The sequence below is a fragment of the Rhizobium sp. Leaf341 genome (genome assembly GCF_001424325.1).
Taxonomy (GTDB): domain Bacteria; phylum Pseudomonadota; class Alphaproteobacteria; order Rhizobiales; family Rhizobiaceae; genus Ferranicluibacter.
This window is the reverse complement of the sequence record NZ_LMPE01000003.1, coordinates 542-56,989: the sequence shown is the minus strand read 5'-3', so window position 1 is coordinate 56,989 and position 56,448 is coordinate 542. Positions and strand designations below refer to the sequence as shown.

The window sequence follows — 56,448 nt, the reverse complement described above, 5'->3', positions numbered from 1 at the left end:
GCCAGTCGTCGAGATAGGCGCAATTCTCGAGAATCTCGGAAAGGGGCGTCGGCGTGAAGGCAGCGGCATCGGTCATGCCGTCTCTATAGGGGATCGCACGCGCAATGAGAAGCCGGGTCGCGCGGGCAGACGATGCTGCGACGGTCTGTCTCGGGGGAGGGCCAAGGTCAGGGCCCAGGGTCAGGGGGCCACGGTCAGGGGACACGGGTGCCGTTTCCGGCCACAGGGTCCGGCGATCGGCACCGAGCCTCTCAGGAGGCGCGATGCGGCTTCGGCGGGATGCGCTTTTCCGGCACGGGAATGCGGGTGAAGCCGAGATCTTCGGTCTGGCCGATGTCCCCCTGCACGTTCTCCACAGGGCGCCCGGCGACGGGCGTGTCGGCAACAGATGTCGGGGCCACAGTTGTCGCGGCCGCCGCGGGGAAGGCCTGATCCGGTGCGTGCGCCCGGGCAGCCGGCACGGTTCCGGTCGTCACGCCGTCGCCGCCCGGAGCTGCGGCCTGCGCCGTCTTCTCGTCGGCAAACTGGGTCTCGAGCAGCTGGTAGGCGATGCGGGCGCCGTCCTTGGCGCGATGGCCGAGCGCGTTGAAGGTTTCCGCACCCTTGGTGCAGACATCGGGCTTCTCAAGGCAGATGGCGCTGATGTAGCCGATCGCCTCGCTGGCGGCGGAGACCGTTTCCCCGATGTCGACGCCGGCGGTCGTCCGTGTCTGCGTCTGGGTCGCATCCTCCGTGCCGAAGATCGGCAGCAGGACGAGCACCAGCGAAAACCAGAATGCTGCCTTGATCAGAAACCACATGGTCGACCCCGTTCTTGACGTTCACGCAACTGTCCCGCGCGCCCTGTTCGCATCGTCCGCCGGCGTCCCGTTGCCGGGCCTTGCCGATGCGGTGGACCATGGCGGCTGGACATCACCCTAGAGCGCCTCTTCCAACACGGCCTTGAAAACGAGAACCGTATTTGACGCGATTTTTCGTAAAATGCGATCGATCCGCTTTTGACACGCATTTGAGGGGCATTTGAGACAATGCCGTTAAGGGTCAAGGCGGTGTCCGGCCCCATGACCCCTGCAAACGCGGCATCCCGCAATAGCACCCGCTGCCACAGTCGTTAAATTAACCCGAAAAACACCAATATTTCAACGGTTACGCGCCGTTAACCACAACAAACGAACGGCGTCCGATTTCGGCGCCGCGAGGCCGGTGACGCCGTTTTGCAACAGTTCGGGCGTCGTCACTTAGAGTTTCATTAAGCCGCCGGTGAGACATTCGCCCTCATGCCGACGACGATCGCCAGCACCTCTTCAGGAGGGTGGAAACGATCGGAGCGGCACTTCATGAGACCGGGGCAGGATGTTCCGGGCAACGAAAAATGCAGGGTCGGGCGTGACAATTGTGCGGAACATCGCTGGAAGGTTTGCGTCCCGCGTGGACGATGCCGCCAGGCTCTGGTTGCCGCGTCCGGCACCGACCGCGCGCGAGCTGTCCGCGATCCGGACCGTGGCCGCCTCTGCTCTCATCGCCTTTCCCGTCGCGCCGCTCGCTCTGTCCGCCGTGCTGCCGCTGTCGCTGGCCTTGCCCGTGGGCGCGGGCCTCGTCGGTGCCCTCAGCCTCGTCGGCGGTCTTGCGGCCGTCGGCCTTGCCGGTCGCCCGGCCGCGGCCGTCGCACCGGCCGCACCTCCGGTCGCACCCGCTGCGCCGACCTACGATCTCTTTGCCGGCCTCGTCACGCTGCACGACCTGCGCGGCTCGGTCACTGCCGTGCACGGACGCGATGCCGCAGGCTTTCTCGCCTGGATGCGCGATCCCGCAGGCCGCGGTTTCATCGAGCAGATCCATGTCTCCGACCGCATCGCCTTCCTGCGCGCCATCGACGCCGTCCGGCTCGGCGCTGCCGGCGAAACGGTGGAGGTCCGGCTGGAGCGCGGCTCGATGACGGAAGGCGGCGCGCAGCTCCTGCACATCCGGTGCGAGCTTGCCGGCATCGTGGAGGACGGCGTCCTCAACGGCATTCTCGTGCAGTCCCGCGACATTTCGGCCGAGGTCGCGCTCAAGGCGGACGCTGCCTCCAAGGCCGAAGCGGCCGAGAGCGCAAACGAGGCGAAGAGCCGGTTCCTCGCCGCCGTCAGCCACGAGCTGCGCACGCCGCTCAATGCCATCCTCGGCTTTTCCGATATCCTGTCCGGCGAATATTTCGGCCGGTTGGAGAACGATCGCCAGCGCGAATATGTGGCCCTCATCAACCAGTCGGGCGCCCATCTTCTCTCCGTCGTCAACACGATGCTCGACATGAGCAAGATCGAGGCCGGGCGCTACGAACTGATCGCCGAACCCTTCGTCGTCGCCGATGCCGTCTCCGCCTGCGAGGCGATGCTCGGCCTGCAGGCCGAGGCCAAGGGCGTGAAGCTGACGAGCCGCATCCTGCGCGGCGTCGGCGAGATCCATGCCGACCGCCGCGCCGTGCAGCAGATCCTCATCAACCTCGTCGGCAACGCCATCAAGTTCACCGACGCCGGCGGCATCGTCACCATCGACGCCGAGGTCTGCGGTGCCGATCTCAGGCTGACGGTCAGCGACACCGGCATCGGCATTCCGGCCGAAAAGCTCGCACATCTCGGTCAGGCCTTCATGCAGGTCGAGAACGAATATACGCGCGCTTACGAGGGCACCGGCCTCGGCCTCGCGCTCGTCAAGGGCCTCGTGGCGCTGCACGGCGGCGGCTTCGACATTTCGAGCCGTGTGCGGGAAGGCACCGCGATCCGCATCAGCCTGCCGCTCGACGGCTCGGGCATCCGCGATGTCGACCAGGTCGACGAGACCGCCGGCGTCGCGGAGTTTCCGCCACGCCTGAAAAGCCACGACCCGCGCCCGACCGAAGCGGCCTTGACGTCCCCCTCCGTGGCGACGGCGAACCGCAGGTTCGGGTCCGAGAAAGGAGGTGCGGCAGATGGCGAAGCCTACGCGAAAACAGCCTGACAGACGCAAATCCCCCACGACCACCAAGCCGCAGCCGACGCGAGGCTCGGCACCGCGTGCAGGCGCCAAGGCAGGTGCCAGAGGCGCGACCGCGCTGAAACGCACGGGGTCTTCGCGCCCGAATATCGTGCTGCGGGCCGCCTCCGGCCTGCTGGGCCTTGCGCTGCGCAATCCCGCCATCTTCGGCGGCACCGCCGCCTTTGCCGTCGTGTTCGGCTTCGTGGCCGCCAATGCGCTCTGGTACCAGCCGGGGCACCATCCGTCGCCGCTGCTGCGCACCCGGCTGCCGTTCACCCATCCCGACCCGTCGCGCGTGTCGCTGCGCGATCCGCAGGATGCGCCGGACCCGAGCAAGGTCACGACCTTCGTCATTCGCCGGGAAGGCGAGGGCGGCGAAGGCGACCCGGCGACGGCGGAAACCGAACCGGCACAGATGCCGGCCGAAGCCCTTCCGACCGGTGAGCGCACCGCAAGCGTCCCGGCCCCCGATGCGCTGGCGACGCTGCCCGGCGATCCCGTGCCGCGGGCCGATGCGGACGCCGACCTCGACGCCGCCGGCCTCGTGCGCGCCGTGCAGACCGAGCTTGCCCGCCATGGCTTCTACGATGGGGAGGCGGATGGCCGCCTCGGACCGAAAACCACGGCCGCCATTCGCCGCTTCGAACAGGCCAGCGGCCGTCCGCAGACCGGTATCGTCCGTCCGAGCCTGCTTTCCGCGCTGCGGGGCACGTCATCGTCCGGTGCGCCGGGATCGGGCTTTGCCGACGTCCGGCCCGCCCCGCGTCCGACGGCCGTTGCGTTTCCGGCCGACCCCGCAGCCGGTGCAACGCCCGAGATCGACCCCATCGCCGCGGCGATCCGCGCGGCAGAAGGCGGCACGGACCGCAAGCCGAAGCCGGCCGAAGCCCGGACCGCGAAGGCGCCGAGACCCACGGAAACGGCCTCCGCCGACGTGACGGCCCCGCACACTGGCGCCGGTGCGGGTGCCGGTGCCGGGGCCGGTGCCGGCGCCGGTGCCGAGGACAGCGCGGCCATGGTCATGGCCATCCAGCGCGGGCTCTCCAATCTGGCCTATTCCGACGTGTCGATCGACGGCGTGGTGGGCGACCAGACGCGCCTCGCCATCCGCCATTTCGAAAAGCATTACCGCCTGCCGGAGACCGGAGAGCCGAGCCCGGCGCTTCTGAAGAAAATGAAGGAAATCGGTGCGATCTGACCTCTGCCGAACCCAAAACGGCAGTCTCGGCAGGGGTTTCCCGCTGCTTTTCGATTCAGCGCGCGAGGCTCTTCGCGCGGCGGTGGAAGATCCGACATGCAACGCTCTGAGACAACAGCGATAGACGCCGTTGTCCGACCGGGCTAGAAGACACCATGCGCCTTCGCTCCGACATCTTCGTGTCCGCCATCACCCGCCGCGTCTTTGCGCGCGGCGAGATGGCGGCCGTGCTGCGCAAGGGGTCCGATGCGGCCGGTGCGATCTTCATCCGCCAGCGGGCGCGTGACGGACGGGAAACGCTGTTCGGGCCGGCGCCGCAAAGCCTCGTGACCGCCGAGGATGAAGGGCAACGGCTTTTCGAATGCCGGCTCTCGGCCGCCGATCCCGAGGCCGTGGACGCTGCGCTTGCCCGCGAAATCCGCTTTGATCCCGACTGCTGGGTGGTGGAGCTGGAAACCTCTGTTATTGCCGATCTCTTCGAAACGACGACGCCCGACGCGTGATCGCGGCGCGCCCGTTTCAGCGCGCGCCGCGGCCGAGCGAGCGGCGGTAGAAGGTGGACACGACCTCTTGTGTCTGGTTGGCAGGCGTCTGGTTGGCAGGCGTCTGGTTGGCGGAGGCAGGGTAGCTCGACGGCTGGCGCGGATCGGTGGCGCGCTCCGGACCGAGCACGGGGGAATGGCGATGGGACCCGTCGCGCCGCGCATCGTCCGCAGCGATCCAGCCCTCGACGCGGGCGCGTGCCTCGAGAGAGTCGATGCCGTCGAGCAGGGCGTCGCAGCGGGTGCCCGCACCGCTTCGTTCGGCCAGATAGGGATAGAGCGTTGTCAGCATGCGCACCATCTCGGCGCGGTCGGTGCCGAGCGCCGACAGGGTGACGGCCAGCTGCCAGCCGGAGACATCGAGGACCAGGCGCTCGCCGAACACGGCCGAACAGTCGAGCGCGTGCGACAGGGTGGCCGCGAAGAGATTGACCTCGCCGGAGCGGGAAAAGCGCACCAGCAGGGCTTCATGGGTGGCGTCGAGCGCCAGAAGCGGTCGGCGGGCCGGGGCTTGGCTCGGCTGGCCGACGGATCGGGCAAGCGCCTTCAGCTCCGCCCGCAGCCGCTCCTCGCGCGCCCGTGCGGCGATGGCGGCGGTCTCGGCGGCCGTGGTCTCCAGGGCTGAATTGTCGAGAGCCGGCATTTCGGATGCCGGGTTCTCCCCGCGCGTCGGGAATTCACGACCGGGTGCGCTGTCACGCTTTTCGACAAGGGCGTCGACGACCCGGACGCTCAGATTGTCGCGGCGGGCAATGGCACTGGCATGGGCCGGGCTCTGATTGCGGATGATGTCGAGCAGGACACGTTCGTCGATCGACATGGCCCGCGTCAGGAACAGGGCGGCGATGGCGATGGGTGCGCTGCCGATCTGGAGCGCGACGGACGAGGGCACATGGGGGCTTCTGGCGAGGGCTGCGGCTGCCTGGCGGCGCGCCTCGTCGCTGGAGGCGGCAAACAGCGGCTCGAACAGTTCGCAGAACTGCCGGAGGTCTGCGGACCGCGGCTGGCGAAGCCCTTCGAAGCTCGACACGGTCGCCATCAGGACCGCGTCTTTCACACGGCCATTGCGAGGTCTTTCCAAATCACGAAATCGGTCCGCCACACGTCCACCTCATACGCAAAACACCGACGCATCCCGACCCGGGGGCAACCCCAGCCGGACGTCTCGAAAACATGCCTCTCGCTGCCGGTTCCAGCTCATGCGCTTCCCGAACATCGCGGCAGAAGGCGTTGATGTGTCTCGGATTGACGAAGGCAGATGTTGCAGCGATGGCAACGAGCGCGCCATGAGACGGAGATTATGACGACGTGGTTAACATCGGCTTAAGGGCCTGCCGGATCGGCGCAGGCGCCGCGCAACCTCTGCCTGGCATCGTCATCGCCGGTGCAAGGCGGCAAGACGGCGGCCGTCGCGTGAGGGTGCAGCCGGGTGCAGAGGGGCGCTGAAGGTCGCGTGAGAGCGGAAAGCGGCGTCACGGCGGGGGCGAGCAGCGCCTGGGAGCTGACGGCTTGCCCGGAGGGGTGTCTGCGGTTCCGGCGGCGCCTTTTGCCGGCGCCGCCGTTCTCAGGTCAGGACCCGGTGGGCCCGGATCCGCATATCAGGGCCGGAGCCTTCAGAGCGTGCAACCGGGTTCGCCGGCTTCGCAGGCCCGCTGTTCGCGACGGTCGCGGCGGCGGTCCTCGTTCAGGCCGTTCGTCCCGCGATTGTCCCGATCCTGACGCTCCATGTTCTGCCGGTCGTTGTCACGGCGGTCATTGTCACGGCGGTCGTTATCCCGACGCTGGTCGCGGTCGTTGTCCCGACGATCGAACTGCTGGCGATCGAATTGCTGGCGATCACGGTTTCTGTCGCGGTCCCGATCGAAGCGCGGGCGATCGCGGTCGCCGTTGCGGTCGAAATCGTTGTCGTTGTCGAAGCGCTGACGCTCGCGTTCGCGCTGGAAGCGTTCCCGATCCCGGTCGCGATCCCGGTCGCGATCCCGGTCGAAACGGGGGCGGTCCCGATCCCGGTCCCGGTCGAAGCGATCCGGGCCGCCGCGCCAATATTCGCGGTCGCGATAGAAGTCGCGGTTGCGGTAGTTGCGATCCCAGTAGTTGCCGAGCTCGAAGGTGACGGTGGGGATGCCGAGCGGGCGATAATAGCGCGGCGCGACATAGACACGGCTTCTCTGGTACTCGGCCTGGACATAGGAGCCCGAGACCCAGCCGCGACCGCGTGCGAAGGAGACGTCGCACCAGTTGGCATCGGCAAGGCAGCCGTGAATTTCGACGGGGGCCCCGACGGGGATGATGACGACGGCCGGGTAGCGGGTGCTGGGGCCGGACCGCATGTTGACATTGGCGGTGGCAAAGCCCTCGGCAGCGCTGGCTGCGACCGGCGTCAGCAGCGTGGCGGCCAGCGCAAGGCCGGACAGGATGGATTTGACGGAATACACTTCGGGGTCCTCCAGTAGGCTTCGGCTCATGATCTGCAGGCGGGGAGACGCAGATGAAGCCGGATGATGAGCAAACGAAAACGCGTCCATATGATGGCAGGGCCCGCGGCCTGCCGACATCCGGCCTCCGACACCGCCCGACAGGCGCGGGTGCCGAGACCGGACGTGCCTGACAACCAGGCCACGCCGCGGAGACTTGCCGACACACGGGTGTGTGACGGAGCAGAAACAAGCTTCTGCCTGCCTTTGTTCCTAGGTTCGCCGGGCTGAACGGATCCTGAACGGGCAGGGAGGCGACGAAAGGCCGCCGGAAACCGCATGCTTTCCCGCCGAAACGCTGAAGGAGCGGCGCCTTAAAAAACGACCCCAAATGTCGGGTCGGCCGGTCCGTCTGGGAACAAAAGACCGCATCGGCCGTTGACGTGGCAGTTCGAACAGGAGCCCCGGACAATGATCGATAAGAAATTCGCAACCGTTTCCAGCACGGAAGCCGAAGTCGAAGCCAGCGTCGCCAAGAGTGAACTTGACAGCCAGATCTCGGATCTGCGTGCCGAAATCGCCCGCCTGACGGATTCGGTTTCCGCCATCGGCAGCGGCGCCAAGGCCGTCGTCCAGTCGGAAGCGGAAGTGCTAACCGAGCGGCTGCGCGATCGTGTTCGCGACGAGCCGGTCACCACGCTTCTGACGATCGCCGGCGTTTCCTTCGTGCTGGGTCTTCTCGCCCGCCGCTGACGCCGCCGTCCGTCACCTCAAAGACATCCGCTGCAGCCGCATCGTCCGAAAGGATGTTGCGGCTGTTTGCGACTGGAACAACGCGGTCGTTTCCGCTGAAATGACCGAATCACATGCGAATCACGGGTTCAACTAGGTAAGCGGCAGGTTTCTGTGATGTTTTCCATCGCTAGGTTTGGGGTTTCGAAAGTTAAGGCCATGTTAACTAAGCTATGGCCCAATCCGCGTGCAGGTCGATGCGCCGAAAACGAGCCGCCGACCGTGCGAAACGAACCGCAAGACATCCGGGATCATCCGGGAGAAGGAGCCACGAGAACGGCGCTCATGTCCGCCCCGCAAGGAGCGGTGAAGCGCCAGCCCGACGAGGGCAGGATGAGATCTGTTTCAAGTTCATCCGTCTCATCCAGACCATTGGAGACGAGCATGGCAGATGTTATCAGACTTCAGGACCGCCGACCTCGCGGCGGCCGCAAGGCAGGCGCGGACGGAGCACGACAGGACGCGACCATCCTGCTCTTTACCGGCATCCGCTACGAGCGCATGGACGGCACGCCGGTGACGAGCGGCCCTCTCACCAAGGCGTCGGCCGTCAAGCCGCTGAACAGCTCGACCCAGAAGCACTGAGATTTCCAAGCACCGAGGCCAGAAGCGGCGAGATCAGAAGAACTGGGCACCGACGCTCTGGGATCCGATCACCGATCGTTGAGAACCGCAGCCTGTAGCGTCCTCGACGCACGCGGCGCGACGCGGACCCGACGATGCCAGGCACGATAGCGTCCCGGTCTCAGCGCCCCGGTTTCAGTGCCCCAGGCTCAGCGCGACAATCTCAGCGCGACAGTCTCAGCGTGACAGCGGCTCGCATCCGGCCTCCGCCAGGAAACGGCTGGCCGCGGCCTCGTAGCTGCCGAGCGGGGCGAGCGCCCGCAGCACCGCATAGCCCTCGTCACCCGGCATCTCCACCGTAATGGTCTGTCCGATCGCCTCGGCCGGCTGCTTGCGCAGTTCCACCAGCTGCAGCGGCGTGGCTGCCACGACATCGACCCTGTTCTCGACCGACGTGGCATTGCTCATGCTGAAGATCTCGTTGGAGCCGGAATCGTAGATCGCCAGCGACCAGAACGGCACGTCGCCGGCCGCCGTGAAGCGCACCGGCCCGCCGAGCACCGAGAACCCGCACACCGCGACCCGGAGATAGGGATCGTCGTTGGACAGACCCGTCGGCCCCGGCGCAGGGGTCAGCGGAAAGAAGCTGTCCATCTCATAGAGCCCGAGAACCCGGCTGTAGGCATCCTCCGCGGTGAAACGCGGCAAGGCGAGGATGATGACGATGTGCAGCAGGCCGGCCCCGATGATGCCGACAAGGAGGGCATAGAGCACGCTACGCATCGCCGCATCCCCGCGCGACGATCGACGGCATCACGAGCTCGATGGCGCCCGAGGAATTGGCCGTCGGCGCATCGAGAAGCGTCAGCACCAGGCGGAACCGGCCGACCGGCGCGGGCGGCAAGGCCTTGTCCGCAGCAGAGGTGGACGCGGTCCGCGCGGAGGGATCCTCGGCCGGCGTGATCGCCAGCCAGTTGTCCGGCTGGGCGTCCGGCGCGACATGGATGACGAAGGACGTATCGGTGGCGCGCAGCACGGTCCAGGCATTGAGGGCGACCGGCAGCGTCTGCGAGGTCGTCAGCGGCCGGTCGGACGTATCAGTGGCAAAGAGCGTCCAGAAGCGGGCCGGCGGCGTATTGCCGACGATATCGTAGCGGCAGGCACCGGCCAGCGGACGACCGTCATCGTCGGTATCGGCGGTGAACCGCATGCCTTCGGCCTTGCCGTAGAGCAGCCGCCCGGCCCGCGCCCGATGCGCCTTGGCATAGGGATCGGTGTCGGCGGTCTGGGCATTGGGATAGGCGACCCAGGGCCCGAGCTGGATGGCGCCAAACCCGGTCGATGCCTTCAGCGCGATATTGCTGACGGCGATGCCGCCGCCGAAAGCGACGCAGAGGGTGAGCGCAACGAGAATGGGCACGCGGAACATCAGGACTGGCGGCTTTCGGGCATAAGAGGTGCGGGCATAAGGGGTTCGGGCATAAGGGGTGCGGGTGGGGCGGTTTGCGCGGACAAGTCGCGCAGGTGGCACCGAAGCCGCGACATCGGGCTGTTGTCAACCGTCATCGTACGCTTCCGCTTCCGTGTGTGCGAAGGGCGTTCCACAGGATTTCCGGGGTAAAATCATAGCCGAGGCGCATCCAGTGCATGATATCGAACGGATGCGCGACGATGAGATCCGCGCCGCCGATCCGATACCACAGCGCCTGAAGGGTTCTCTGTCCCGACGCGGTCGTCTCGATCACCTGCGTGTCGATGATCTCGGCATCCTTGGTCGCGAAATCGCGCAGATTGTCGGTCACGAGAAGATCGGCTTTCGCGGCGATGGCGGTCGCCAGCACGCCGGCATCCTCCGCATCCGGCATGGCGAAGCGCTCTTCTCCGCCCAGAACGAGATAAGGATCCAGCGCTTCCGGGCCGTAGTGCATGATGTCGATCATGGATCCGGAATATGCCTTGATCTTGTCGTCGGCGAACTGCAGGCGGCGCAGCACCGTTTCCAGGGTTTCGATCATATCGAGCGAGATGACCAGCTGCGCCTTGCCACCGATGCCCCAAGTCTGGCCCCAGGTCTGGCCCCAAGCCTGGCCCCAAGTTTGGCCGGCGACCATCGATACCAGGGTCTGCGTTGCCGTGCCCCTGCGGCCACGATCATGGGCCATGATGTTGCCCACGAGAATGTTGACATCCAGCACGACGCGAACGGGACGGTTCACGGTTACGTCCGGTGTCTCGCAGCACGGGCGAGAACCGTTGCCTCCTCCATGATGTCGATCTCGCTGGATGCGTCGTCCGGTCCGCCGAACCGGTGCTCGGAGGCAAGCGCGCCCGTGGCCTTCTCGAGCCGGACCCGCGCCGCGGCGGCCATCATTTCGCGACCGAGGCGGACGATGGTGTCCTGATCGTTCTCGGCGTTGAGCTCGAGCAGGAAATCGCGCACGCCCTTGGGAAGCCCGACGAAGACGGTGATCGCGCTGGACACCGCGTTCGAGACGGACCTGTTTTCCATCGACGCGACCCGCTTCAATTTCGAGGCCGTTCTGCCGTCGACATTTGCCGAAACCGTGGAGGACACTGCACGCTCCTATAGACATACATCGTTTCTATATAGCCGAGCGGCCATGGACCGACAACGGGCGTGGAACGCGATGCGCCGTCGGGAAGGACGACGTCTGGACATCGGCTCGGCATCAATTGCTGGCGGCGTCAGTGGGTTTGGGCGCCGCGCTTGCGACCTTTCCCGGGGCCGTGGGGTCGACCGCCAGCGGCGGCGCGGTTTCGAAGCGGGCGCCGAGCGCCTTCAGCAGGCGGGTGACGTCGCCGGAGAGCATGCGCGGGCGCACGAGCGGCGGCAGGGCGTTTTCGTCGGTCTTGGCGACGGCCGCTGGCGTGGCCGGCTTGCGGGCCGCTGGCGGCGGGGCAATGCCCGGAATCGGGCGGTGGTCGATGCCCTGTTCGGCGTAATCCATCAGCCGCTTGAAGGCCATGGCGGGCAGCGAGCCCCCGGTCATGTTGTTGGTCGAGGTGTAGTCGTCGTTTCCAAACCAGACGGCGGCGGTGTAGTCCCCGGTAAAGCCGACGAACCAGGCATCGCGATAGGACTGGGTGGTGCCGGTCTTGCCGCCGGCCACGACGCCGTTGTCGAGCGCCGCCTTGCGCGCCGTGCCGATGATCGGGATCTGCGTCAGCATGTAGTTCATCGAGGCCGTGGCCTTTTCGCTGAGGACCCGCTGGGCCGGCGGGGCATCGCGGTTGAAATCATAGAGCACGTCGCCGTCATAGTTCAGGATCTGGCTGAGACCATGGCGGCGCGCCTGCAGGCCGCCCGCGGGAAAGACGGCATAGCCGGTCGCCTGGTCCATGACGGTCAGTTCGGAGGTGCCGAGCGGGATGGTCTTGTCCGGGCGGATGGGGGTTTCCACGCCGAAAGCCTTGGCAAGCTCGACGATGCGGGGAATGCCGAGCGTCTCCTTGGCGAGCCGCACCGGCACCGTGTTGATGGAGCGGGCGATGGCGTTCAGGAGCGTGACCTTGCCGGAAAAGCTGCGGCCGTAGTTCTGCGGCGACCAGCGACCCCAGGTGATCGGCGCATCGCTGATGGTCGTCTCCGGCGTCATGCCCTTTTCCATGGCGGCCGCATAGGTATAGGCCTTGAAGGACGAGCCCGGCTGGCGCAGCGCCTTGGTGGCACGGTTGAACTGGCTCTCGCCGTAGTCGCGCCCGCCGACCATGGCGCGCACGGCGCCGCCGGTCTCGATCATCACGAGCGCGCCCTGGCTGACACGGTAGCTCTCGCCATACTGGCGCAGGCTCGATTCGATCGCATCTTCCGCCGCCTGCTGCAGGCTCATGTCGATGGTGGTGCGCACGATGAGGGAGTGCTGGGCAAAGGGCGCGGCGACGCGCTGGACCTCGTCGAAGGCCCAGTCGAGGAAGAAATCGGGCGCTGTGACCTCGGCGCGATCGACGACGCTTGCCGGATGGAGACGCGCGGCGACCACCTGGCCCTCCGTCATCAGCCCGCCCTGCACGAGATTGGTCAGGACCTCGTTGGCCCGCGCGCGGGCGGCCGGCAGGTTGACGTGCGGCGCGTAGCGGGCCGGGGCCTTGAACAGGCCGGCCAGCATGGCGCTCTCCGCCAGATTGATATCGGTGATGGCCTTGCCGAAATAGAACTGCGAGGCCGCCGCCGCGCCGAAGGTGCCGCCGCCCATATAGGCGCGGTCGAGATAGAGGCGCAGGATCTCCTTCTTCGACAGGTTGCACTCCAGCCAGACGGACAGGAAGGCTTCCTTGATCTTGCGCTCGAAGGTGCGCTCGTTGGACAGGAACAGGTTCTTGGCGAGCTGCTGCGTCAGCGTCGAGCCGCCCTGCACGACTCCGCCGGCGCGGGCGTTGACGGTCATCGCGCGGGCGAGGCCGAGGAAATCGATGCCCCAATGGTCGAAGAAGCGCCGGTCCTCGGTGGCCAGCACCGCTTTCACCAGCGTATCCGGCAGCTCGTCCACGGGCACGCTGTCCTCGTGGATGATGCCGCGGTGGCCGATCTCATTGCCGTAGCGATCGAGAAAGGTGACGGCGAAATCGCTCTGCGCCAGCCAGTTGCCCCTGGTCTCCTGGAAGGCCGGAAGCGCGAGCGCCAGGAGCAGGACAGCCCCGACCGTGCCCCAGGTCATGCCTTCGCCGAGCAGTTCGAACACGACGCGCTTCCATCCGCGCATGCGGAAACGCCGGAAGAAGATGGTGACGTCCTCCCACCATTCCGCAAGGCGAAAACCGGCATGCCAGACGGTCGAATCGATGAAGGCATCGATGCGCAGCAGGATATGGCGCTTCTTCGGGCGTTCCGGCCGGGCCGGCGCGGGTTCGGCCGGGCCAGATTTGGAAGGGCCAGCTTCGGAAGGGCCGGGTTCGGACGGGCCGGCTTCGGAAGGGGCGGGGAGGGATGCCGCCTGCCGCGGGGTGCCGGGCAGGGCGGATGCCGCCTCGTCCGGGGTCGCCGGGCGCGGGGTCCTCTCGGGCATGTCGTCGATCGGGCTTGTCAACGCTTCGGACCGTCCTCAATCTCGCGCGGTGTTTCGATGTCGCACAGGCTGCTGGCGAAAGCAGGCTTTTTTCGCGCGGGATGAGACTATACTGCCACGGGGCGGCATTCCCTTCCACGGGGATATGACGGAACAGCCTTAAAAATCTGGAAATGGACGCTTACCTAGTGCAGACGGACCTGACGCTGAGAGGTCGGTTTCGAACCGATGCGTCGGCAGCGACGGACTTTTCCACGACGAAAGGACGGATCCATGGGCGACGTGCCTTTCTGGAAGACCAAGACACTGGAGACGATGAACGGCGCGGAGTGGGAAAGCCTCTGCGACGGGTGCGGTCTCTGCTGCCTCAACAAGCTGGAAGACTGGGACACGGGCGAGATCGCCTGGACCTCGATCCGCTGCACGCTGCTCGACGGCGACACCTGCCGCTGCCGCGACTACCCCAACCGGCAGGCGACCGTGCCGGACTGCATCCAGCTGACGCCGCAGCAGGTGCGCGAGCTTCCCTGGCTGCCGCCCACCTGCGGCTACCGGCTCGTGCGCGACGGCGAGGACCTCTACTGGTGGCACCCGCTGGTGTCCGGCGACCCCGAGACGGTGCACATCGCCGGCATTTCGGCCCGCGGGCGCACGATCAGCGAGGACGATGTCGATATCGACGACTTCGAGGATTTTCTGGCCGACTGGCCGACCGACGGCCATCCGCGCTCGGAAACCTGATTATTTTCTCGTCATAGGAAAATAGTCCTTGACGGCGTGACGGTGTTCCGGTAGGTTTTATGTATGGTCGGAGATGTGCGGGTGCGGCGGGGCCGCGGCGCACGGCCCGGCGTTTTTTCCCCACTTCCGGCTTCCACCCTTTCTCACGACAGGACGATGCGATGATCGACGGACAGGCAGATCCGGCGCTGTTTGGCGCGTGGCCGAAGCGCTGTGTGTATGACGGGGCGCTCGCCGTCGACGCCGAGCCCACGGCTGACAAGCTCACGGCCGGCGAGATCCGGCTGTTCCTCGACCGGAAGGCGGCCGACATGCCCGCCGGCGATGCGCTTCTGGAGATGCTGAACGGCATGACGCGCGAGCTGCGCGAGCAGATGCAGATGTTCCAGATGCTGCGCCAGCAGGCCGACCGCCAGAAGATGGAGGCGGGCGAGGAGATCGACCGCAAGGTGGCCCAGGCCGATGCGAAGGCCTCGATCGAGGCGATGTCGCTGATCGTGCGGACGCTGGAGAAGATCGACAGCCTGCACCGGACGCTGGCGCAGGACCGGGAACGGCTCGATGCGGAGACCCTCGACGATGCGGGCTATCACTCTCTTCTCGTCAAGCTGGAGGCTGTCATCGAGCAGCGCACTGTCGAGCGTTTCCGGGAGCGCGAGGCCGAACCGGCGGCGCGGACCGGAAAGCCTGCAGACGGCGCCCCTGTGGAGGAACCCGGCGCAGCCGGACGCCCGGCCGCTCTTTCTGGCGACGATGCCGTGCCCGGAGTCTGCCATGGCGAGAGACCCCTCCCGCCCTACGGATGACGCGGCTCTGGCGCGCGCCGCGCAGCGCCTGCGGATCGACGCGGCGCATGCGGCGCTCTTCACGGCGATCATTTTCAGTCTCGAGGGTGGCGTGGGGCGGATCAGCGACAATCACGGGAGCACCATGGCGCGTCTGGGCGCCCTCGGCCGGGAGATCGCCAGCCGGTCTCCTGCCGGCAGCGCGGATACGGCCGACCGGCCGTGCGGCACGGCGGATCGGGGGAGATCGGCGGAGGTGACGCCCGACATGCAGGCGATGTCGGAGACGCCGCGGACGGCAGGGGTCGCATCCTGGCTGAAGAGCGTGGTCGGGGATCTCCCGCCGGTGCATCTCGCGCGTCTCGCGTCAGACTGGCGGCTGACTGGGCGGGCAGAGCAGCGGCCGCCGCCCGGCGACTGGCGGGTGTGGCTGCTGATGGGCGGCCGCGGTTCCGGCAAGACGCGAGCGGGCGCGCACTGGGTCCATGACCTGGCGACCGCGCCTGGCGCCCGGCCGGGGCTTCGGATCGCGCTGGTGGCGGAGACGCTCGGCGATGCGCGCGAGGTGATGATCGACGGCGTCTCCGGCATCTGCCGGGTGGCGACGCGCCACCGCCCGGAGTTCGAGGTCTCGCGCCGCCGGCTTGTGTGGCCGAACGGCACGATCGCCCAGATCTTCTCCTCGGAAGATCCGGAAAGCCTGCGCGGGCCGCAATTCGACTATGCCTGGTGCGACGAACTGGGAAAATGGAAGCATGCCCAGGCCACCTTCGACATGCTGCAGTTCGCGCTGCGGCTGGGGGCCGACCCGCGCATCCTGGTGACGACGACACCACGGCCGATCCCGATCCTCAAGGCGCTGGCCGCGGACCCGGCCACGGTGCTCCGCCGCATCCGCACGGCCGACAATGCCCGCAATCTGGCGCCGGGCTTCCTGAGGGCGATGGACGGCCGCTATGGCGGCACGCGGCTCGGGCGGCAGGAACTCGACGGCGAAATGATCGCCGACCGGGAGGATGCGCTCTGGAACCGGGCGGCCATCGAGGCGCTGACCTTGCGCGACGGCGGCTCGCTGCGGGAGACGGGGCCCCTCGGCCGCATCGTCGTGGCCGTCGATCCGCCGGCCGGATCGGGGCTGGAGAGCTGCTGCGGCATCGTGGTTGCCGGCATCGACGGCCGCGGACGGGCCGTGGTGCTGGCCGATTGCTCGGTGGAGGGTGCAAGCCCCGCCGGATGGGCGGCGGCGGTGGTGCGCGCCTTCCGCCGCTTCGATGCCGACCGGATCGTCGCCGAAATCAACCAGGGCGGCGACATGGTGGCCGCCGTCCTGCGCGGGATCGATGCGCGCCTGCCGATCACCAATGTCCGCGCCAGCCGCGGCAAATGGCTGCGCGCCGAACCCGTCGCCGCGCTCTACGAACAGGGCCGCGTGGTCCATGCGGGCGCCTTTCCGGCGCTCGAGGACCAGATGTGCGACTTCGGCGCCGAGGGGCTCTCCTCGGGACGCTCGCCCGACCGGCTGGACGCGCTGGTCTGGGCGCTGACGGCGCTGATGCTGGACGGCGGCGGCGAGCCGCGCTTGCGGATGGTGTGACGCGGGGCGGGGCGGACGATGGTGGAACGGTTATGCCGTCACGGCCCCTCATCCGGCTGCCGCCACCTTCTCCCCGCCTGCGGGGAGAAGGGACCCGGAGCGCGCGCGTTGCCCCATCTCCCTTCGCCCGCGCGGGGAGAGGGACTTGGAGCGAGCGTTTTGCCGCATCTCCCTTCGCCCCGCGCGCGGGGAGAAGGTGCCGGCAGGCGGATGAGGGGCGGACAGGATCGCTGAGGTCAGGAAGAGGCAGGGCCAGGTGCATGTGCGGCTGCCGGGTGGGACAGCGGCGCATCGGTTCAGGCGGCGCGGTTTCCGGGCGGATGATGGTGGAACGGTTATGCTGTCACGGCCCCTCATCCGGCTGCCGCCACCTTCTCCCCGCCTGCGGGGAGAAGGGACTTGGAGCGCGCGCTTTGCCCCATCTCCCTTCTCCCCGCGCGCGGGGAGAAGGTGCCGGCAGGCGGATGAGGGGTGGGCGCCGGTGGTCGCTCCATCAACGAAAAGAGGCGCACAGGGTGCGCCTCCTTCATCTTGTCCTGCAGTCGTCTTCGCCTGTCCGGCGCTACTTGGCGCTCGCCGGCTGGGGCTTGGCGGGCTGGGTCGCGGCGGTGCGGATCTGGCGCCATTCGTTCTCGAAGCGTTCGAAAAGGCTCTGGGAAATCGTCTTCACGGTCATGGTCTCTCCTTAACGCGACGGTTGAGTGCGACAAAAACGCACATTGGACACGAAGGTTCCGCGAAAATTTTCGGGAAGGCGACGTCTCAGCCGCGCGTGGACGACACCGGCGCTGCCGACGGACGGTTCTCCGGACGGATCTCGGTGCGGCGGTCAGCAACGGCAACCGAGCGCATCTGCTGCCATTCGTTTTCGATGCGGCTGAGGAGATGCGGCGGGATGGTTTCGCGAACGGTGGTCTGCGTCTTCATGGTCGAGGTCATGCCGTCTCTCCATCGTGTTGTTTAAAATTCGACCCAAAGTGGTCGGTCCCCTGTCGTGGGCTTACGCTGGCAGATGCTAAACGAAAAGTAAATCATGGGCTTAGGTCATTTAAACGATTTAGATTTTCTAAATCGATTGAATTCTTGGATTTCAGGGACAACCGGGCGTCGGCGCGGATCGCCCGAAGAAGGAACGAGAGCATGGACGGATGCATGGACCGGGCAATCTTCTTTCGCATCGTCCGCCGGACGCTGTTTACAGGGCATCTGGACCCGGACCAGGTAAGCGGCATCGGCGCGATCCTCGACCGGTCGGAGCCGGCGCAGGCGGGCGGGCCATCGGGGTCAGCGCATCCCGTGCCGTATGACGGGCGCTGGCTTGCCTATCTCCTGGCAACCGTGCAGCACGAAACCGGGCGAAAAATGCAGCCTGTGCGCGAGACGATGGCGGCAACCGATGCCCAGGCCATCGCCCGGCTGGACCGGGCTTTCGCCGCGGGACAGTTGCCAGCGGTGCGCGTGCCCTATTGGCGGCGCGATGCGGAGGGCAAGGCCTGGTTCGGCCGCGGGCTGGTGCAGCTGACGCACCGGCGCAATTACGAGACGATGTCGCGGCGGATCGGCATCGACCTTCTGGCCGACCCCGGTCGGGCCATGGACCGCGGCACGGCGGTCGAGATCCTTTACGTCGGCATGGAGACGGGCGCCTTCACCGGCGTGTCGCTGGCCGACATGTTCCATGCCGCGCGCACCGACTGGGTGGCGGCGCGGCGCATCATCAACGGGCGGGACCGGGCCGTGGAGATCGCGGCCGACGCCCGGGCCTATCACGCGGCGCTCGAGGCTGCGGGTCACCCCTCCTTCAGAAGGATCGCCACGTCATGAAGATGCCCTTCGGCCTGAAAAGACCCCGCTTTGCGACGGACGCCGGACGCCCAGCGCCACCGCGGAAACCCGAGGCCGACGCCGCGCCGGGGCGCGAAAGCAAGGCGGCCGGTTTCGTGGCGATCGCGCAGGAGGGGCGGGCGCACTGGACGGGCCGATCCTATGCCGCGCTGGCGCGAGAGGGCTTTCTGCGCAATCCGGTGGCTTATCGGACCGTCCGGATGATCGCCGAGGCCGCCGCCGCCGTGCCGCTCATCGTCTATCGCGCCGGACGCGAGGTGACGGACCATCCGGTGCTGCGCCTTCTGACGCGGCCGAACGCCCAGATGGCGGCAGCGGACTTTCTCGAAACGCTCTATGGCCATCTGCTGCTGTCGGGCAATGCCTATGTCGAGGCGGTGACGATCGGCACCGAGACCCGCGAGCTGCACCTGCTGCGGCCCGACCGGGTGCGGGTGCTCGAAGGGCGCGACGGCTGGCCGGAGTTCTACGAATATCGCGTGGGCGGCATCGTGCGGCGCTATGCGGCGGGAACGACCCTCCTGCACCTGAAGCTGTTTCACCCGCTCGACGACCATCTCGGCTTTCCGCCGCTGGCGGCGGCGCAGACGGCGCTCGACCTGTCCAATGCCGCCGCGACCTGGAACAAGGCGCTGCTCGACAACTCCGCCCGGCCGTCCGGGGCGCTCGTCTACCAGCCGAAGGAGGGCGGCAACCTTTCGCCCGACCAGTACGACCGCCTGAAGAGCGAGCTGGACGAGGGCTATAGCGGGCCGATGCGGGCGGGACGGCCGCTGTTGCTGGAGGGCGGGCTCGACTGGAAGGCGATGGGCCTTTCGCCCAAGGACATGGACTTCGTGGAGGCCAAGAACGGTGCGGCGCGCGACATCGCGCTCGCGTTCGGCGTGCCGCCGATGCTGCTCGGCATTCCCGGCGACAACACCTATGCGAACTACCAGGAGGCGCATCGCGCCTTCTATCGGCTGACCGTGCTGCCGCTGATCAACCGCACGGCGACGGCGCTCTCCGCCTTTCTCTCCGACCGCTTTGACACGCCGCTGCAGCTCGGCGCCGATCTCGACCAGGTGAGCGGGCTTGCCGGCGAGCGCAGCGAACTCTGGGCGCGGCTCGGCGCGGCGGATTTCCTGACCGACGCGGAGAAGCGGGCGGCGGTGGGATACTGAGACAATCGCAGGCGTGCAAACGCCAGCCGGCGAAGGCCGGTTGGCGCACGGTGGCTGGCGAACGGTGGCTGGCGAACGGTGGTTGGCGAACGGTGGTTGGCAGGACGAAGCGCAACACGGAAGGACAGGACGATGGCGGAAGAGTCTCACCTCTGGATCGCGCGGGGGATCGGGTCGGTGGCGGGGGCGGCGGTGTCGCTCATCTACCTCCTGCCCCGCAGCCGGCACGAAGCGGCGTCGCGGTTTCTGACCGGCACGGTCTGCGGGCTGGTGTTCGGCGGGCCGACCGGCGTCTGGGCGGTCGAGCGCCTGGGCATTTCCGGGCTCGTGTCCGGTGCGGAGGTGCTGCTGACCGGATCGGCGGCGGCCAGCCTCATGGCCTGGTGGGCGCTCGGCGCCGCCGTTCGGATATCCCGGCGCTACGGGCAGAAATAACGGACGGCCGCTCCTCAGGCCACGGCAGAGCGGACAAGGGCGCCCAGGGCACGGCATAGCGGGAAGAGGGCCCACAGGACAAAGGGTCCAAAGAGGCGCTCCCCGCCTTTCGACGCCCGTCGCGCAAACGGCCTTAATCACATCACATCACAGCATCGGAGAATTCCATGGCGACTGACCGATATGCGGTCCGGCGGGCGACGGCGGTTGCCGGGCTGACGCTGGCCGGAGCGACAGGCGAGGGGCGGTTTTCGGGCTATGCCAGCGTGTTCGGCGAGATCGATCTCGGCAAGGACACGATCGAGCGCGGCGCCTTTCTGCACTCCCTGGCCAAGCGGGGGGCGGGCGGCGTGCGGATGCTGTTTCAGCACGATCCGAACGAGCCGATCGGCACCTGGACGACGATCCGCGAGGACGGACGCGGGCTGTTCGTCGAGGGGCGGCTGTCTCCCGGCGTGGCGCGGGCCCGCGAGGTGCATCAGCTGATGAAGGGCGGCGCGCTCGACGGGCTTTCCATCGGCTTCCAGACCGTGAAGGCGCGCACCGACGCCAAGAGCGGCGTCCGCCGCGTGCTCGAAGCCGACCTCTGGGAAATCTCGGTCGTGACCTTTCCGATGTTGCCGTCGGCGCGGGTCTCGAACGTCAAGCATGCGCGGTTCTTCCGCGACAGGGAAACGGAGCTCGTGCGCACGATGCGGCGGGCGGCCCGGATGATGGTGGAACGAAAGGATATTTTCCGATGACCAATCCAGTGACGACGGCACCGGGCAGGACGGCGCCCGAGATCAAGACGATCCCGGACACCATGGCCTCGGCCTTCGAGGACTTCATGGGCGCCTTCGAGGTCTTCAAGGAAGCGAACGACCAGCGGCTGGGCGAGATCGAGAGCAAGCTCTCGGCCGATGTCGTGACGCGCGACAAGGTGGATCGGATCGCGCGCGGGATGGACGAGCAGAAGCGCGCGCTCGACCAGATGCTCCTGAAGAAGGCGCGCCCGGCGCTCGGCGGCAAGGCCGAGGCGATGAGCTTCGAGGCGGCCGAGCACAAGGCGGCCTTCGACAGCTATATCCGCCGGGGCGACGAAGGCGCATTGCGGGCCTTGGAAGAAAAGGCGTTCTCGATCGGCTCGGCGAGCGACGGCGGCTATCTGGTGCCCGCCCAGACCGACACGGAAATCGGCCGCCGGCTGCAGGTGATCTCGCCGATCCGCGCGCTGTCGACCGTGCGGCAGGTGTCGGGCAGCGTGCTGAAAAAGCCCTTCGCCGTGGCGGGCCTCGCCTCCGGCTGGGTTTCGGAAACCGCCGCGCGGCCGCAGACCGCAACGCCGCAGCTGTCGGAGTTGACCTTTCCGACCATGGAACTCTACGCCATGCCGGCGGCCACGGCGGCGCTTCTGGACGATGCGGCCGTGGATGTCGAAAGCTGGATCGCCGACGAGGTCGACATCGCCTTCAGCGAACAGGAAGGCACCGCCTTCGTCAGCGGCGACGGCATCAACAAGCCGAAGGGGTTTCTGAGCTACGGCCAGGTGGCGGACGCCAACTGGGGCTGGGGCAGCCTCGGCTATATCGCGACCGGCCTTCTCAACGGCTTCCGGCCGAGCGGCCCCTCCGACGTGCTGATCGACACGATCTACGCGCTGAAGGCCGGGCACCGGCAGAAGGCGAGCTTCGTGATGAACCGCAAGACGCAGGCCGAGATCCGCAAACTGAAGGATGCCGACGGCAACTATCTGTGGCAGCCGCCCGCAACGGTCGGGCAGGCGGCCTCGCTCCTCGGCTTCCCCGTGGCCGAAGCGGAAGACATGCCGGACATGACCAGCGGCGGCACGGCGATCGCCTTCGGCGATTTCCAGGCGGGCTATCTCGTGGTGGACCGCACGGGCGTGCGCATCCTGCGCGATCCCTATTCCGCCAAGCCCTACGTCCTCTTCTACACCACCAAGCGCGTCGGCGGCGGGGTGCAGAACTTCGAGGCGATCAAGCTGGTGAAGTTCGCGGTCAACTGACCGGGACCGCGCCGCGGCGGCGGCAGAGCCCGCCGCCCATGCCACACGTCCCTTCCAACCGGAGATGTCCATGACCCTTGCCGAACTGGCGCCGCCCGCGGGCGAGCCGCTGACGCTTGCCGAAGCGCGGGCGCACCTGCGCGTGGACGATGCCGCCGACGATCCGCTGATCGCCGACCTCATCACGACCGTGCGCGAACACCTGGAGCGGACGACCGGCCTCGTGCTGATCGCCCGCGCCTTCCGCCTCTATCTCGACGACTGGCCGGAGGGCCGCGTGCTGGAGATCGGGCGCGGGCCGGTCAGCAGCGTCGAGACGATCACCGGATATGACGCGCTGGGCGCGCCGTTCGAGGCCGACATGACCGGCTTCGTCCTCGACGGCCGGGCGTGTCCCGCCCGCCTGTTCCTGCCGGAAGCGCCGCAGACGGCCCGGGCGATCAACGGCATCGAGATCGATTTCACCGCCGGCTTCGGCATGACGGGCGCAGAGGTGCCGGCGTCGCTGAAGCGCGCACTGCTCCTGCATCTGGCGCTGCTCCATGCCTATCGCGGCGCGGTTTCGCCGGGCGACCAGCCGGCGGAGGTGCCGGCCGGCTACGACCGCCTGGTCGCGCCCTTTCGCCGGATGAGGCTCTGACCATGCGCACCGACACGATCGACCCCGGCCGGATGACGGCGCGGATGGACCTGGAGGTGCCGGTGGAGACGCCGGACGGACAAGGCGGCATGTCGCGGACCTTCGTGCCGACCGGACCGCTCTGGGCGCTGATCGAGCCGCGCGTGGCGCTGATCGTCGACCGGCGCGACGAGAGGGTGGTGGATGTCGAGCATGACGTCTGGATCCGCCACCGCACCGGGGTCACGCCCGGCATGCGCTTTCGCAAGGGGACGCGGCTTTTGGTCGTGCTCTCGGCCTTCGATCCGGACGAGACGCGGCGCTACCTCGTCTGCCGCTGCCGGGAGGCGCGCGCATGAGCGGGCGGGAAACAAGCGCGGCGAACGCCCTGCAGGCGGCGGTCTTTACGGCGCTCTCGGGTGATGCCGCGCTGTCGGCCATGCTCGGGCCGGGCGGCATTCACGACCGGCTGCTGGACGATCCGGCGCATCCCTACCTGCGGCTCGCCGGCATCGAGAGCCGCGACTGGTCGACGGCCAGTGAACCGGGCGAGGCGCACGACATGGCGATCGAGGTGCGCGGGGGCGAGGGCGGACATCGCGGCGTGCAGGAGATTGCCGCCCGGGTGCGGGCGCTCCTGGACGATGCGGGTCTTCTCCTGTCCGGCCATCACCTGGTGAACCTGCGGCACGAGGGCACCCGCACGGCGCGCGACGCCGAGGCGCGCGGGCATGTGGCGGCGATGCGGTTCCGGGCCGTGACGGAGCCGATGGACGAGATCCGATGACGGAACGCCGACGTGCTCGGCCATGCCGGGCCGGACGGCAGCGACAGAACCAAAAGGAAGGGATCAGCCGATGGTGGCGCAGAAGGGCAAGGACATCCTGTTGAAGATCGAGAGCGGCGGCGGCTTTACCACCGTTGCCGGGCTGCGGTCCAAGCGGTTGGCATTCGATGCGGAGACCGTCGACGTGACCGACGCCGAATCGACGGGGCGCTGGCGCGAGCTTCTCGGCGGTGCGGGCGTCCAGCGCGCCTCGATCTCCGGTGCCGGCCTTTTCAAGGACCAGGCGTCCGATGCGCTGGTGCGCGCCACCTTCTTTGCCGGCGCAATCGTCGCCTGGCAGGTGATCATCCCGGATTTCGGCACGGTCAGCGGCCTCTTCCAGCTGACCACGCTGGCCTATTCCGGCGATCACCGGGGCGAGGTGCAGTTCGAGGCGGCGCTGGAATCGGCCGGCCCGCTGACCTTCGTGGCCGCCTGATGCGCCCCCGCGCGACAGGCGCGACCGGGCGCGCGAACCGGCACCGGGGCGAAGTCGAGGCCATCATCGACGGCGAACGCCGCATTCTCTGCCTGACGCTCGGCAGCCTTGCCGAACTCGAGACCGCCTTTGCCGCCGACAGCCTGGCGGGACTGGCGCGCCGCTTTTCGGCCGGCGGGCTGAAGGCGGAGGATCTGATCGTGATCCTTGGCGCCGGTCTGCGCGGCGGCGGCAACATCGTCTCCGACGAAGACGTGGCCGGCATGAGCGTCGCGGGCGGGCTTGCCGGCCTGGCGCGCCTTGCGGGCGACCTTCTCGCCGCGGCATTCGGGAGCGATGCGGACACACCGGTCCGGCCGGACCCCTGACGGCCGCAGACGGCGCGGAAAAGGCGGGACCGGCGCCTTTTCCCTGGGAGGCGGCCATGGAGGCCGGCCTTTCGCGTCTGCGGCTGCCGGCCCCCGACTTCTGGCGGATGACCCCGCGCGAACTGGCCTCGGCCCTCGGCCTTTCGGCGCAAAGCGGGGCCGCCCCCGACCGGGCGGGGCTCGCCCGGATGATGCGGGAATTTCCCGACGATGCCGTGTGACGGCAACCGCGAACACTGGAGGCAGGCATGGCGGATGGTGGGGATAAAACCGGGGATTTTCCCGCGATGATCGCGGAGGGCAAGGCGCTGGACGCGGTGCTCTCCGATCTCGAGCAGAGCGCCGGGCGCTTCGGCGCGGCGATGACCAGCGCGCTCACGAGCGCGGTGCGCGGGGGAAAAGGGCTCGACGACATCCTGAAGAGCGCCGGTCTCCGGCTGGTCGACATCGCGCTGTCGGCCGGGCTGAAACCGCTCGAGAATGCGGTGTCCGCGGGGATCGGCTCGGTCCTCGAGGGGCTTGTGCCGACCGCGGGCAACGCGTCCCCGGCACGCGGCGTGGCGCCCTTTTCAGACCATGGCGGCCTCGCGACGCCGCGGTTTCTTTCATCCCTGTCGGCGCAGGGCGGTGCCCCCGCCGGCACGGACGCCGCCGTTGCCGCGGCCGGCGCGGGCCTGCGGGCAGGGGGCGACACGAGCGCCGGCGCGCCGCCGAACGTCGTCTTCAACGTGACGGCGAGCGATGCCGACAGTTTTCGCCGCTCCGAAGGGCAGATCGCCGCCATGTTGACCCGCACCGTCGGGCGCGGGCGGCGCGGCGTTTGACGCCGCCCTTCGTCGAGGCGGGGTAACGTCTGGAAACCCGAACCCTGAAGAGGACCAGCCATGGAACAGGGCTTTCACGAGGTGCGCTTTCCCCTGCGGCTGGCGCTCGGCACCAGCGGCGGTCCGGTGCGGCGCACCGACATCATCAGCCTCTCCAACGGCCGGGAGACCCGCAACAACCGCTGGCGCGCTGCCCGGCGGCATTATGATGCGGGATCCGGCATCCGCTCGATCGACGATCTCTACGCGGTCGTCGCTTTCTTCGAGGCCCGCTCCGGGCAGCTGCACGGCTTCCGCTTCCGCGATCCGCTCGATTTCCGCTCCGGCTCGCCGGGCCAGGCGGTGACGGCGCGCGACCAGGTAATCGGCACCGGCGACGGGCAGACGGCAGGCTTCCCGCTCGTCAAGACCTATGCGGATGCCGGTGGCGGCACCGTGCGCGAGATCGGCAAGCCGGTGGCGGGCACGCTGCTGGTTTCGGTGGACGGCACGGCGATCCCCTTCGAGCGCGTGTCGCTCGATGCGGCCACGGGCATCGTGACCTTTGCGCCTGGCCATGTGCCCCCGGCCGGAGCCGTCGTGCGGGCCGGCTTCGAATTCGACGTCCCCGTCCGCTTCGACACCGACCGGATCGATGTCGATCTCGCCCAGTTCCGGGCGGGGCGCATCCCGAACATTCCTTTGGTGGAGATCCGCCCATGAGAGACATTTCCGAAGCGCTGGCGGCGCACCTGGGCGGCGATGCGACGACCGTCTGCCATGCCTGGCGGGTCACCCGTCGCGACGGCACGGTCCTCGGCTTTACCGAGCACGATCGCGACCTGGCGTTCGACGGCACCGGGTTTCTGGCGGCAAGCGGCTTTCGGGCGAGCGAGAGCGAAGCGTCTTCCGGACTGGCGGCGGATGCCGGCGAGGTGACGGGCGGTTTCTCGAACGTTGCGATCAGCGACGCCGACGTGGCGGCCGGGCGCTATGACGGCGCGCGCGTCGAGCAGTTTCTCGTCAACTGGCAGGCGCCGGACCAGCATGTGCGCCTGACCGTGCAGGAGATCGGCGAGGTCACGCGGGCGGGCGGCGCCTTTCGCGCGGAGCTTCGCAGCCTGACGCACCGGCTGGGCGAGGTGAAGGGCCGCAGCTACGGGCGTCGCTGCGACGCGGCCTTCGGCGATGCGCGTTGTGGCGCAAGCCTCGCCGGGCGCAGCGAAGCGGGCACGATCCGCGCGCGCGCCGGCGACGTGGTGCTGCATGTGTCGGGCCTCTTTGCCGCTGCCGGTGCCTATCGGTACGGGCTGCTGCGCATGACGAGCGGGGCGAATGCCGGGTGGAGCACCGATGTCCAGGATCACGCGGTCGCGGGACCCGACGCGAGCATGGCGCTTTTGACCCTCTGGCTGCCGCCGCCGCTGCCGCTGTCGGCCGGCGACACCTTCACCGTGACGATGGGCTGCGACAAGAGCTTCGCCACCTGCCGCGACCGGTTTGCAAACACGCTCAACTTTCGCGGCTTCCCGCACATGCCGGGCAGCGACTTTTCCTATGGCTATGCGGATGGGGAGACGGTGCATGACGGACGACCGCTGTTTGCGTGACGACAGTTCCGGCGAGGCCATGCGGCAGGGCGTGCTCGCCGCCGCACGCGGCTGGCTCGGGACGCCCTACCGGCATCAGGCGAGCCTGAAGGGGGTCGGCTGCGACTGCCTCGGGCTGGTGCGCGGCGTCTGGCGCGAGATCCACGGGCAGGAACCCGAGACGCCGCCGCCCTACCGGCCGGACTGGGCGGAGCGCAGCGGCGAGGACCGGCTGTGGGCGGCGGCGACACGCGCGATGGGCCCGCCGATCGACCCCGGGGCGATGCGGCCGGGCGATCTCATCCTCTTTCGATGGCGGCTCGGCATGCCGGCCAAGCATGCGGGCATCCTCAGCCTGGCCGAAGACCCGCTTCGTGCCGGTGCCGCTCGCTTCATCCACGCCTACGAGCAGGCCAGCGTCGTGGAGTCGCCGCTGGTGCCGTCCTGGCGACGGCGCATGGCCGGCGTCTTCCGCTTTCCCGAGGGACTGTAGCCATGGCGACCATTCTCCTGCAGGCGGCGGGCGCCGCGATCGGCAGCGTGTTCGGACCGGTCGGCGCGATCGTCGGGCGCGCCGCAGGCGCGTTGGCGGGCTCCATCATCGACCGCTCGGTGCTCAACGGCATGGCGACGGTGACCGGCGCGCGTCTCGGCGACGCCCGGGTGCCCGGCGCCGAGGAGGGCACGGCCATTCCGCGCGTCTACGGCACGCTGCGGATCGGCGGAACGCTGATCTGGGCGACGCGCTTCGAGGAAGAGGTGCATCGCGAGCGACAGGGCGGCAAGGCGAGCGGGCCGCGCGTCGAGACATTCCGCTATTTTGCAAATTTCGCGCTCGGCCTCTGCGACGGCCCGATCGCCGGCATCCGGCGCGTCTGGGCCGACGGACGCGAACTCGATCTGTCGACGGTCGAGATGCGCGTCCATACCGGCACCGGGACGCAGGCGCCCGATCCGCTGATCGCGGCGAAACAGGCGTCCGGCGAGACCCCGGCCTATCGCGGCCTGGCCTATCTCGTGTTCGAGCGCCTGCCGCTCGGCGGCTATGGCAACCGCATTCCGCTGCTGCATGTCGAGGTGATCCGCGCCGTCGGACGTCTGGAACGGCAGATCCGGGCGGTGACCCTCATTCCCGGCGCGACCGAACATGGCTACGACCCGGCGCCGGTGCGCGAAGAAACCGGACCGGGTGAAGCCCGCATCCTCAACCGCCACGTCTTTCATGGCGAGACGGACTGGCAGGCCTCGCTCGACGAGCTGCAGGCCCTCTGCCCGAACCTGAAGCGCGTGGCGCTGGTCGTTTCCTGGTTCGGCACGGACCTGCGCGCCGGGGCGTGCCGGATCCTGCCGGGGGTGGAAACGCGCGACCGCGGCGTCGAGACGCGTCCGTGGTCCGTCGCCGGGATCGCGCGCGCCGATGCGCATCTCGTCAGCCGCAACGGCGGACAGGTTTCTGGCGGGGGACTGGTGTCTGGCGGGGGACTGGTCTCAGGCGGAGGGCCGGCCTATGGCGGGACGCCCTCCGACCAGAGCGTGATCGCCGCCATCGCCGACCTCAAGGCCCGCGGGCTCGCGGTGTTTCTGTATCCCTTCGTGATGATGGACATTGCCGCCGATAATGGCATGCCGGATCCCTATGGCGGCCTGCGCCAGCCCGCCTATCCCTGGCGCGGCCGGATCACCGCCGAGGAAGCCCCGGGCCGGCCGGGCAGCAGCGACAACACGCCGGCCGTGCGGACCGAGATCGCCGCCTTCTGCGGGAGTGCGACGGCTGCGGGAAACGACGACGGGCGATATCGCGCCTTCGTGCTGCACCATGCCCGGCTGGCGCGGGACGCGGGCGGGGTGGATGGGTTCATCCTCGGGTCGGAACTGCGCGGATTGACGACGCTGCGCGACGGGACGGGAGGGTTTCCCTTCGTCGAGGCGCTGGTCGCCCTGGCGCGGGACGTGCGCGGCGTGATGGGGCCGGCGACGCGGCTGACCTATGCCGCCGACTGGAGCGAATATGCCGCGTTTCAGCCGGACGACGGATCGGGCGACCTGCACTTCCCGCTCGATCCGCTCTGGGCGTCGCCCGACATCGATGCGGTGGGCATCGACACCTACGTGCCGCTGTCGGACTGGCGGGACGAGGACGTGGATAACGGCAATCCGGACGGCCAGCGGACACCGGAGGACGGGGCGGCGTTCCGGGCGATGATCGTGGGCGGGGAAGACTTCGACTGGTTCTACGCCACCCCGGCGGATCGTGCCGCCCGGCAGCGCACGCCGATCACCGACGGCTCTGCGGGCAAGCCCTGGATGTTTCGGGCCAAGGATATCGGCGCCTGGTGGGCGAACGCGCATCACGCGCGCAGGGCCGGCGTCGAGCAGGCGACGCCGACGTCCTGGACGCCGCGCATGAAGCCGGTGTGGTTCACCGAGACGGGCTGCCCTGCCATCGACAAGGGTGCAAACCAGCCGAACGTCTTCTCCGATCCGAAGTCGTCCGAGAGCGCGGTGCCGTATTTTTCCGGTGGCGGCCGCAGCGACGCCATCCAGCGCCGGTGTCTGGAGGCGCAGCTCGACCTCTGGCAGGCGGCCGACGCGCCAAGCGGGGTCGACCCCGACCACATGTTCCTCTGGACCTGGGATGCGCGGCCGCAGCCGGCCTTTCCCGGCGACCTCGCGACCTGGGCGGACGGCCGCGCCTGGCAGACGGGCCACTGGCTGAACGGCCGGCTGGGCACGGCGACGATGGCCGATACGATCGCGGCCATCCTGTCCGATCACCACTTTGACGACGGCGACGCGACGCTCGTCTGCGGCGATCTCGGCGGCTATGTGCAGGCCGAGCAGATGTCGGCGCGCGATCTGCTCGAGCCGCTGATGGCGGCGGGGGGAATCGATGCGGTCGAGCAAAACGGGCGGCTCGTCTTTCGCTCGCGGCTGCTGCAGGCCGGCCCGCCGGTGCGGCTCGACACGCTTGCGGAGGTAAAGGACGCACCGCTGACGCTGGAGCTTCGCGGCGATGCCGGCGACTATGCCCGCGAGGCGGTGCTCGATCATCTCGACCCGTCGAGCGACTATCGCCGGACGACCGCCCGGTCGCGTAGGGCGGCCCCCGGCAGCGAGCGTATCCTGCGGCTGTCGCTGCCGGGGGCGCTGCACGAGGCGGCGGCGATCGATGCCGTGGAAGCGGCCCTGCGCGACCATCAGGCCGGCCGCCGGCAGGTCAGCTTTTCGCTGCCGCCGAACGCACTGGGCCCGACGCCGGGAGACATCGTGATCCTGGCGGACGGGCCGACCGGCCCGTTCCTCATCGAGCGGATCGACGACGGCGACGTGCGGCGGGCGGAGGCGCGGGGCATCGTGCCCGGCGGCTGCAGCCGGTTCGTGCCGTCGCCGGACACGCCCGCCGTTGGCCACAGCGCGTCCGAGGCCTTTGCGCCGCTGGTGCAGCTGATGGATCTGCCGCGCTATGCGGAGGGGGATGCGGCAAGCTTTGCACGGGCGGCGGTGTTTGCGCGACCGTGGACGCCGGTGACGCTGTCGTCCTCGCCGACGCGCGAAGGCTACACGGCGCGGTTGTCGCTGGCGCAACCGGCGCGCATGGGCACGCTGGTCGAGGCGCTCGGCCCCGGCGTATCCGGCCGGTTCGACCGTGCGCAGGCCGTGGTGCTTGATCTCCATGCCGGCGAACTGGCCTCGCTGAGCGACCTCGCGCTGTTCGGGGGCGAAAACCGCCTGGCCGTCCTGTCGCGCAACGGCGCCTGGGAGGTGCTCGGCTTCGGTCGCGCCGAGGAGATCGCGCCCGGTCGCTGGCGCTTGCAGCGCCTGCTGCGCGGGCTTGCCGGATCGACCGACGCGCAGGCCGCGGGCGCGGAGGCGGGCACGGCGATCGTGATGCTCGACGCGGCCGTGCAGCCGCTCGGGCTGACGGGCGCGGAGGCGGGACAGCCGCTCAACTGGCGCGTCGAGGCGCAGGGCCGGCCAACCGACGTGGGGCGCACCGTCACCTTTGCCGGCGGGCTCCGGGCGGAAACGCCGCTCGCGCCTGTGCACATCGCCGCCCGGCGGGATGCGGAGGGCAACCTGACGCTGCGCTGGATCCGGTGCGCGCGCGCTGCGGCCGACGCCTGGCGCGACGGGGACATTCCGCTCGACGAGCCGCAGGAAGCCTACCGTGTCGAGATCCTGTCGGGCACGCAGGTCGTGCGCTCGGGCGAAACGACCGGCCCGGACTTTGCCTATCCGCTCGCGCTGGAAATCGCGGATTTCGGCGCGCGGCAGAGCCTGTTGTCGGTGCGGATGCGGCAGACGGGGCAGGTGGTGGCGCTCGGGCTCGCGGCCGAGGCCGCGATCATCGTTTGAGCGCGCGCCCGGCGAAGACGTCGCCAATTGCGCGACGAGAGATCGAAACCCTCCGCCGGCAGGCGGATCGGGGCTTGATCCGAAGCGGAGAAAGTGTCGTAAGTCGCGCATTCATTCGCCATTCAGGCAGGGACACCTAATACACACGCAACACCTCGGACCTGCGAAAGTGCCTTCATGCCGTCACCGCTGATCATTGCGATGCTTACCGGAAGCGTCCTGCTGCTTTCGTTGCCGACGGCGGCGGCGCCCTTGAGAGCCGGCGCGTCGATGGACGACATCGCCGCCATGGCGGTCGCGCCCGTGTCCGGCGATTGCAGCGCAGCGGCCTCGCAGGTCGTCGCGGAGACCGGGGGCGACCTCCTGTCGGTCCAGCTGACCTCCGATGGACAATGCGTCGTGACCGTGCTCATTCCCGGCAATGGCGGGCGGCCGAAGAAGGTGACGATGCGGGTGCCGATGTAGCGCGGTGCGGTTGTCGCGAGTGCACGACTTGGCCTTCCGCTTCCGCAAGGGGTGGAGACCGGCTATGAACGCAAGGCTGCCGGTGTGCCCGGCGACGTCCGTGACGACGGACAGACGGAGAGTGGTATCGGATGCGCATCCTGGTGGTCGAAGACGACGTGAACCTCAACCGGCAGCTGGCCGACACGCTGAAGGAGGCGGGCTATGTCGTCGACCAGGCCTTCGATGGCGAAGAGGGGCACTATCTCGGTGAGGGCGAGCCCTATGACGCGATCATCCTCGACATCGGCCTGCCGGAAATGGACGGCATCACGGTGCTGGAGAAATGGCGCGCGGCCGGCCGCCGCATGCCCGTGCTGATCCTGACCGCCCGCGACCGCTGGAGCGACAAGGTCGCCGGCATCGACGCCGGGGCCGACGACTACGTGACGAAGCCCTTCCACGTGGAGGAGGTGCTTGCCCGAATCCGCGCGCTCATCCGCCGGGCGGCCGGCCATGCCACGTCCGAGATCGTCTGCGGGCCGGTGCGGCTCGACACCAAGGGCTCCAAGGCGACGGTCAACGGCGTCGCGCTGAAGCTGACGTCGCACGAATTCCGGCTGCTCTCCTATCTCATGCATCACATGGGCCAGGTGGTGTCGCGCACCGAGCTGGTCGAGCACATGTACGACCAGGATTTCGACCGGGACAGCAACACCATCGAGGTCTTCGTCGGCCGTCTGCGCAAGAAGATCGGCAACGACCTGATCGAGACCGTCCGCGGGCTGGGATACCGCATGCAGGCGCCGGGTGCCGACGAAAAGGGCGCAGCCGAGAAGGGCGCGAAGTCTTGAGGCGCCGCTCGGCCCGAAGCCGGCGCGGCTGATGCTGCGGCTGCAATCCCTCACGGCGCGTGTTCTTCTCGTCTCCACCATCTGGGCGGCGGCGGCCCTCGTGGTGATCGGCGTCGTGATCTCCACACTTTACCGGCAGGGCTCGGAACGCGGTTTCCAGGATCTGCTGCGCGCGCAGCTCTACAACGTCATCAACTCGATCGTCGTCAACGACAAGGGCGTCCTGGCGGGAAGTCCGCAGCTTGGCGACCTGCGCTTTTCGCAGCCGCAGACGGGCTGGTACTGGATCGTCGAGCCGATCGGCGAGTTCAACACGCCGCCGCTCGTCTCGACCTCGCTCGGCTCCGGCAAGCTGCCGATCGTCAGCGTCGACGACGTGCCCTTCGACATTCGCTACGAGCGGTTCTACACGACGCTCGACAGTTTCGGCAACGAGGTCGAGGTGGCCGAGACGGAGGTGGTGCTCGACATTCAGGGCCGCACGGCCCGCTTCCGCATCGCCGGCAACCGCGACGTGCTCGAAGCCGACATCAACGATTTCAACCGCAACCTCTATCTGGCGCTGGCGATCTTCGGTTTCGGCGGTCTCGGCATGAACGCGCTCGCCATCCTCTTCGGCCTGCGCCCCCTCGACCAGGCGCGCCGGTCGCTCGAAAAGATCCGGGCGGGCGAGAGCGAACGGCTGGACGGCGTGTTTCCGCGCGAGATCCAGCCGCTGGCCAGCGAGGTCAACGCGTTGATCGACAGCAACCGGCGCATCATCGAGCGGGCGCGCATGCAGGTGGGAAACCTGGCGCATTCGCTGAAGACGCCGCTGGCCGTGCTGATCAACGAAGCGCGTGTCCTCGAACCGCCGCATGGCGACCTCGTGCGCAGCCAGGCCGACGCCATGCAGGTTCAGGTGCAATCCTATCTCAACCGCGCACGCATCGCCGCGCAGCGCGAATCGGTGCTGGCGCGCACCGAGGTCGAGCAGGCGCTGGAGCGGCTGGTCCGCGTGATGCGGCGGCTGCATGCGGAAAAGACGTTCCTCCTGACGATTTCACCGCCGAACCTCGTTCTGGCGATGGAGCAGCAGGACGTGGAGGAAACCGTCGGCAACCTGCTCGACAATGCCGCGCGCTATGCGCTGACGGAGGTGCGGATCACGGCGCATCTTTCGGCCGAAGGCGTTCAGGGGCTCGATCCGGGGCGGCGCGCCTGGATCACGGTGGATGTGGAAGACGACGGGCCGGGCATCGAGCCGGAGCAGATCGCCATGGCGATGAAGCGCGGGCGACGGCTGGACGAGAGCAAGCCCGGCACCGGCCTCGGCCTGTCCATCGTGCGGGAGATCGCCGGCGAATATCACGGGACGCTGGCCATGGATCGGGCCGAGATCGGCGGTCTCAAGGCGACGCTGGTGCTGCCTGCGGCATCGTGAGCCGCCTCGTTCGACGATCCGGGGTGCTTTTTCGACACGCTCGACCGGAAATGCGCCGGCGGCCGCGCTTATTTTGCCTTGCGCTGTTGCCCGCATTTTGCGGCAGTGCAAAATACAGGCTTCGACAGGTCGAAATGAGCCGGATCCGCATTGCGCATGACAGACAGACACCGCTTTCCCCGCATGATCCGGACGCTGGCAACCGCAGGTCTTCTGGTGGCGCTGTGCGCGGCCGCCGGCTGTGCGTCGCGCGCGTCCGGCGCAAAGACGGCATCGCTTGGTGGCGTGACGACGCGCAGCGCGGCCTCGTCCTCGTTCATCGCAGCGCTTGGGAACGGCATCATCGGGCAGGTGGCCGGCGCCAAGCTCTCCACCGCCGACCGCCAGCGTGCGCTCGAAGCGGAGTATCGCGCCCTGGAGGCTGCACCGGGCGGCCAGCCCGTCGTCTGGCAGGGGAGCGGCGTCCGCGGTTCGGTCGTGGCAGCGGCTCCCTATCAGGTCGGGTCGCAGAACTGCCGGCAGTACAGCCATACGGTGACGGCGGGAACGGCCGACAGCGTGGCGCGCGGCGTTGCCTGCCGCAATGCCGACGGCAGCTGGACGCCGTTGATCTGATCGCCCCCTGACGGCGAGACCCGCCGCGCGGGCACGCGTGTCGCCACCGATGCTTTCCAAAGCTATCGCCGGTTTCCCGCCTCAATTTTTCGTCATGCTCGCTTTGGCGATTGGAAGCCGGCCGTCTGCATAGTATGGCTGCCGGGAAGGGCTGCGACGGAGGACGCGCGCGTCCGGGGTGGGGGTGCAGGAGGGGACCGGTGGGTGCCGCCCTGCGCCACGGCGACGGCGCATTCCTTGATCGCGATCAATGTCGTGCACGGAGCAAGCACCTAGGCTGCACGGAAGCCGACGGCGTGCGGCATCTCCGGCGCGCGGCGCTGGACATGGACTTGAAAGACTGAACATGCTGTTCTGGATCATCGTTGCCGTGATGACCGCCACCGTCGCGGCGCTGCTGCTCGTGCCCCTGTTGCGGGCGGGCCGGAGAGAGGCCGTGGCCGGCGCACACGACTCCGAAGTGTATCGCGACCAGCTGGAAGAGCTGAAACGGGATGCCCGGAACGGGCTGATCGCGCCCGAAGAGGCCGCGCTTGCCCGCGCCGAGATCGCCCGGCGCCTGCTGGCGGCGAGCGCGAAGGCAGAGCGGCCGACGACCGGTGACCGCAGCGACACCCATGACGGCCGGGCGACTGGCGAAAACACGGCTCCCGCGGGCCGGGCCAACCGGCTGGCGCAGGCGGCCGTCATCGTGGTGCTGCCTCTGGTCGGGCTCTGTCTCTATTTGAAGACCGGCAGCCCCGAACTGCCCGACGCGCCGCTTGCCGCGCGGCTCGCCCATCCCGGCGAGGACATCGAACTCCTGATCGCCCAGGCCGAACGGCAGCTGGCCGCGCATCCGGACGACGGTGCCGGCTACGACGTGCTGGCGCCGATCTATTATCGCAGCGGCCGTTTCGACGATGCCGTGTCCGCCTATTCCAATGCCATCCGGCTCAAGGGGCCCTCGCCACAGCGGCTCGGCGGTTATGCCGAAAGCCTGATCGCGCAATCCGGCGGCCTGGTCGCGGCGGAGGCGCGAAAGGCGCTGGAACAGTCGCTGGCGCTGGAACCTCGCGATCCGCGGGCGCGCTTCTATCTCGCGCTGGGGCTGGAGCAGGACGGGAAAGAGGACGAGGCACTGGCCGCCTTCCGCACGATTGTGGCCGCGTCGCCGGCCGACGCGCCCTGGCTGCCGCTCGTCAACCAGCATATCGCCTCGCTCGCGCCGTCCGGCCCGGCGCCGGCGGCGGACGCAAAGCTCGGCGGGCCGGATGCGGCTGCCATCGCCCGTGCGCAGACGATGAGCACGGACGATCGGCGGCAGATGATCGAGGGCATGGTGTCGAGCCTCGCCGCCAAGCTCAAGGACGCCCCCGATAACCTCGAAGGCTGGCAGCGCATCATCCGGTCCTATGCGGTGCTGGGAGAGAAGACCAAGGCGGAAGGCGCGCTGCAGGACGGGCTGGCCGCCTTTCCGCGCGACGGCGCGGGCGGGCGGCAGCTGCTGGCGCTGGCCGCGGAACTGGGCATCGACACGGGGAAGACGCCATGACGCACACCACGACGGGGAGCACGACGAGGGATCCGGCAGTGTCGTCGGCAAAAAGGATGTCGCGCAAGCAGAAACGCCTTGCCCTTATCGCCGGCGGCGTCAGCTTCGTGACCATGGCCGTGCTGCTCGTGCTCTTTGCCTTCAGCCAGGCGGTCGCCTATTTCTACGTGCCGGCCGATCTCGAAAAGGCGCATGTCGCGCCGGGAACGCGCATCCGCCTCGGTGGCCTCGTCGCGTCCGGCTCCGTCGAGCGGAGTGCCGGCACGACGGTGACCTTTACCGTCACCGATACGCTGGCCAAGGTGCCGGTCACCTACACGGGCATGCTGCCGGACCTGTTCCGCGAGGGCCAGGGGGTGGTGGCGGAAGGCGCGATGAACGAGGAAGGCGTGTTCGTGGCCGACACGGTGCTGGCCAAGCATGATGAAACCTATATGCCGAAGGACGTCGCCGACCGGCTGAAGGCGCAGGGCGTCTCGCTCGGCGGGCAGGAGGCGATCCGATGATCGCGGAACTCGGGCATTATGCGTTGGTGCTGGCGCTGGCGACCAGCCTGCTGCAGGCGGCGCTGCCGTCGGTCGGGGCCTTCCGGCGCGACACGGCGCTGATGGCGAGCGGCACCGCCGCCGCGTATGCGACCTTCCTTCTCGTGGCCCTGTCCTTTGCCGCATTGACGCATGCGCATGTGACGTCCGATTTTTCCGTCGAGAACGTCTGGGCCAATTCGCATTCGGCCATTCCGCTGATCTACAAGTTTTCCGGCGTCTGGGGCAATCACGAGGGCTCCATGCTGCTCTGGATGCTGATCCTCACCTTCTTTTCGGCGCTCGTCGCCTTCTTCGGCGGCAACCTGCCGGCCACGCTCAAGGCGCATGTCCTGTCGATCCAGGCGGTGATCGCGACCGCCTTCGCGCTGTTCGTGCTGCTCACGTCCAACCCGTTCGCGCGGCTGGTGCCGGCGCCGGGCGAGGGGCAGGACCTGAACCCGGTGCTTCAGGATATCGGCCTCGCCATCCATCCGCCGCTCCTCTACCTCGGCTATGTCGGCTTTTCCGTCTGCTTTTCCTTTGCCGTGGCGGCCCTGATCGAGGGGCGTCTGGACGCCGCCTGGGCGCGCTGGGTGCGGCCCTGGACGCTCGCCGCCTGGAGCTTTCTCACGGCCGGCATCGCCATGGGCTCCTACTGGGCCTATTACGAGCTCGGCTGGGGCGGCTGGTGGTTCTGGGATCCGGTCGAGAACGCCTCCTTCATGCCCTGGCTGGCCGGCACGGCGCTCCTGCACTCGGCCCTGGTCATGGAAAAGCGCGAAGCGCTGAAGATCTGGACCGTGCTGCTCGCGCTGATGACCTTCTCCCTGTCGTTGCTCGGCACCTTTCTCGTGCGCTCGGGCGTTCTCACCTCGGTGCACGCCTTTGCGACCGATCCCCGGCGCGGCATCTTCATTCTCGTCATCCTCATCCTCTTCATCGGCGGCTCGCTGGCGCTGTTTGCCCTGCGGGCGGCGCGGCTGAAGGCCGGCGGCCTGTTCGCGCCGATCTCGCGCGAGGGGGCACTGGTCTTCAACAATCTCATCCTGACCACCGCGGCCGCCACCGTCCTCACCGGCACGCTCTATCCGCTGGCGCTCGAGGCCCTGACCGGGAGCAAGATCTCCGTCGGGCCGCCCTTCTTCAACATGACCTTCGGTCTCCTGATGCTGCCGTTGCTGTTTGCCGTTCCCTTCGGGCCCTTGCTCGCCTGGAAGCGGGGCGACCTGCTCGCCGCCGGCCAGCGGCTGTTTGCCGCCGTCGCCTTCGGGCTCGTGGTCGGCGCGGGCGTCGCCTATGCGCAGGGTGGCGGTCCGGTTCTGGCGCTGCTCGGGATCGCGCTCGGCGCCTATATGATCGGCGGCGCGGCGACCGATCTCGTGCTGCGCTCGGGCCTCGGCAAGGTGTCGCCAGCGATCGCCTGGCGGCGGCTCTCCGGGCTTCCGCGGGCAAGCTTCGGCACCGCGCTCGCCCATGCCGGCGTCGGCGTGACCGTCATCGGCATTGTCGCCGTAACGGCGTTCCAGAGCGAACATATCCTGGCAATGACGCCCGGACAGACGACCGAGGCCGGCGGATATGCGCTGCGGTTCGACGGTCTGAAGGCCGGGCAGGGGCCGAACTACAGCGAGGAGCGCGGGCATTTCACCGTCAGCCGGGCGGGCGTCGTCGTGGACGATGTCTGGTCGGCGCGTCGCCTCTATACCGCGCGGCGCATGCCCACGACGGAGGCGGGCATCCTGACCTTCGGCGCAAGCCAGCTCTATGTGTCGCTCGGCGACGACCAGGCAAACGGCGGCGTCGTCGTGCGGATCTGGTGGAAGCCTTTCATCCTCTGCATCTGGGGCGGGGCCGTGCTGATGATGCTCGGCGGCGTGGTGTCCCTGAGCGACCGGCGCCTGCGCATCGGTGCGCCGTCGCGGGTGCGCAAGTCGGTCAGACCCCTTGCCGAGGCCGCGGAATGACGAGCTGGCCGCAGCTCCCGACAGCGCTGAGGGGCGCAAGGGCGGCGCGAAGGCTGCATGTCGCCTGTCTGCTCGCGCTCCTGACGGCCGGGTTTGCGGGGCTCGCCCCGCCGGCGATGGCCGTCAATCCGGACGAGGTTCTGGCCGATCCGGCGCTCGAGGCGCGGGCGCGGGCGCTGTCGGCGCAGCTGCGCTGCATGGTCTGCCAGAACCAGTCGATCGACGACAGCAATGCCGAGCTTGCCAAGGATCTGCGCCTGATCGTGCGCGAACGGCTGGCCCGCGGCGAGACCGACGCGGCCGTCATCGACTATGTCGTTTCGCGCTATGGCGAGTTCGTTCTCCTGAAGCCGCGCTTCGAGGGCAAGACGCTGATTCTCTGGGGCACGCCCGTCATGCTGCTCGTTGCCGGCGGCGCGGCCACGCTGCTCGCCGCCCGCAACCGCCGTCAGCGCCCGCTCGTCGCCGACCCGTTGTCGGCGGAAGAAGAGGGGCGGCTGGACCAGCTCCTGAAGTAGCGGGATCCCATCGTCGGCAAGCACATCTCGCTTCGGAACGCGGCATTGCCACGACCCATGCCGGGTCAAGGCAGTCGGTCGCGTATGCGCCGAGGCCCGCGGGCCTGTGAGACGACCATCCCTCGATCGCCGTCGGCAATAGGGGACGACGGTGGCAACATTACCAAATGTTCATGCCCCAGACATTCCCTCGTAAGGTGGGCGGGCCTATCTCTACTGTCATCAGCTGTTTCCTCCAGTCACAGCCCGAGCAGAGAAGAAAAGGCATACCAGGATGACAACGACACGTTCTTTCCGCCCCACCCTCAAGACCGTCCTGAAGACGTCCAGCGTCGCCGGTCTCGCGGCTGTCATGCTCTCGACGGGCATCCCGGCCGCCATCACCAATTCCTTTGCAGAGCCCGTCCGCATCACGGCGCCGCAGCAGGTTCCCAGCTTTGCCAACGTGGTCGACGCCGTTTCCCCGGCCGTCGTCTCCGTTCGCGTCCAGAGCCGCGCGAACCCGGTGTCGGAAGATGCCTCCAACGGTTTCTCGTTCGACTTCAACGGTCGCGGGTTTGAAGACCTGCCGGACGACCATCCGCTGAAGCGCCTCTTCCGCGAGTTCGGCGGGCAGAACGGCGGCCCGCAGCATGGTCCGAACGGTCCGCGCGCCGAGCGCGGTCCGCATGGCAAGGGCGAAGGCCGCCTGCGTCCGACCTCGCAGGGCTCCGGCTTCTTCATCACCGAAGACGGCTACCTCGTCACCAACAACCACGTGGTCAGCGACGGCTCGGCCTTCACGGTCGTGCTGAACGACGGCAGCGAACTGGATGCCAAGCTCGTCGGTAAGGACAGCCGCACCGATCTCGCGGTGCTCAAGGTCGATGACAAGCGCAAGTTCACCTATGTCAGCTTTGCGGACGACAGCAAGGTCCGCGTCGGCGACTGGGTCGTGGCGGTCGGCAATCCGTTCGGTCTCGGCGGCACGGTGACCTCCGGCATCGTCTCGGCCCGCGGTCGCGACATCGGCTCCGGCCCCTATGACGATTACCTCCAGGTGGATGCGGCGGTGAACCGCGGCAATTCCGGCGGCCCGACCTTCAACCTTGAAGGCCAGGTGGTCGGCATCAACACGGCGATCTTCTCGCCCTCCGGCGGCAATGTCGGCATCGCCTTCGCCATTCCCGCTTCCGTGGCCAAGGATGTGGTCGAGGATCTGATGAAGGACGGCAGCGTGTCGCGCGGCTGGCTCGGCGTCCAGATCCAGCCCGTTAACAAGGACATCGCCGACAGCCTAGGCCTTGCGGAAGCCAGCGGCGCGCTGGTGGTCGAGCCGCAGCCGGGATCTCCGGGCGAAAAGGCCGGCATCAAGAAGGGCGATGTCGTGACGGCGGTCGACGGGGATCCGATCAAGGGACCGCGCGAACTCGCCCGCAAGATCGGCGCGATGAAGCCGGGCAGCTCGGTGGATGTCTCGCTGTGGCGCGACGGCAAGTCGCAGAGCGTCAAGCTGGTCATCGGCACCCTGCCGGACGACAAGCAGGAAGCAGCCGCCGACCCGGCTCAGCCGGAAGAGCCTTCGCAGCCCGCAAGCGAAAAGGCCCTGGCGGACCTGGGCGTGACGGTTGCGCCGTCCGAGGACGGCCAGGGCGTGACGATCTCGCAGGTCGACCCGGACAGCGACGCGAGCGATCGCGGCCTGAAGGAAGGCGAGAAGATCGTCTCGGTCAACAATCAGGAAGTCAAATCCGCGGACGACATCCTGAAGGTGATCAGCCAGGCGAAGAAGGACGGTCGCTCCAAGGCGCTGTTCCAGATCCAGGCCGACAATGCCAGCCGCTTCATCGCGCTGCCGATCGACCAGGGCTGATCCGGCGTTCGAACATGCAAGGCAGCGCCGCGAAATCGACGAGGTTTCGCGGCGTTGCCGTTTGGAGGAGCCCACATCCGAAGCCTGATGTTTTCGAGGAGACCCTGACGGTTTCAAGGAACCCCGGATGTTTTCAGGGAAACCCGGATGTTTTCAAGGAAACATTGTGAAAGTGACGGGACCGGCATTATGGTCAGCCATATGAAGATATTGATCGTCGAGGACGACCTCGAAGCTGCCGCCTATCTCTCCAAGGCCTTCCGCGAGGCCGGCATCGTCAGCGACCATGCAAGCGATGGCGAGAGCGGCTTGTTCATGGCGAGCGAGAACAGCTACGACGTCCTGGTCATCGACCGCATGCTGCCGCGGCGGGACGGCATTTCCGTCATCACCGAACTGCGCGCCCGCGGGATCCACACGCCGGTCCTCATTCTCTCCGCGCTCGGCCAGGTGGACGACCGCGTGACGGGCCTGCGCGCCGGCGGCGACGACTATCTGCCGAAACCCTATGCCTTCAACGAGCTTCTTGCCCGCATCGAGGTGCTGGGCCGCCGCAAGGGTGCGCCGGAACAGGATATGATCTACCGCGTCGGCGATCTCGAGCTCGACCGGCTGTCCCACACGGTCAAGCGCCAGGGCCGGGAGCTGCTGCTGCAGCCCCGCGAGTTCCGGCTGCTCGAGTATCTGATGAAGAATGCCGGCCAGGTGGTGACGCGCACCATGCTGCTGGAGAATGTCTGGGACTATCATTTCGATCCCCAGACCAATGTCATCGACGTGCATGTGTCGCGGCTGCGCGCCAAGATCGAGAAGGACTTCGACCAGCCGCTGCTGCGGACCGTTCGCGGCGCCGGCTACATGATCAAGGACGAGCCCAAGGCCGAAGGGCGCGCCGAGGCATGAGCCGCGTCGGCATCCTGATGCGCACGACCGCCGTGCGGCTGTCGGCGCTCTATCTCGTGCTGTTCTCCCTCTGTGCGGCCTTCCTCGTCTTCTACGTCACCGGCATGTCGCAGCGTCTGCTCGACCAGCAGACCAAGGATGCCGTCAGCGCCGAAGTCTCGCAGATCGAGGCGATCTACGGGCGTGCAGGCGTGAACGGACTTTTGCGCACGCTGGAACGGCGGGCGCGCCAGCCCGGTGCTGCCCTCTACGTGATCGCCGGTCCGACAGGGGAGATTCTCGCCGGCAACGTCGCCTCGCTGCAGCCGGGCCTGCTGGACAAGGAAGGCTGGACCGACGAGGCCTTCGCCTATCAGCGCTATACGGACGAGACGCGCAAGGACCGCCACGTGGCGCTCGCCCAGGTGCTCTTCCTGGACAACGGCCTGCGCGTGCTCGTCGGCCGCGACCTGCAGGAGCCGGAGAAATTCCGCGTTCTCGTGCGGCAGGCGTTGATGGTGGCGTTGGGGGTCATGGGGGTCGGCGCCCTCATCATCTGGTTTGCCATCGGCCGCAACGCCTTGAAGCGGATCGACCGCATGTCGGATGCCAGCACGCGCATCATGGCGGGTGATCTGTCCCAGCGTTTGCCGATGAGCGGTTCCGGCGACGAGTTCGATCGCCTGTCGGAATCGCTGAACGCCATGCTCGGCCGCATCGAGAAGCTGAACGAGGGTCTGCGGCAGGTGTCCGACAACATCGCCCACGACCTGAAGACCCCGCTGACCCGCCTGCGCAACAAGGCGGAAGCCGCTCTTTCCCACAATACCTCCATCGACGGCTATCGCGGCTCGCTGGACGAGATCATCAACGAATCCGACCAGCTGATCCGCACGTTCAATGCGCTCCTGATGATCTCCCGCGTCGAGGCGGGATCGTCCGCGGCCGAGATGAGCGATGTCGATCTGTCGCAGAGCGTGGCCGATTGCGTCGAGCTCTACGAGCCCTTGGCGGACGAGCATGCGCTGGCGCTCGAAGCCGAGATCACGCCCGGCATTTCCGTCACCGGAAACCGCGAGCTGATCGGGCAGGCGCTCGGCAACCTCATCGACAATGCCGTCAAATATTCCGAGGGCGCCAAGGACGCGCGCATCCTCGTGCGGCTTTCGCGGCGCGATGGTGGTGGCGTCGTCGTCTCGGTCGCGGATTTCGGGCCCGGCGTTCCCGACGACAAGCGCGACGTGGTGGTTCAGCGGTTCGTGCGGCTCGACCAGAGCCGGTCGAAGCCGGGAACGGGCCTTGGCCTGTCCCTGGTAGAGGCCGTGATGGAATTGCACCACGGCAGCCTGGCCTTGCGCAGCACGATGCCGGAGGCCACCGGCGCCAAGGGCCTGACGGTCGACATGATCTTCCCGCAGAGCCCGACCTGACATTCTCGTCTGTCCAGCCTTTTGCACGAAACCGATGCACGATCGGCGCAGAGATGCTGTAAGACATGGCGAAAACGTCGTGATCGGGAGGTTTCATGACATCGGACGGTTCGACGACGGGGCAGGAGATGCCGGCACGGCTGGCAGCGCTTCAGACAAGCGTGCTGAAGCCGATCAGCCAGACGGAGGCGCGCAGCGTCGCGGCCGACCTCAAGGCGATGGCAAAGGCCGAGCCGCAGCTTCAGCCGCTTCTCGACGCAGCCCCGGCGCTGCGCGATTTCCTTGTCGCGGCCTTTTCCCTGTCGCCCTATCTGCGCGATATCGCGGTGGCCCATCCGCCCCTGCTCTGGCGGGCGATCGACCAGCCGCTGGGTCCGCTTGTCGAGAGCGCGATCGCCGAGGCGCGCGAGAGCTGGCGCGGCGCCGATCTCAGCGACACCGTGCTGATGGAGCGGTTGCGGAGAGCCAAGCGAACAACCGCGTTCGCGCTCGCGCTCCATGACCTCGCGCGGCTGACGGACGCGCGCAGCAGCGCGCAGCTGTTGAGCCGGTTCGCCGCTGCCGCCACGTCCGCCACCATCGACCACCTGCTCGTGGGCGCGCATCGCAGCGGCAAGATCCGGCTTGGCGACGAGGACCATCCGAGCGAAGGCTCCGGCGTCATCGTCCTCGGCATGGGCAAGCTCGGTGCCGGCGAGCTCAACTATTCCTCCGACATCGATCTCGTGGTGTTCTACGAACCGGACGCGCTCGGTTTTGCCGATCTCCTCGATGCCTCGGACATCTTCGCGCGGTTGCTGCGCCGGCTGGTGCGGATCCTGCAGGAGCGCACGGGCGACGGTTACGTGTTCCGCACCGACCTGCGCCTGCGGCCCGACCCGGGCGCGACGCCGCTTGCCATTCCCGTCGAGGCCGCCCTGATCTACTATGAAGGGCGCGGGCAGAACTGGGAGCGGGCGGCCTATATCAAGGCCCAACCCGTCGCCGGCGACCTGGAGGCGGGCGAGCGGTTCCTGAAGGCGCTCCGGCCGTTCGTCTTCCGAAAGTATCTCGACTACGCGGCGATTGCGGACATCCACTCGATCAAGCGACAGATCCATGCGCACAAGGGGCATGGCGAGATCGCGGTCAAGGGGCACAACGTCAAGCTCGGTCGGGGCGGCATCCGCGAGATCGAATTCTTCGTGCAGACGCAGCAGCTGATCGCCGGTGGACGTTCCGCCGCCCTGCGGGGACGCGAAACGGAGGCGATGCTGGCGGCGCTGGCGGAGGCCGGCTGGATCGATGCGCGTACGCGCGACGAGCTGACACAGGCCTACTGGTTCCTGCGCGATGTCGAGCATCGCATCCAGATGGTTCGCGACGAGCAGAGCCACACGCTGCCAACCGCGGAGGCCGAGCTGAAACGCATTGCGCTGATGTCCGGCTTCGCCGACACCCGGACCTTCGGCGACAGCCTGTCCGCGGCGATGCGCACCGTCGAGCGCCGCTATGTCCAGCTGTTCGAGCGTGAGGCCGAGCTGTCCTCGGAGCTCGGCAATCTCGTTTTCACCGGCCAGAAGGACGACCCCGACACGCTGGAGACCATCCGCGGCCTCGGTTTCGAGCGGCCGCAGGACATCGCCCGCGTGATGCGCACCTGGCACAATGGCCGCTACCGGGCGACCCAGTCCGTCGAGGCGCGCGAGCGGCTGACCGAGCTGACGCCGCGGCTTCTGACGGTGTTCGGCGAAAGCCGGCGCGCCGACGAGGCGCTGCTGCGCTTCGATGCCTTTCTCGCCAAGCTTCCGGCCGGCATCCAGCTGTTTTCGCTGCTCGGCAACAACCCGGCGCTTCTGTCCCTCATCGTCACCATCATGTCGGCGGCGCCGCGCCTTGCCGATATCATCGCCGCCAAGCCGCACGTCTTCGACGGCATGCTCGATCGGCGGGTGCTGAACGAGATGCCGGAGCGGGACGATCTGGCCGGACGGCTGGACGACTTCCTCTCGACCGCGCGTCACTACGAAGACCGGCTGGATCGCCTGCGCATCTTCGCATCCGAGCAACGCTTCCTGATCGGAATCCGGCTTCTGACCGGTGTGATCGACGGGCCGGCCACGGGCAGGGCCCTGACCGACCTTGCCGAGATCGTCGTCGCCGCGACCTTCCGTGCCGTGCGCCATGAAATTGCCGCGGCCCATGGCGAGATCGCCCGTGGCCGCGTTGCGCTCGTCGCGATGGGAAAGGCCGGCAGTCGCGAGCTGACGGCGGGCTCCGACATCGACCTGATCCTGATCTACGACCATGATGGCGATGCGGCGGATTCCGACGGGCCGCGCCCGCTCGATGCCGCGCGCTATCACGCCCGCCTGACGCAGCGGCTGATCGCCGCGCTGTCGGCCCCTACGGCCGAGGGCGTGCTGTACGAGGTCGACATGCGGCTGCGGCCGTCCGGCAACAAGGGGCCGGTCGCCACCCGCCTGCCGGCCTTCGTCAAGTATCAGCGTGAGGATGCCTGGACCTGGGAGCACATGGCCCTGACCCGTGCCCGCCCGATCGCGGGCGATGCGGACATGATGCAGAGGACGGCCGAGGCGATCCAGGCGGTGATTGCCGAGCCGAGCGACGCGGAGACCGTTCGAAAGGATGTGCGCGAGATGCGCGCGCTGGTCGAACAGGAAAAACCGCCGGAAAATGCCTGGGATCTGAAGCTTGTTCCGGGCGGCCTCGTGGACATCGAGTTCGCCGCCCAGACGATGTTCCTACTGGCCTCCGCCGAGGGGCAGGCCTTGCCCACGAGCGGCCTGTCGACGATGGAGGTTCTGGAACAGTTGGGCCCGGGCGTCCTGCCGGACTCCGATCTCACGCTGCTGCGGCAGGCGCTCGCGCTGATGACGGATCTGTCACAGATCATCCGCCTCTGCATCGACGGGCCGTTCGACCCGCACCAGGCGCCGGCCGGCCTGATCGAGCGGCTGTGCCGGGCAGGGGATGTCCCCGACATCAAGGTTCTCGAAGGCGAACTGCGGCGGCTGACGAAGGCCGTGCGCCGCATCTTTCTCGCGCTCGTCGCCGGACGAGGGTCCGAGTCCGCGCGGTCCTGAAGCGCGTTGCGTGAAAAGGTTCACATAACGCGCTTTAAGGTCCTGTCTGGATGCCTGTCGTTTCCCGAAGCCGCTGCCCGTTTTCGGGCGACATGCATTAGACTGAATCGGGGATGCGCACCGAGATGATCGTGCCGACGTTCTCGGCCGAGTGAATCTTCATACGGCCGCCGTGGAGCGTGGTCAGCGAGCGGGAGATGGCAAGTCCGAGGCCCGAGCCGCCCTTGCTCTTGGCGTACTGGCTCTGAACCTGTTCGAACGGGAGGCCGATCTTGCGCATGGCCGAGCGCGGGATGCCGATGCCCGTATCGGCAATGGTCAGCATGACCGCCCCGGACACCTTGCGGGCGCGCAGCGAGATCCGGCCGCCGTCATTGGTAAACTTCACGGCATTCGACAGAAGATTGAGCAGCACCTGCTTCATCGCCCGGCGGTCCGCGACCATGGTCAGACCCGAAGAGACCTGATGCATGACGCTGATATTCTTCTGCGTGGCCGGAACGGTGGTCAGCCGCAGCGTTTCCTCGATCAGCGGCGCGAGATCGATGCGCTCGCGGTCGATCCGCATCTGCCCGGCCTCGATCTTCGACATGTCGAGGATATCGTTGATGACGTTGAGGAGGTGCTTGCCGCTGTCATGGATGTCGAGCGCGTATTCGCCGTATTTGTCGGACCCCAGCGGCCCGAACATCCGGTTCTTGAGGATCTCGGAAAAGCCGAGAATCGCGTTCAGCGGCGTGCGCAGCTCGTGCGACATGTTCGCGAGGAATTCGGACTTTGCCCGGTTGGCGGCTTCCGCGCGCTGCTTTTCCGCGAGGTAGTTGGCATTGGCGATGGAGAGTTCCGACTTCTGGTGCTCCAGCGTCATGCGCGATGTCGAAAGGTCGCCGATGGTCGCCATCAGCCGGCGCTCGGACTCGCGCAGACGGACCTGATGCCGCTTCAGGAGCGTGATGTCGGTGCCGACGGACACGAGGCCGCCGTCGCGCGTGCGGCGATCGTTGATCTGCAGCCAGCGCTGGTCGGCCAGTTGCACCTCCGACGTCGAGGAATGATTGGCGCGATCCGGATCGGCGATCCGGCGCTCGATGATCGGGCGGGCGGAGGCGGCGTTGACGGCCGAACGCTCGGTGCCGGGCACGAGCACGCTGTCGGGAAGCTGATAGGCCTGCTGGTAATGCGTGTTGCACATGACCAGGCGATCGTTCTTGTCCCAGAGCACGAACGCTTCGGATGTGCACTCGATGGCGTCCGCAAGCCGCTGGTCGGCTTCGGCATAGCGCTGGGCGAGGCGATGCTGCTCGGTGACGTCCATGGCGATGCCGATGAGGTGGACGCGGTCGCCGCTGGTGCGGATCACCTGCGCGCGGGCTCGCAGCCAGACATAATGTCCGTCGGCATGGCGCATGCGGAACACATGGTCGATGTGGCGGATGTCGCCGCGGGCGATCGAGCGCGCGACCTTGTAGAGGCCGGTGTCGTCGGGATGCATCAGCCGCGCGGCATCGCCGAACGAGAGGACGCTGCCCTGCGGCGTCATGCCGAGCATCTCGTACATCGAGCGCGACCAGAAGAGGCGCCGGTTGGGCATGTCGAAATCCCACAGGCCGCACCGACCGCGCGACAGCGCGGTCTCGACGCGCAGATTGGACTCGGCGAAGATCTGGTCGGCGTCGCGCGCGCGCTTGGCCTGGATGTAATAGGCGTAGAGGACGATCAGCAAAATCGCCGAAATGCCGGCAAACAGCGTGACGTTGAGCGAGACTTCGTCGCGCCAGAGCCCGTCCATGTGGGCAAGCGGCGTCGCCACCATCAGCGTGCCCGCCTTGTCGGCCACCTGCATCAGCGCCACGACATATTCGTCTCCGCCGATGAAGGCATGCATGACGGTCGAGCGTTCGCCGAAATACTGGAAGGCGGCGATTTCGGGCGAGATCGCCGACAGTGCGCGTCCCGTGAAGGGCTTGCCGTCCGACGAGGCGGCAAAGATCCGGCCGTCGTTGCGAACGCCGAGCGCGAAGGCGCCGGGCTCCAGCATGTCCGGCGTGAGGAGGTCGTTGAGCGCCTGCTCGACCGGTGCCCGCTGCGCTTGGTCGAAGAGCAGGTGCGCCTGCGGGGCGAGGACGGCTTCCGCCGCGGTTGCCGCCATCACCGTGTTCTGGCGGGCGCTGTTTTCCATTCGGGCATATTCGTTGACGATGCCGCTGATGCGGGAAGTGGCGACGACGATGAGGAAGGCCGTGATGAGAACGGGAATGGAGCGCTTGAGAAGCGGCTCCGCCTTGTTCAGCCGGATCGAGGCCGGCGCGGCAAGCCCGCGCACATGCCGCAGGAAAACCTGCTCAAGGCTCGCAAAGCCCGGGAATCTTGGACGCAGCCGTTCCCCGGCCGCGTGCATCTGCTGCGCTTCCGCCATCTTCGTCAATTCTTTGAACCTCGTGTGATTCGACGCGCCGCTCGCCCGAATCTGGCTCAATGAATCAATTCAGAATCTTCTTGTCCAGCGAAAAGGCTAACGAGAGGTTAACCACTTCTCACCGGTACGAATTCGCAGCTTGCCGCGCCGCGAATTCGGTTTTTGACGTAAGTCGTTGATCAGAATCACATATTTCCTGTGCGCCGATCCCCGAGCTCAGCCGTTGAGCGTGCGGTCGACGATGTCTCTCACATCCGGCGAAAGCTTCGCGCCAGCTGCAATCTCGCCGAGCGCCGCGCGGGCCTGTTCGGCGCGCCCTGCTTCGAGCGAACGCCAGGACCGCATGGCGGTGAGGAGGCGCGCGGCGAGTTGCGGATTGCGCGGATCGATCTCGAGGATCTGGCGGGCGAGGAACCGGAAGCCCTTGCCGTCCGCCCGGTTGAAACCCGTGGGATTGGAAAAGGCGAAGGTGCCGACGAGCGCGCGGACGCGGTTCGGATTGAGCCCGTTGAACAGCGGATGCGCCATCAGGGCCTCCACGCGCTCCAGCGTCGCCGCGCCGGGAATGGTCGCCTGCACGGTGAACCACTTGTCGAGCACGAGCGCATTGTCGGCAAAGCGCGTCCGGAAGCTGTCGAGCGCCTTGTCGGCGTCCGGCGTCTCGGGGAAGCGGTGCACGAGGATGGTCAGCGCCTGGCTGAGATCGGTCATGTTGTCGGCTGCCGCGAACGCCTCGACGGCTCTCGCCGGCGTGTTTTCGGCGAGCACGAGATAGGACAGTGCGCCGTTGCGCAGGGCCCTGCGGCCGGCGCTGCCGGCATCCGGCGAAAACGGCCCCGACGCGCCCAGCGTGTCAAACAGGTGGGCCAGCGTCTCCCGGCCCGCAACCGCGATCGCCGTCATGATCGCACGACGGGCCGCGAAAATGGCGTCCGGATCGTTGTCCCGGCCGATCTCCCGCGCAATATCCGACTCGCTCGGCAGCGCCAGAGCCTGGGCCCGGAAGGCGGGCTCGAGAGTATCGCCCGAAACGGTCGCCATCAGCGCGTCGACCAGCGACGGATCGCAGTCGACCGGCTTGCCGGTGCGGACGCTTTCGGTCGCGGCGACCAGCGCATCGAGCGCCATATCGTTCAGCGCCTGCCAGCGTGCGAACAGATCCGTCTCGAACCGGGCGATATGGGTGCGGTCGGCGGCGGACTTTTCGAAATGCAGGTTGATCGGGGCGGAGAAGCCGCGGTTGAGCGAGACGACGGGACGCGAGGCGATTCCCTCGAACGTCACGGTCTGGCTGCGCTCGACGAGATGCAGCACGTCGCCGGTGATCTCGGCACCCGAAACGCTCGACGCCTGCGCCAGCGAGCCGTCTTCCGAGATCAGCGCAAAGCGCAGCGGGATGTGCATCGGCTGCTTGGTGCTCTGTCCCGGCGTGGGCGGCACGGTCTGCTCGAGCGCCAGCGTGAAGGTCTGCCGGGCGGCATCATAGGTGCCCGAGGCGCTGACGAGCGGCGTGCCCGCCTGGTGGTACCAGAGCGCGAACTGGGAAAGGTCCCGGCCGCTCGCATCCTCGAACGCGCGCACGAAATCCTCGATGGTCACGGCCTCGCCGTCATGACGCTCGAAATAGAGGTCCATGCCGGCCTTGAAGAGATCGGGCCCGAGCAGGGTCGCGATCATGCCGGTAACCTCGGACCCCTTCTCGTAGACGGTTGTCGTGTAGAAATTGTTGATCTCGCGGTAGCGCGTCGGCCGGACCGGATGGGCCAGCGGACCGCCATCTTCCGGAAACTGCTCGGCCTTGAGGTGGCGCACTTCCGCGATGCGCTTGACCGCGCGCGAACGCTGATCGGCAGAGAACTGGTGATCGCGATAGACCGTCAGGCCTTCCTTCAGGCAGAGCTGGAACCAGTCGCGGCAGGTGATGCGGTTGCCGGTCCAGTTGTGGAAATATTCATGGGCGATGATCGCCTCGATGTTGGCATAATCCTGGTCGGTGGCGGTTTCCGGATCGGCCAGCACGTATTTGTCGTTGAAGACGTTGAGGCCCTTGTTCTCCATGGCGCCCATGTTGAAATCGGACACCGCGACGATCATGAAGATATCGAGATCGTATTCGCGGCCGAACGCCTCCTCGTCCCAGCGCATGGAGCGTTTCAGCGCATCCATGGCATAGGCCGCGCGCGGCTCCTTGCCATGCTCGACATAGATCTTCAGGACGACCTCGCGGCCGGACATCGTGGTGAAGCTGTCCTCGATCACGCCGAGATCGCCGGCGACCAGTGCGAAGAGATAGCTCGGCTTGGGATGCGGATCGAACCAGGCGGCGAAGTGGCGTCCGTCGCCCATGCCCGCGCCGCCGAGGAAGTTGCCGTTCGACAGCAGCAGCGGCACGGTCGCCTTGTCGGCAATGATGTTGACCGTGTAGACGGCGAGAACGTCGGGCCTGTCGGGGAAGAAGGTGATGCGGCGGAAACCTTCGGCCTCGCACTGCGTGCAATAGACGTCGTTCGTCCGGTAGAGGCCCATCAGTTTGGTGTTGGTCAGCGGCGAAAGCTCGGTCGTCACGGTGATTTCGAAGGGCGTGCTCTCGGGCAGGCCGCGAATGGTCAGCGTCTCCGCGGTCTCGGTATAGTCGTCCGCCGCGATCGGCTCCTGATCCAGAAGCAGACCGGTCATCTTCAGTTCGTCGCCATCCAGCACCAGCGGCCGATCGGCGGCGACGCCCTCGCGGCGGTGGAAGATCAGACGGGCTTCGACCTTTGTTTCCAGCGGATCCAGTTCGAACGTCAGATCGACGCGTTCAAGCACAAAATCCGTCGGTTGATAGTCTTCGAGGTGGATAATCTGGCCTGTGTCCGTCCGCATGTGTCGTTTTGCTCCCGAGGCAGCCTGAGACGCCGTTCGCAAGGGTGCGAGGGCCAGTGCCGATCAAAGACCTGAACAATTACGCGCTTCGGCCTAACAAGATTTTAAGCAATAAGCCATTTTCCGGCGGACTTCATCCTTTTCGAATCGCTATTTCTGGGCGGATGCGCGCTCCGCGGTCCACCTTTGGCGGGCCGGCATGGCGGCATGGGCGGTGGCGGCAGAGTGACAAAGGGTTCCCGGATCGATCCGGGTAAGGGCCTTGCAGATATCTGCAACTTTCCGGCCAAGCCGATTCCGGTTTCCGGATTTATGCAGTAGGCTTGCGATTCTCCGCGCCGCCTCCGGCTGCTTTTCCCTCCTCGTGCATGCAGGACCGATCTTATGGATCGCGACGAGCCCAACCCACTTCTGGGTATTGCTCTTAAAGTGTCTTCCGTTCTCGTTTTCGTGGCGATGTCGACCTTCATCAAGTCGGCGGGCGCCGGCATCGCCACAGGCCAGATCACCTTCTACCGCTCGGCGTTTGCCATGGTGCCGATCCTTGGTTATCTCGCCATCAAGGGCGATCTCGGCACGGCCTTCAAGACGCGCGATCCCTTCGGCCATCTCGTCCGCGGCTTCATCGGCATTCTCGCCATGAGCTGCGGCTTCTACGGGCTCACGCATCTGCCCCTGCCGGAGGCGATCGCCATCGGCTATGCCATGCCGCTGCTGGCCGTCCTTTTTGCCGCCGTGTTCCTGAAGGAGGTCGTGCGCGTCTATCGCTGGTCGGCCGTCATCGTCGGCCTGCTCGGCGTGATGATCATCACCTATCCGCGGCTGACGCTTTTTGCCGGCGGCGGCGGCGATGCCGGCGCGGCCTATGGCGCGCTTGCGGTGCTGATTTCGGCCGCGCTCGGCGCAACGGCAATGGTGCTGGTGCGCAAGCTGGTGATGAACGAGCGGACGCATACGATCGTCCTCTATTTCTCGCTTTCCGCCTCGCTCTTCTCGCTGCTGACCTTGCCCTTCGGATGGGAGCCGCTCAGCTGGCGCGCCTTTCTCTTTCTCATGGCGGCGGGATTCTGCGGCGGCGTCGCGCAGCTGCTGCTGACGCAGAGCTATCGTCATGCCGACATGTCGACCATCGCACCGTTCGAATACACGTCGATCGTGCTCGGCCTGGTGATCGGCTACTGGCTGTTCGACGACGTGCCCACCGTCACCATGCTGATCGGCACCGCCATCGTCATCAGCGCCGGCATCTTCATCATCCTGCGCGAGCATCGGCTGGGCCTCGAGCGGAAGGCCGCACGCAAGCTCGTGACGCCGCAGGGCTGAGGCGCTTCGAAGAGAGCGAGAGACTGAAAGAGGTGGGGAGTAAGAACGGTCACATGCCGAAGGCAATGGCTCAGGCGCGCTCGGCCATCGGCCGGACAAAGAGGCGCTGACGCCTTACGACATGACAGCGATTGCGACCCCGGTCGCCCGCTCGGGCTGTCGCCTGCGGCAAAGGATTGGGCTGTACAGTCCGGCAGATCAGCGCGGCAGCAGGCCGAATGCCCCGCGGTTCATGTCCGACGACGCGCGTGCATCGCGGCTGAGGTCCGAAAAGGTCTCAGACGCACGCACGGCGATCCGGATGTCGGAAAAGAAAGCGTTCAGCGCGCGGATGGCCATGGGAAGTCCTTGAGTATTTTCCGGAGATCGTCCGGATCGGCATTCGTTCATCGTTTGGCCCGGCGATCAGGCCAAGAAGACCGGAGACGGCCTTCAGACCGGCGGCATCGCCGAACCGCTTAGCGCTGGATGAATTCGGCGTAGATCGTGGCAGGACGGACAGCGCGGGCATAGCCGGCGGCCGTCATCTGTTCGTTGGCGGCCGAACCGAAGCCGTTGAACGGCGTGCGGAGGGCAGAGCCGCTGCGGCGGAGCGTTTCAAAGCCGCAATGCAGGGGACGCGGACGGGTGTTCATTGTCAGTTCCTTAAATTCCGTTCCTCCCGTGATGCTATATTGCGCTGCAGCATGCGTTTCACAAGCCGTGAAGGCGGGTTGCTGCCATGCGCAACTTGCATGGCTTTTTCCGGCTAGCATTCACATTTTCTTTAGGAATGGCAGATGTGGGCAATATCGCGGATGACCGGCAGACCCACGGCGGACGCACGAAAGGCAAAAGCGCGGCGCGCGGCGGCAGCCCCGCTCTCTCAGTCGGCATCCGGGGCTGTGAACATCTGCAGATCCTGCCAGGCGAGGCGCTTGCAGATCGGTGCCGACATCAGGTCCTGCGGATGCAGCGTGGCCAATGCCCGAAAGGTCTCGCCGCCGGTGGTGATGGTCCGCCAGTCACCCCGCATTTCGTGGATCGTATCGCTGCCGCCGAAGAAGAATCGCGCTGCGAAATTGCCGAGGACCAGAACCCGGCGCGGCTTGGCGAGCGCGAACTGGCGGTCGAGGAAGGGCCGGCAGATCTCCAGCTCGCGCGCGGACGGCATGCGGTTGCCCGGCGGCCGCCAGGGGATGACATTGGTGATGAGCACGCCCGACCGGTCGAGGCCGATAGCCGCCAGCATCTTGTCGAGGAGATCCCCCTGGCGCCCGGCAAAGGGCCGTCCCTCGCGATCGTCGTCGCCGTTGGGTCCCGGACCGACGATCATCAGTCCGGACGCCGGATCCCCTTCGGCGAACACCAGATTGCGGGCGCTGTTGCGCAGGTTGCAGCCGGTAAAACCGTCGAGCGCCAGCTTGAGATCGGCGAGCGTCTGAGCCGAACCTGCGGCAATCCGCGCCTCGGCGACCGCCTGCTCGTCGGGTATGGCAACCCGCGTCGATACGGGGCGCGGTGCAGCCTCGGATGGTCCACCTGTCTGCCGCGTCTGCGAAGCGGAAGATGGCGCGCGGCTGGTCGCCTCATTTTTGGGCGCGGCTCCCCTCGAGCCCTGCGAATTCCGCAGAGCCTCGCCGCCGACGCTCGATCCCGCCCGATCGCGTGTCGCCTGGCTTTCGGCAAAGGCGGCGATCCGGTCGATCGGATCGTCCTCGAGAAGCCATTCCACGCCGCAATCCGCATGGAACGACAGAAGCGCCGCAAGCTCGTGCGGCGTCATCGCATCCAGGGTCGGTCCGTCGGAATCCCGTGTCTCAATGGGGGAGGTCATGGGACAAGGTTTACAGAAGCGCCGCCACGCAGGAAAGCGGCAATTGGCGCAAAGGCCGTCGCGTCACGCGCGAAGGCTCAGTTTCCGTCCGCCGTCCACAGATCGATGTCGTCGCGGGCGCCGATGAGGGCAAGGCCGTGAGCGATGGAGAGAAGCTCGCCGCCGCTCTCGATTCTCCCGGCGTCGAAGCGGCGTTCGAACATCCGCCGCACGGCAGGAACGAAGGACGTGCCGCCCGTCAGGAACACCTTGTCCACCGCTGTGGCGGGCGTGTTCGTCTTGTCCAGCACCTCGTCCAGCGCCGTCTCGATGCGGCTAAGCTCCGGGGCGATCCACTGTTCGAAATCGGCGCGACGCACGATCTTGCGGCTGCGTTCGCCAAGCGGCGCGAAGTGGAATTCGGTCTCGTCCTCGGAGGAAAGCCGCATCTTGGTCGCCGAGACCGCCTGGTAGAGCGGATAGCCCTCGTCATGTTCGATCAGGTCGACGAAGGCCTCGAGCTTTTCCGGCTCCAGCGAGGCGCGGACGAGTTGCTTCAGGTCGGCGAAGTCCTTGAGCGTCTTGAAGATCGAGAGCTGGTTCCAGCGCCCGAAATTGGCGTAGTAGCCAGAGGGCACGTCGAGCACCTTGTCGAAGGACCGGAACTGCGTGCCCTTGCCGATCAGCGGCGACACGAGGTTGTCGATGATGCGGAAGTCGAAATGATCGCCTGCCACGCCGACGCCGGAATGGCCGATCGGCGTCGCCGACAGCACGCCCGCCCGGGTCTCGAAGCGGATCAGCGAATAGTCGGTGGTGCCGCCGCCGAAGTCGGCAACCAGCACCGTCGCATCCAGCTTCAGCGTCTGGGCAAAGTAGAACGCGGCGGCCACCGGCTCGTAGACATAGCGGATGTCGGAGAAGCCGAAGGTGCCGAGCGCCGTCTGGTAGCGTTCCAGCGCCAGGTTGTCGTCCGGGTTCGCCCCGGCATAGCGCACCGGGCGCCCGACGACGATGCGGGTGTCTTCGACCGGCCACGCGGCACCGGCATAATCCTTCAGGCGCTCGACGAACGCGCGCATCAGATCCTCGAACCCGTTGCGGCGTGCAAAGATCAGCGTGCCCTGGAACAGCGGGCTCGCGGCAAAGGTCTTGATCGACTGGAGGAAGCGCGCGTCGCCGGGATTGTCGATGAAGGTGCGGATGGCGGCCTGTCCCGCCTCGATCTGCAGGGCCTGCGCGCCGAGGTTCGGGTGCTTCATGAAGGAGAGCGCGGTGCGCATCGTGTCGAAGCGTCCGGCGGGGCTGTCGAATGCGATCGCCTGTGTGCCGTCGCTGCCGACGGTCGCGAGGACGGAGTTGGTGGTGCCGAAGTCGAAGCCGAGCGACGGGGTCATGGTCTGTCTCCTGGTGCGGATGGCCGCGACGCGACGCCATCGCGCCGAGGGTTCGGGCGCCGGGATGGCGATGGGTTGCGGGCCGTGCGGTACCGACATCGGCCGGCCCGGCAGACGGGCCTCACGATGAGGGTCTTGCGATGAGACCCTCCGGTGAGGAGGGCCCTGCGAAATGGACTGTCGCCGGTGGCGGCTTCGGGAAGGGCGCTCCCTCGCATGGGCTGCCGGGAAAAACAAGAGTGCGTGGAAAACAAGCGCCGGAGAAAAACGAGCGCGTAAGAAAAACCAGTGCGCGTGAAAAACAGGAACGAATGACCGGATCGGCACGGTCGATGGCGCACATCGGCTCGACAAGCCTGCGCGGATTTGACATGACGAACCGATGAAGACGGGTCCGGTAGCAGTCGCTGGGAGGCGGGGTGAT

53 protein-coding genes (1 of these 53 running past the window's edge) are annotated in these 56,448 nt (G+C 67.4%); 37 read left to right on the top strand and 16 right to left on the bottom strand.

Annotated elements, in window-relative coordinates; translation table 11 throughout:
- A protein-coding gene (locus ASG03_RS01950) for a SufE family protein (RefSeq protein WP_062469301.1) crosses the window boundary here: on the bottom strand, positions 1-76 show its start. Its footprint begins 368 nt before the window's first position; 76 of the gene's 444 nt are visible here — the first part of the coding sequence; the start codon lies at positions 74-76; its stop codon lies off the left edge, out of view.
- Positions 77-251: 175 nt separating this feature from the next.
- Complete coding sequence (locus ASG03_RS22200; RefSeq protein WP_062691854.1) at positions 252-800, bottom strand: DUF5330 domain-containing protein; 549 nt, start codon at positions 798-800, stop codon at positions 252-254.
- Positions 801-1,353: 553 nt separating this feature from the next.
- Between ASG03_RS22200 and ASG03_RS01940 the strand changes: the two genes are divergently transcribed.
- From ASG03_RS01940 to ASG03_RS01930, 3 genes are all read left to right on the top strand, one after another.
- Positions 1,354-2,976, top strand: coding sequence for a sensor histidine kinase (locus ASG03_RS01940; protein WP_156381697.1), 1,623 nt, complete (start codon positions 1,354-1,356; stop codon positions 2,974-2,976).
- A complete protein-coding gene (locus ASG03_RS01935; protein ID WP_062691851.1) occupies positions 2,948-4,192 on the top strand; it encodes a peptidoglycan-binding domain-containing protein in 1,245 nt (414 codons plus the stop codon). The genes ASG03_RS01940 and ASG03_RS01935 overlap by 29 nt, the downstream gene beginning before the upstream one ends.
- Before the next feature lie 155 nt (positions 4,193-4,347).
- Positions 4,348-4,695, top strand: coding sequence for a DUF1491 family protein (locus tag ASG03_RS01930; RefSeq protein ID WP_062469292.1), 348 nt, complete (start codon positions 4,348-4,350; stop codon positions 4,693-4,695).
- A 16-nt stretch (positions 4,696-4,711) separates the two neighbouring features.
- Here the strand turns inward: ASG03_RS01930 and ASG03_RS01925 are convergent, their stop codons facing one another.
- Complete coding sequence (locus ASG03_RS01925; protein WP_156381696.1) at positions 4,712-5,773, bottom strand: DUF2336 domain-containing protein; 1,062 nt, start codon at positions 5,771-5,773, stop codon at positions 4,712-4,714.
- Positions 5,774-6,347: 574 nt separating this feature from the next.
- Positions 6,348-7,169, bottom strand: a complete 822-nt coding sequence (locus ASG03_RS01920; RefSeq protein WP_443216575.1) for an SH3 domain-containing protein — start codon at positions 7,167-7,169, stop codon at positions 6,348-6,350.
- A 450-nt stretch (positions 7,170-7,619) separates the two neighbouring features.
- Here ASG03_RS01920 and ASG03_RS01915 point away from each other — a divergent pair, with 450 nt between their 5' ends.
- Entirely contained in the window at positions 7,620-7,901 is a 282-nt protein-coding gene (locus ASG03_RS01915; RefSeq protein ID WP_062469287.1) for a hypothetical protein, read from the top strand.
- Between the two features lie 423 nt (positions 7,902-8,324).
- On the top strand, positions 8,325-8,525 hold the full coding sequence (locus ASG03_RS21280; RefSeq protein WP_156381695.1) for a hypothetical protein: 201 nt from the start codon (positions 8,325-8,327) through the stop codon (positions 8,523-8,525).
- Positions 8,526-8,741: 216 nt separating this feature from the next.
- On the opposite strand, the gene ASG03_RS01905 is transcribed toward ASG03_RS21280, so the two are convergent.
- From ASG03_RS01905 to ASG03_RS01885, 5 genes are all read right to left on the bottom strand, one after another.
- The gene (locus tag ASG03_RS01905; protein ID WP_062691846.1) at positions 8,742-9,287 is read right to left on the bottom strand and encodes a DUF1254 domain-containing protein; all 546 of its coding nucleotides are present in this window, start codon (positions 9,285-9,287) and stop codon (positions 8,742-8,744) included.
- Positions 9,280-9,933, bottom strand: a complete 654-nt coding sequence (locus tag ASG03_RS01900; protein WP_062691844.1) for a DUF1214 domain-containing protein — start codon at positions 9,931-9,933, stop codon at positions 9,280-9,282. The genes ASG03_RS01905 and ASG03_RS01900 overlap by 8 nt, the downstream gene beginning before the upstream one ends.
- Before the next feature lie 133 nt (positions 9,934-10,066).
- Positions 10,067-10,720, bottom strand: coding sequence for a PIN domain-containing protein (locus tag ASG03_RS01895; RefSeq protein WP_062691841.1), 654 nt, complete (start codon positions 10,718-10,720; stop codon positions 10,067-10,069).
- Between the two features lie 2 nt (positions 10,721-10,722).
- Entirely contained in the window at positions 10,723-11,079 is a 357-nt protein-coding gene (locus tag ASG03_RS01890; RefSeq protein WP_062469276.1) for a hypothetical protein, read from the bottom strand.
- Positions 11,080-11,194: 115 nt separating this feature from the next.
- A complete protein-coding gene (locus tag ASG03_RS01885; protein ID WP_082475573.1) occupies positions 11,195-13,528 on the bottom strand; it encodes a transglycosylase domain-containing protein in 2,334 nt (777 codons plus the stop codon).
- Between the two features lie 273 nt (positions 13,529-13,801).
- Between ASG03_RS01885 and ASG03_RS01880 the strand changes: the two genes are divergently transcribed.
- The 3 genes from ASG03_RS01880 (at position 13,802) to ASG03_RS01870 (ending at position 16,648) form a co-directional block, all read left to right on the top strand.
- Positions 13,802-14,269, top strand: a complete 468-nt coding sequence (locus tag ASG03_RS01880) for a YcgN family cysteine cluster protein (RefSeq protein WP_062469275.1) — start codon at positions 13,802-13,804, stop codon at positions 14,267-14,269.
- Positions 14,270-14,430: 161 nt separating this feature from the next.
- The gene (locus tag ASG03_RS01875; RefSeq protein ID WP_062691839.1) at positions 14,431-15,075 is read left to right on the top strand and encodes a hypothetical protein; all 645 of its coding nucleotides are present in this window, start codon (positions 14,431-14,433) and stop codon (positions 15,073-15,075) included.
- Complete coding sequence (locus tag ASG03_RS01870; RefSeq protein WP_244475130.1) at positions 15,044-16,648, top strand: DNA-packaging protein; 1,605 nt, start codon at positions 15,044-15,046, stop codon at positions 16,646-16,648. The genes ASG03_RS01875 and ASG03_RS01870 overlap by 32 nt, the downstream gene beginning before the upstream one ends.
- A gap of 762 nt (positions 16,649-17,410) precedes the next feature.
- Here ASG03_RS01870 and ASG03_RS21275 read toward each other — a convergent pair.
- Positions 17,411-17,587 (bottom strand): hypothetical protein, encoded by a 177-nt coding sequence (locus ASG03_RS21275; RefSeq protein WP_156381694.1) that lies wholly within the window; start codon positions 17,585-17,587, stop codon positions 17,411-17,413.
- Positions 17,588-17,800: 213 nt separating this feature from the next.
- On the opposite strand from ASG03_RS21275, the gene ASG03_RS01865 reads away from it, so the two are divergent.
- From ASG03_RS01865 to ASG03_RS01735, 28 genes are all read left to right on the top strand, one after another.
- Positions 17,801-18,472 (top strand): glycoside hydrolase family 19 protein, encoded by a 672-nt coding sequence (locus tag ASG03_RS01865; protein WP_244475129.1) that lies wholly within the window; start codon positions 17,801-17,803, stop codon positions 18,470-18,472.
- On the top strand, positions 18,469-19,656 hold the full coding sequence (locus ASG03_RS01860) for a phage portal protein (RefSeq protein WP_082475491.1): 1,188 nt from the start codon (positions 18,469-18,471) through the stop codon (positions 19,654-19,656). The genes ASG03_RS01865 and ASG03_RS01860 overlap by 4 nt, the downstream gene beginning before the upstream one ends.
- A 132-nt stretch (positions 19,657-19,788) precedes the next feature.
- Positions 19,789-20,091: a DUF6107 family protein gene (locus tag ASG03_RS01855; RefSeq protein WP_062691828.1), complete on the top strand. Its 303-nt coding sequence runs from the start codon at positions 19,789-19,791 to the stop codon at positions 20,089-20,091.
- A 167-nt stretch (positions 20,092-20,258) separates the two neighbouring features.
- Positions 20,259-20,834 (top strand): HK97 family phage prohead protease, encoded by a 576-nt coding sequence (locus ASG03_RS01850; RefSeq protein WP_062691826.1) that lies wholly within the window; start codon positions 20,259-20,261, stop codon positions 20,832-20,834.
- Positions 20,831-22,099 carry a phage major capsid protein gene (locus ASG03_RS01845; RefSeq protein ID WP_062469263.1) on the top strand — a complete coding sequence of 423 codons (1,269 nt, stop codon included), beginning with the start codon at positions 20,831-20,833 and terminating at the stop codon, positions 22,097-22,099. Before ASG03_RS01850 ends, ASG03_RS01845 begins: the two co-directional genes overlap by 4 nt.
- A gap of 70 nt (positions 22,100-22,169) precedes the next feature.
- A complete protein-coding gene (locus ASG03_RS01840; protein ID WP_062469260.1) occupies positions 22,170-22,739 on the top strand; it encodes a head-tail connector protein in 570 nt (189 codons plus the stop codon).
- Between the two features lie 2 nt (positions 22,740-22,741).
- Entirely contained in the window at positions 22,742-23,077 is a 336-nt protein-coding gene (locus ASG03_RS01835; protein ID WP_062691824.1) for a phage head closure protein, read from the top strand.
- Entirely contained in the window at positions 23,074-23,505 is a 432-nt protein-coding gene (locus ASG03_RS01830; RefSeq protein ID WP_062469253.1) for a DUF3168 domain-containing protein, read from the top strand. Before ASG03_RS01835 ends, ASG03_RS01830 begins: the two co-directional genes overlap by 4 nt.
- Before the next feature lie 70 nt (positions 23,506-23,575).
- Positions 23,576-23,983: a phage major tail protein, TP901-1 family gene (locus ASG03_RS01825; RefSeq protein WP_062469247.1), complete on the top strand. Its 408-nt coding sequence runs from the start codon at positions 23,576-23,578 to the stop codon at positions 23,981-23,983.
- Entirely contained in the window at positions 23,983-24,351 is a 369-nt protein-coding gene (locus ASG03_RS01820; protein ID WP_062469244.1) for a gene transfer agent family protein, read from the top strand. The genes ASG03_RS01825 and ASG03_RS01820 overlap by 1 nt, the downstream gene beginning before the upstream one ends.
- Positions 24,348-24,572, top strand: a complete 225-nt coding sequence (locus ASG03_RS20900; RefSeq protein ID WP_082475490.1) for a rcc01693 family protein — start codon at positions 24,348-24,350, stop codon at positions 24,570-24,572. Before ASG03_RS01820 ends, ASG03_RS20900 begins: the two co-directional genes overlap by 4 nt.
- 66 nt (positions 24,573-24,638) lie before the next feature.
- Complete coding sequence (locus ASG03_RS01815; RefSeq protein ID WP_062472039.1) at positions 24,639-25,175, top strand: phage tail tape measure protein; 537 nt, start codon at positions 24,639-24,641, stop codon at positions 25,173-25,175.
- A 60-nt stretch (positions 25,176-25,235) separates the two neighbouring features.
- Entirely contained in the window at positions 25,236-25,877 is a 642-nt protein-coding gene (locus ASG03_RS01810; protein ID WP_062691822.1) for a DUF2460 domain-containing protein, read from the top strand.
- The gene (locus ASG03_RS01805; protein ID WP_062691820.1) at positions 25,874-26,764 is read left to right on the top strand and encodes a DUF2163 domain-containing protein; all 891 of its coding nucleotides are present in this window, start codon (positions 25,874-25,876) and stop codon (positions 26,762-26,764) included. The genes ASG03_RS01810 and ASG03_RS01805 overlap by 4 nt, the downstream gene beginning before the upstream one ends.
- A gap of 19 nt (positions 26,765-26,783) precedes the next feature.
- Positions 26,784-27,236, top strand: coding sequence for an NlpC/P60 family protein (locus tag ASG03_RS01800; protein ID WP_062692995.1), 453 nt, complete (start codon positions 26,784-26,786; stop codon positions 27,234-27,236).
- A gap of 2 nt (positions 27,237-27,238) precedes the next feature.
- Positions 27,239-31,099, top strand: a complete 3,861-nt coding sequence (locus ASG03_RS01795) for a baseplate multidomain protein megatron (RefSeq protein WP_062691818.1) — start codon at positions 27,239-27,241, stop codon at positions 31,097-31,099.
- A gap of 270 nt (positions 31,100-31,369) precedes the next feature.
- Entirely contained in the window at positions 31,370-31,564 is a 195-nt protein-coding gene (locus ASG03_RS01790) for a hypothetical protein (protein WP_062472034.1), read from the top strand.
- 131 nt (positions 31,565-31,695) lie between these two features.
- Positions 31,696-32,397 carry a response regulator transcription factor gene (locus ASG03_RS01785; protein ID WP_062691816.1) on the top strand — a complete coding sequence of 234 codons (702 nt, stop codon included), beginning with the start codon at positions 31,696-31,698 and terminating at the stop codon, positions 32,395-32,397.
- 34 nt (positions 32,398-32,431) lie between these two features.
- Complete coding sequence (locus ASG03_RS01780) at positions 32,432-33,820, top strand: ATP-binding protein (protein WP_062472032.1); 1,389 nt, start codon at positions 32,432-32,434, stop codon at positions 33,818-33,820.
- 183 nt (positions 33,821-34,003) lie between these two features.
- Positions 34,004-34,435, top strand: a complete 432-nt coding sequence (locus ASG03_RS01775; RefSeq protein ID WP_062691814.1) for a hypothetical protein — start codon at positions 34,004-34,006, stop codon at positions 34,433-34,435.
- 346 nt (positions 34,436-34,781) lie between these two features.
- Positions 34,782-35,969, top strand: a complete 1,188-nt coding sequence (ccmI, locus tag ASG03_RS01770; RefSeq protein WP_062691812.1) for a c-type cytochrome biogenesis protein CcmI — start codon at positions 34,782-34,784, stop codon at positions 35,967-35,969.
- Between the two features lie 56 nt (positions 35,970-36,025).
- Positions 36,026-36,475 carry a cytochrome c maturation protein CcmE gene (ccmE, locus tag ASG03_RS01765; protein WP_062469227.1) on the top strand — a complete coding sequence of 150 codons (450 nt, stop codon included), beginning with the start codon at positions 36,026-36,028 and terminating at the stop codon, positions 36,473-36,475.
- The gene (locus ASG03_RS01760; RefSeq protein WP_062691810.1) at positions 36,472-38,460 is read left to right on the top strand and encodes a heme lyase CcmF/NrfE family subunit; all 1,989 of its coding nucleotides are present in this window, start codon (positions 36,472-36,474) and stop codon (positions 38,458-38,460) included. The genes ccmE and ASG03_RS01760 overlap by 4 nt, the downstream gene beginning before the upstream one ends.
- 116 nt (positions 38,461-38,576) lie before the next feature.
- Positions 38,577-38,978, top strand: a complete 402-nt coding sequence (locus tag ASG03_RS01755; protein WP_244475176.1) for a cytochrome c-type biogenesis protein — start codon at positions 38,577-38,579, stop codon at positions 38,976-38,978.
- Between the two features lie 274 nt (positions 38,979-39,252).
- Positions 39,253-40,830 (top strand): Do family serine endopeptidase, encoded by a 1,578-nt coding sequence (locus ASG03_RS01750; protein WP_062691806.1) that lies wholly within the window; start codon positions 39,253-39,255, stop codon positions 40,828-40,830.
- Positions 40,831-41,019: 189 nt separating this feature from the next.
- Entirely contained in the window at positions 41,020-41,733 is a 714-nt protein-coding gene (locus tag ASG03_RS01745) for a response regulator transcription factor (RefSeq protein ID WP_156379841.1), read from the top strand.
- Complete coding sequence (locus ASG03_RS01740) at positions 41,730-43,142, top strand: sensor histidine kinase (RefSeq protein ID WP_062691804.1); 1,413 nt, start codon at positions 41,730-41,732, stop codon at positions 43,140-43,142. Before ASG03_RS01745 ends, ASG03_RS01740 begins: the two co-directional genes overlap by 4 nt.
- A gap of 95 nt (positions 43,143-43,237) precedes the next feature.
- Positions 43,238-46,228, top strand: a complete 2,991-nt coding sequence (locus ASG03_RS01735) for a bifunctional [glutamine synthetase] adenylyltransferase/[glutamine synthetase]-adenylyl-L-tyrosine phosphorylase (RefSeq protein WP_082475489.1) — start codon at positions 43,238-43,240, stop codon at positions 46,226-46,228.
- 97 nt (positions 46,229-46,325) lie between these two features.
- On the opposite strand, the gene ASG03_RS01730 is transcribed toward ASG03_RS01735, so the two are convergent.
- Both ASG03_RS01730 and pepN read right to left on the bottom strand, forming a co-directional pair.
- A complete protein-coding gene (locus tag ASG03_RS01730; RefSeq protein WP_156381693.1) occupies positions 46,326-48,644 on the bottom strand; it encodes a PAS domain-containing sensor histidine kinase in 2,319 nt (772 codons plus the stop codon).
- 216 nt (positions 48,645-48,860) lie between these two features.
- Positions 48,861-51,509 carry an aminopeptidase N gene (pepN, locus tag ASG03_RS01725; RefSeq protein ID WP_062469206.1) on the bottom strand — a complete coding sequence of 883 codons (2,649 nt, stop codon included), beginning with the start codon at positions 51,507-51,509 and terminating at the stop codon, positions 48,861-48,863.
- A 384-nt stretch (positions 51,510-51,893) separates the two neighbouring features.
- Between pepN and ASG03_RS01720 the strand changes: the two genes are divergently transcribed.
- The gene (locus tag ASG03_RS01720; RefSeq protein ID WP_062469203.1) at positions 51,894-52,832 is read left to right on the top strand and encodes a DMT family transporter; all 939 of its coding nucleotides are present in this window, start codon (positions 51,894-51,896) and stop codon (positions 52,830-52,832) included.
- A gap of 198 nt (positions 52,833-53,030) precedes the next feature.
- Here the strand turns inward: ASG03_RS01720 and ASG03_RS21270 are convergent, their stop codons facing one another.
- The 4 genes from ASG03_RS21270 to ASG03_RS01710 form a co-directional block, all read right to left on the bottom strand.
- Positions 53,031-53,171 (bottom strand): hypothetical protein, encoded by a 141-nt coding sequence (locus ASG03_RS21270; protein ID WP_156381692.1) that lies wholly within the window; start codon positions 53,169-53,171, stop codon positions 53,031-53,033.
- A gap of 119 nt (positions 53,172-53,290) precedes the next feature.
- Complete coding sequence (locus tag ASG03_RS21730; RefSeq protein WP_164490742.1) at positions 53,291-53,467, bottom strand: hypothetical protein; 177 nt, start codon at positions 53,465-53,467, stop codon at positions 53,291-53,293.
- Between the two features lie 230 nt (positions 53,468-53,697).
- Positions 53,698-54,648, bottom strand: a complete 951-nt coding sequence (locus tag ASG03_RS01715) for a uracil-DNA glycosylase (protein WP_062691802.1) — start codon at positions 54,646-54,648, stop codon at positions 53,698-53,700.
- A gap of 77 nt (positions 54,649-54,725) precedes the next feature.
- On the bottom strand, positions 54,726-56,024 hold the full coding sequence (locus tag ASG03_RS01710; RefSeq protein WP_062691801.1) for an Hsp70 family protein: 1,299 nt from the start codon (positions 56,022-56,024) through the stop codon (positions 54,726-54,728).
- Positions 56,025-56,448 lie beyond the last annotated feature (424 nt).

What these genes read in the sequence shown, in the direction of transcription:
- ASG03_RS22200 (WP_062691854.1), bottom strand. Translation starts at nt 800, where the DNA reads ATGTGGTTTCTGATCAAGGCAGCATTCTGGTTTTCGCTGGTGCTCGTC.
- ASG03_RS01820 (WP_062469244.1), top strand. Translation starts at nt 23,983, where the DNA reads ATGCGCCCCCGCGCGACAGGCGCGACCGGGCGCGCGAACCGGCACCGG.
- ASG03_RS01735 (WP_082475489.1), top strand. Translation starts at nt 43,238, where the DNA reads ATGACATCGGACGGTTCGACGACGGGGCAGGAGATGCCGGCACGGCTG.
- ccmE (WP_062469227.1), top strand. Translation starts at nt 36,026, where the DNA reads ATGTCGCGCAAGCAGAAACGCCTTGCCCTTATCGCCGGCGGCGTCAGC.
- ASG03_RS01790 (WP_062472034.1), top strand. Translation starts at nt 31,370, where the DNA reads ATGGACGACATCGCCGCCATGGCGGTCGCGCCCGTGTCCGGCGATTGC.
- ASG03_RS01785 (WP_062691816.1), top strand. Translation starts at nt 31,696, where the DNA reads ATGCGCATCCTGGTGGTCGAAGACGACGTGAACCTCAACCGGCAGCTG.
- ASG03_RS01815 (WP_062472039.1), top strand. Translation starts at nt 24,639, where the DNA reads ATGATCGCGGAGGGCAAGGCGCTGGACGCGGTGCTCTCCGATCTCGAG.
- ASG03_RS01885 (WP_082475573.1), bottom strand. Translation starts at nt 13,528, where the DNA reads ATGCCCGAGAGGACCCCGCGCCCGGCGACCCCGGACGAGGCGGCATCC.
- ASG03_RS01855 (WP_062691828.1), top strand. Translation starts at nt 19,789, where the DNA reads ATGGCGGAAGAGTCTCACCTCTGGATCGCGCGGGGGATCGGGTCGGTG.
- ASG03_RS21730 (WP_164490742.1), bottom strand. Translation starts at nt 53,467, where the DNA reads ATGAACACCCGTCCGCGTCCCCTGCATTGCGGCTTTGAAACGCTCCGC.
- ASG03_RS01715 (WP_062691802.1), bottom strand. Translation starts at nt 54,648, where the DNA reads ATGACCTCCCCCATTGAGACACGGGATTCCGACGGACCGACCCTGGAT.
- ASG03_RS01795 (WP_062691818.1), top strand. Translation starts at nt 27,239, where the DNA reads ATGGCGACCATTCTCCTGCAGGCGGCGGGCGCCGCGATCGGCAGCGTG.
- ASG03_RS01825 (WP_062469247.1), top strand. Translation starts at nt 23,576, where the DNA reads ATGGTGGCGCAGAAGGGCAAGGACATCCTGTTGAAGATCGAGAGCGGC.
- ASG03_RS01870 (WP_244475130.1), top strand. Translation starts at nt 15,044, where the DNA reads ATGGCGAGAGACCCCTCCCGCCCTACGGATGACGCGGCTCTGGCGCGC.
- ASG03_RS21270 (WP_156381692.1), bottom strand. Translation starts at nt 53,171, where the DNA reads ATGGCCATCCGCGCGCTGAACGCTTTCTTTTCCGACATCCGGATCGCC.
- ccmI (WP_062691812.1), top strand. Translation starts at nt 34,782, where the DNA reads ATGCTGTTCTGGATCATCGTTGCCGTGATGACCGCCACCGTCGCGGCG.
- ASG03_RS01900 (WP_062691844.1), bottom strand. Translation starts at nt 9,933, where the DNA reads ATGTTCCGCGTGCCCATTCTCGTTGCGCTCACCCTCTGCGTCGCTTTC.
- pepN (WP_062469206.1), bottom strand. Translation starts at nt 51,509, where the DNA reads ATGCGGACGGACACAGGCCAGATTATCCACCTCGAAGACTATCAACCG.
- ASG03_RS01800 (WP_062692995.1), top strand. Translation starts at nt 26,784, where the DNA reads ATGCGGCAGGGCGTGCTCGCCGCCGCACGCGGCTGGCTCGGGACGCCC.
- ASG03_RS01850 (WP_062691826.1), top strand. Translation starts at nt 20,259, where the DNA reads ATGGCGACTGACCGATATGCGGTCCGGCGGGCGACGGCGGTTGCCGGG.
- ASG03_RS01880 (WP_062469275.1), top strand. Translation starts at nt 13,802, where the DNA reads ATGGGCGACGTGCCTTTCTGGAAGACCAAGACACTGGAGACGATGAAC.
- ASG03_RS01915 (WP_062469287.1), top strand. Translation starts at nt 7,620, where the DNA reads ATGATCGATAAGAAATTCGCAACCGTTTCCAGCACGGAAGCCGAAGTC.
- ASG03_RS01905 (WP_062691846.1), bottom strand. Translation starts at nt 9,287, where the DNA reads ATGCGTAGCGTGCTCTATGCCCTCCTTGTCGGCATCATCGGGGCCGGC.
- ASG03_RS01730 (WP_156381693.1), bottom strand. Translation starts at nt 48,644, where the DNA reads ATGGCGGAAGCGCAGCAGATGCACGCGGCCGGGGAACGGCTGCGTCCA.
- ASG03_RS01860 (WP_082475491.1), top strand. Translation starts at nt 18,469, where the DNA reads ATGAAGATGCCCTTCGGCCTGAAAAGACCCCGCTTTGCGACGGACGCC.
- ASG03_RS01805 (WP_062691820.1), top strand. Translation starts at nt 25,874, where the DNA reads ATGAGAGACATTTCCGAAGCGCTGGCGGCGCACCTGGGCGGCGATGCG.
- ASG03_RS01755 (WP_244475176.1), top strand. Translation starts at nt 38,577, where the DNA reads ATGGCCGTCAATCCGGACGAGGTTCTGGCCGATCCGGCGCTCGAGGCG.
- ASG03_RS01745 (WP_156379841.1), top strand. Translation starts at nt 41,020, where the DNA reads ATGGTCAGCCATATGAAGATATTGATCGTCGAGGACGACCTCGAAGCT.
- ASG03_RS01710 (WP_062691801.1), bottom strand. Translation starts at nt 56,024, where the DNA reads ATGACCCCGTCGCTCGGCTTCGACTTCGGCACCACCAACTCCGTCCTC.
- ASG03_RS01930 (WP_062469292.1), top strand. Translation starts at nt 4,348, where the DNA reads ATGCGCCTTCGCTCCGACATCTTCGTGTCCGCCATCACCCGCCGCGTC.
- ASG03_RS01940 (WP_156381697.1), top strand. Translation starts at nt 1,354, where the DNA reads ATGTTCCGGGCAACGAAAAATGCAGGGTCGGGCGTGACAATTGTGCGG.
- ASG03_RS21275 (WP_156381694.1), bottom strand. Translation starts at nt 17,587, where the DNA reads ATGACCTCGACCATGAAGACGCAGACCACCGTTCGCGAAACCATCCCG.
- ASG03_RS01830 (WP_062469253.1), top strand. Translation starts at nt 23,074, where the DNA reads ATGAGCGGGCGGGAAACAAGCGCGGCGAACGCCCTGCAGGCGGCGGTC.
- ASG03_RS01935 (WP_062691851.1), top strand. Translation starts at nt 2,948, where the DNA reads ATGGCGAAGCCTACGCGAAAACAGCCTGACAGACGCAAATCCCCCACG.
- ASG03_RS01865 (WP_244475129.1), top strand. Translation starts at nt 17,801, where the DNA reads ATGGACCGGGCAATCTTCTTTCGCATCGTCCGCCGGACGCTGTTTACA.
- ASG03_RS01835 (WP_062691824.1), top strand. Translation starts at nt 22,742, where the DNA reads ATGCGCACCGACACGATCGACCCCGGCCGGATGACGGCGCGGATGGAC.
- ASG03_RS01845 (WP_062469263.1), top strand. Translation starts at nt 20,831, where the DNA reads ATGACCAATCCAGTGACGACGGCACCGGGCAGGACGGCGCCCGAGATC.
- ASG03_RS01760 (WP_062691810.1), top strand. Translation starts at nt 36,472, where the DNA reads ATGATCGCGGAACTCGGGCATTATGCGTTGGTGCTGGCGCTGGCGACC.
- ASG03_RS21280 (WP_156381695.1), top strand. Translation starts at nt 8,325, where the DNA reads ATGGCAGATGTTATCAGACTTCAGGACCGCCGACCTCGCGGCGGCCGC.
- ASG03_RS01810 (WP_062691822.1), top strand. Translation starts at nt 25,236, where the DNA reads ATGGAACAGGGCTTTCACGAGGTGCGCTTTCCCCTGCGGCTGGCGCTC.
- ASG03_RS01775 (WP_062691814.1), top strand. Translation starts at nt 34,004, where the DNA reads ATGATCCGGACGCTGGCAACCGCAGGTCTTCTGGTGGCGCTGTGCGCG.
- ASG03_RS01840 (WP_062469260.1), top strand. Translation starts at nt 22,170, where the DNA reads ATGACCCTTGCCGAACTGGCGCCGCCCGCGGGCGAGCCGCTGACGCTT.
- ASG03_RS01740 (WP_062691804.1), top strand. Translation starts at nt 41,730, where the DNA reads ATGAGCCGCGTCGGCATCCTGATGCGCACGACCGCCGTGCGGCTGTCG.
- ASG03_RS01720 (WP_062469203.1), top strand. Translation starts at nt 51,894, where the DNA reads ATGGATCGCGACGAGCCCAACCCACTTCTGGGTATTGCTCTTAAAGTG.
- ASG03_RS01750 (WP_062691806.1), top strand. Translation starts at nt 39,253, where the DNA reads ATGACAACGACACGTTCTTTCCGCCCCACCCTCAAGACCGTCCTGAAG.
- ASG03_RS01925 (WP_156381696.1), bottom strand. Translation starts at nt 5,773, where the DNA reads ATGGCGACCGTGTCGAGCTTCGAAGGGCTTCGCCAGCCGCGGTCCGCA.
- ASG03_RS01875 (WP_062691839.1), top strand. Translation starts at nt 14,431, where the DNA reads ATGATCGACGGACAGGCAGATCCGGCGCTGTTTGGCGCGTGGCCGAAG.